The organism is Stenotrophomonas sp. 1L-E-5-B-C3 (genome assembly GCF_057292075.1).
On record NZ_JBXAWS010000010.1, the window covers coordinates 114,220 to 163,347 of the forward strand.

Annotated in this window: 38 protein-coding genes (1 of these 38 only partly in view); 10 read left to right on the plus strand and 28 right to left on the minus strand. The window is 67.4% G+C overall.

Annotated elements, in window-relative coordinates; translation table 11 throughout:
* On the minus strand, positions 1–1,077 hold the 5' portion of the coding sequence (locus AC0Z6F_RS14230) for an NTP/NDP exchange transporter (RefSeq protein ID WP_006384874.1). The gene continues 249 nt to the left of window position 1, outside the view; only the first 1,077 of its 1,326 coding nucleotides appear in the window; the start codon lies at positions 1,075–1,077; its stop codon lies beyond the left edge, outside the window.
* Between the two features lie 286 nt (positions 1,078–1,363).
* Here AC0Z6F_RS14230 and AC0Z6F_RS14235 point away from each other — a divergent pair, with 286 nt between their 5' ends.
* Complete coding sequence (locus tag AC0Z6F_RS14235) at positions 1,364–2,764, plus strand: serine hydrolase domain-containing protein (RefSeq protein WP_100435117.1); 1,401 nt, start codon at positions 1,364–1,366, stop codon at positions 2,762–2,764.
* Between the two features lie 114 nt (positions 2,765–2,878).
* On the opposite strand, the gene AC0Z6F_RS14240 is transcribed toward AC0Z6F_RS14235, so the two are convergent.
* Complete coding sequence (locus AC0Z6F_RS14240; RefSeq protein WP_065723908.1) at positions 2,879–3,637, minus strand: SDR family NAD(P)-dependent oxidoreductase; 759 nt, start codon at positions 3,635–3,637, stop codon at positions 2,879–2,881.
* Between the two features lie 114 nt (positions 3,638–3,751).
* On the opposite strand from AC0Z6F_RS14240, the gene AC0Z6F_RS14245 reads away from it, so the two are divergent.
* Positions 3,752–4,666, plus strand: coding sequence for a LysR family transcriptional regulator (locus AC0Z6F_RS14245; RefSeq protein ID WP_006384880.1), 915 nt, complete (start codon positions 3,752–3,754; stop codon positions 4,664–4,666).
* Between the two features lie 62 nt (positions 4,667–4,728).
* Here the strand turns inward: AC0Z6F_RS14245 and AC0Z6F_RS14250 are convergent, their stop codons facing one another.
* A complete protein-coding gene (locus AC0Z6F_RS14250; protein ID WP_046987800.1) occupies positions 4,729–5,268 on the minus strand; it encodes a hypothetical protein in 540 nt (179 codons plus the stop codon).
* A gap of 183 nt (positions 5,269–5,451) precedes the next feature.
* Between AC0Z6F_RS14250 and AC0Z6F_RS14255 the strand changes: the two genes are divergently transcribed.
* Complete coding sequence (locus tag AC0Z6F_RS14255) at positions 5,452–6,039, plus strand: hypothetical protein (protein WP_157804789.1); 588 nt, start codon at positions 5,452–5,454, stop codon at positions 6,037–6,039.
* A gap of 4 nt (positions 6,040–6,043) precedes the next feature.
* Here AC0Z6F_RS14255 and gcvH read toward each other — a convergent pair whose 3' ends face one another.
* The 9 genes from gcvH to nudE form a co-directional block, all read right to left on the minus strand.
* Positions 6,044–6,439 carry a glycine cleavage system protein GcvH gene (gene gcvH, locus AC0Z6F_RS14260; RefSeq protein WP_046987801.1) on the minus strand — a complete coding sequence of 132 codons (396 nt, stop codon included), beginning with the start codon at positions 6,437–6,439 and terminating at the stop codon, positions 6,044–6,046.
* A 93-nt stretch (positions 6,440–6,532) separates the two neighbouring features.
* The gene (gene gcvT / locus AC0Z6F_RS14265; RefSeq protein WP_012511868.1) at positions 6,533–7,645 is read right to left on the minus strand and encodes a glycine cleavage system aminomethyltransferase GcvT; all 1,113 of its coding nucleotides are present in this window, start codon (positions 7,643–7,645) and stop codon (positions 6,533–6,535) included.
* A 144-nt stretch (positions 7,646–7,789) separates the two neighbouring features.
* Entirely contained in the window at positions 7,790–8,233 is a 444-nt protein-coding gene (locus AC0Z6F_RS14270; protein WP_006385101.1) for an NfeD family protein, read from the minus strand.
* 1 nt (position 8,234) lies between these two features.
* The gene (locus AC0Z6F_RS14275) at positions 8,235–9,194 is read right to left on the minus strand and encodes an SPFH domain-containing protein (protein ID WP_012511869.1); all 960 of its coding nucleotides are present in this window, start codon (positions 9,192–9,194) and stop codon (positions 8,235–8,237) included.
* A 66-nt stretch (positions 9,195–9,260) separates the two neighbouring features.
* Positions 9,261–9,563 (minus strand): Mpo1-like protein, encoded by a 303-nt coding sequence (locus AC0Z6F_RS14280; protein WP_006385112.1) that lies wholly within the window; start codon positions 9,561–9,563, stop codon positions 9,261–9,263.
* 210 nt (positions 9,564–9,773) lie between these two features.
* Positions 9,774–10,103: a YnfA family protein gene (locus AC0Z6F_RS14285; RefSeq protein WP_006385121.1), complete on the minus strand. Its 330-nt coding sequence runs from the start codon at positions 10,101–10,103 to the stop codon at positions 9,774–9,776.
* Positions 10,100–10,939, minus strand: a complete 840-nt coding sequence (mazG, locus tag AC0Z6F_RS14290) for a nucleoside triphosphate pyrophosphohydrolase (RefSeq protein WP_065723906.1) — start codon at positions 10,937–10,939, stop codon at positions 10,100–10,102. The genes AC0Z6F_RS14285 and mazG overlap by 4 nt, the downstream gene beginning before the upstream one ends.
* A 13-nt stretch (positions 10,940–10,952) precedes the next feature.
* A complete protein-coding gene (gene cysQ / locus AC0Z6F_RS14295; protein ID WP_485617365.1) occupies positions 10,953–11,756 on the minus strand; it encodes a 3'(2'),5'-bisphosphate nucleotidase CysQ in 804 nt (267 codons plus the stop codon).
* Positions 11,753–12,316 (minus strand): ADP compounds hydrolase NudE, encoded by a 564-nt coding sequence (gene nudE, locus AC0Z6F_RS14300; RefSeq protein ID WP_485617367.1) that lies wholly within the window; start codon positions 12,314–12,316, stop codon positions 11,753–11,755. The genes cysQ and nudE overlap by 4 nt, the downstream gene beginning before the upstream one ends.
* Before the next feature lie 77 nt (positions 12,317–12,393).
* Here nudE and bioA point away from each other — a divergent pair, with 77 nt between their 5' ends.
* The gene (bioA, locus tag AC0Z6F_RS14305; RefSeq protein WP_485617369.1) at positions 12,394–13,785 is read left to right on the plus strand and encodes an adenosylmethionine--8-amino-7-oxononanoate transaminase; all 1,392 of its coding nucleotides are present in this window, start codon (positions 12,394–12,396) and stop codon (positions 13,783–13,785) included.
* Positions 13,776–14,513, plus strand: coding sequence for a 16S rRNA (uracil(1498)-N(3))-methyltransferase (locus AC0Z6F_RS14310; protein ID WP_485617371.1), 738 nt, complete (start codon positions 13,776–13,778; stop codon positions 14,511–14,513). The genes bioA and AC0Z6F_RS14310 overlap by 10 nt, the downstream gene beginning before the upstream one ends.
* A gap of 108 nt (positions 14,514–14,621) precedes the next feature.
* Here AC0Z6F_RS14310 and AC0Z6F_RS14315 read toward each other — a convergent pair whose 3' ends face one another.
* The 7 genes from AC0Z6F_RS14315 to pilG form a co-directional block, all read right to left on the minus strand.
* The gene (locus AC0Z6F_RS14315) at positions 14,622–15,086 is read right to left on the minus strand and encodes a chemotaxis protein CheW (protein WP_006385148.1); all 465 of its coding nucleotides are present in this window, start codon (positions 15,084–15,086) and stop codon (positions 14,622–14,624) included.
* Positions 15,083–16,417 (minus strand): chemotaxis protein CheB, encoded by a 1,335-nt coding sequence (locus tag AC0Z6F_RS14320; RefSeq protein WP_006385150.1) that lies wholly within the window; start codon positions 16,415–16,417, stop codon positions 15,083–15,085. The genes AC0Z6F_RS14315 and AC0Z6F_RS14320 overlap by 4 nt, the downstream gene beginning before the upstream one ends.
* Positions 16,404–23,054, minus strand: coding sequence for an Hpt domain-containing protein (locus AC0Z6F_RS14325; RefSeq protein ID WP_485617373.1), 6,651 nt, complete (start codon positions 23,052–23,054; stop codon positions 16,404–16,406). The genes AC0Z6F_RS14320 and AC0Z6F_RS14325 overlap by 14 nt, the downstream gene beginning before the upstream one ends.
* Positions 23,055–23,154: 100 nt before the next feature.
* On the minus strand, positions 23,155–25,191 hold the full coding sequence (locus AC0Z6F_RS14330) for a methyl-accepting chemotaxis protein (RefSeq protein WP_006385328.1): 2,037 nt from the start codon (positions 25,189–25,191) through the stop codon (positions 23,155–23,157).
* A gap of 41 nt (positions 25,192–25,232) precedes the next feature.
* The gene (locus AC0Z6F_RS14335; protein ID WP_006385330.1) at positions 25,233–25,763 is read right to left on the minus strand and encodes a chemotaxis protein CheW; all 531 of its coding nucleotides are present in this window, start codon (positions 25,761–25,763) and stop codon (positions 25,233–25,235) included.
* Positions 25,763–26,125, minus strand: coding sequence for a response regulator transcription factor (locus tag AC0Z6F_RS14340; protein ID WP_006385332.1), 363 nt, complete (start codon positions 26,123–26,125; stop codon positions 25,763–25,765). The genes AC0Z6F_RS14335 and AC0Z6F_RS14340 overlap by 1 nt, the downstream gene beginning before the upstream one ends.
* 18 nt (positions 26,126–26,143) lie before the next feature.
* A complete protein-coding gene (gene pilG / locus AC0Z6F_RS14345) occupies positions 26,144–26,545 on the minus strand; it encodes a twitching motility response regulator PilG (protein ID WP_005418455.1) in 402 nt (133 codons plus the stop codon).
* A gap of 240 nt (positions 26,546–26,785) precedes the next feature.
* Here pilG and gshB point away from each other — a divergent pair, with 240 nt between their 5' ends.
* The gene (gene gshB, locus AC0Z6F_RS14350) at positions 26,786–27,733 is read left to right on the plus strand and encodes a glutathione synthase (protein WP_153676035.1); all 948 of its coding nucleotides are present in this window, start codon (positions 26,786–26,788) and stop codon (positions 27,731–27,733) included.
* On the plus strand, positions 27,733–28,617 hold the full coding sequence (locus tag AC0Z6F_RS14355) for an energy transducer TonB family protein (protein WP_012511877.1): 885 nt from the start codon (positions 27,733–27,735) through the stop codon (positions 28,615–28,617). The genes gshB and AC0Z6F_RS14355 overlap by 1 nt, the downstream gene beginning before the upstream one ends.
* Positions 28,618–29,181: 564 nt before the next feature.
* Here the strand turns inward: AC0Z6F_RS14355 and tsaB are convergent.
* The 8 genes from tsaB to AC0Z6F_RS14395 all read right to left on the minus strand — a co-directional run bounded on the left by tsaB (position 29,182) and on the right by AC0Z6F_RS14395 (position 41,075).
* Positions 29,182–29,895 carry a tRNA (adenosine(37)-N6)-threonylcarbamoyltransferase complex dimerization subunit type 1 TsaB gene (tsaB, locus tag AC0Z6F_RS14360; RefSeq protein ID WP_065723897.1) on the minus strand — a complete coding sequence of 238 codons (714 nt, stop codon included), beginning with the start codon at positions 29,893–29,895 and terminating at the stop codon, positions 29,182–29,184.
* 9 nt (positions 29,896–29,904) lie between these two features.
* Positions 29,905–31,950: a DNA repair helicase YoaA gene (gene yoaA, locus AC0Z6F_RS14365; RefSeq protein WP_012511879.1), complete on the minus strand. Its 2,046-nt coding sequence runs from the start codon at positions 31,948–31,950 to the stop codon at positions 29,905–29,907.
* A 227-nt stretch (positions 31,951–32,177) separates the two neighbouring features.
* Positions 32,178–32,714, minus strand: coding sequence for a hypothetical protein (locus AC0Z6F_RS14370; RefSeq protein ID WP_050767040.1), 537 nt, complete (start codon positions 32,712–32,714; stop codon positions 32,178–32,180).
* Positions 32,711–35,152, minus strand: a complete 2,442-nt coding sequence (gene mrcB, locus AC0Z6F_RS14375; RefSeq protein WP_006385411.1) for a penicillin-binding protein 1B — start codon at positions 35,150–35,152, stop codon at positions 32,711–32,713. Before mrcB ends, AC0Z6F_RS14370 begins: the two co-directional genes overlap by 4 nt.
* 84 nt (positions 35,153–35,236) lie before the next feature.
* Entirely contained in the window at positions 35,237–36,289 is a 1,053-nt protein-coding gene (locus AC0Z6F_RS14380) for a glycosyltransferase family 2 protein (RefSeq protein WP_006385413.1), read from the minus strand.
* Positions 36,290–36,361: 72 nt separating this feature from the next.
* Positions 36,362–37,252 (minus strand): SDR family oxidoreductase, encoded by an 891-nt coding sequence (locus AC0Z6F_RS14385; protein ID WP_032972301.1) that lies wholly within the window; start codon positions 37,250–37,252, stop codon positions 36,362–36,364.
* A gap of 64 nt (positions 37,253–37,316) precedes the next feature.
* Positions 37,317–38,888 carry a hypothetical protein gene (locus AC0Z6F_RS14390; RefSeq protein WP_100469344.1) on the minus strand — a complete coding sequence of 524 codons (1,572 nt, stop codon included), beginning with the start codon at positions 38,886–38,888 and terminating at the stop codon, positions 37,317–37,319.
* Between the two features lie 30 nt (positions 38,889–38,918).
* A complete protein-coding gene (locus tag AC0Z6F_RS14395; protein ID WP_012511884.1) occupies positions 38,919–41,075 on the minus strand; it encodes a RelA/SpoT family protein in 2,157 nt (718 codons plus the stop codon).
* Positions 41,076–41,205: 130 nt separating this feature from the next.
* Between AC0Z6F_RS14395 and AC0Z6F_RS14400 the strand changes: the two genes are divergently transcribed.
* Positions 41,206–41,742, plus strand: a complete 537-nt coding sequence (locus AC0Z6F_RS14400) for a hypothetical protein (protein ID WP_012511885.1) — start codon at positions 41,206–41,208, stop codon at positions 41,740–41,742.
* Positions 41,743–41,784: 42 nt separating this feature from the next.
* Here the strand turns inward: AC0Z6F_RS14400 and hrpA are convergent, their stop codons facing one another.
* A complete protein-coding gene (gene hrpA / locus AC0Z6F_RS14405; protein ID WP_012511886.1) occupies positions 41,785–45,867 on the minus strand; it encodes an ATP-dependent RNA helicase HrpA in 4,083 nt (1,360 codons plus the stop codon).
* Between the two features lie 86 nt (positions 45,868–45,953).
* Between hrpA and AC0Z6F_RS14410 the strand changes: the two genes are divergently transcribed.
* On the plus strand, positions 45,954–46,502 hold the full coding sequence (locus AC0Z6F_RS14410; protein ID WP_006385608.1) for a Dps family protein: 549 nt from the start codon (positions 45,954–45,956) through the stop codon (positions 46,500–46,502).
* 562 nt (positions 46,503–47,064) lie between these two features.
* Positions 47,065–48,870: a DNA helicase RecQ gene (gene recQ, locus AC0Z6F_RS14415; protein ID WP_012511887.1), complete on the plus strand. Its 1,806-nt coding sequence runs from the start codon at positions 47,065–47,067 to the stop codon at positions 48,868–48,870.
* The last annotated feature ends 258 nt before the right edge of the window (positions 48,871–49,128 follow it).

Sequence of the window (49,128 nt, forward strand, 5' to 3'; positions counted from 1 at the left end):
GAATTCGCTGGCACGGGTCATCACCTGCACCACTGCCACCATCAGCGGCATCGGCGAGGCGGCCAGTACCGAGAAACCGATCAGGATCGCAAAGCCCGGGATCAGCAGCGCCGGGGCGATACCGTGACGTGACAGCAGCCAGCGGGTCAGGCCGAGCTGCATCAACAGGGCCAGTGCGTTCACCGCCAGGTCGATGCGCGAGAAAAACGCCGTGCTCGCTGCCGGGTCACTGAAGGCCGCGCGCACGATGCTGGCCTGCTGGTTGTACAACAACGTGCCCACGCCCACGCCGAACACCACCATCACCGCGAGCCAGCGCAGCAGCGGCTCGCGCACGATCAGCTTCAGGCCATCGAGCACGCTGCCGCCCATCGGCTTCTCGCCCGACACCAGCTGCTGTTCGCGTTCGCGCAGCACCGCCCAGTGCCGCAGCCGCCAGATGCAGAACAGGCACACAAGCAGGAACCCGGCCGAAACCAGCATCAGGTTGGCAATGCCCACACGCTGCACCAGCACGCTGGTGATGAGCGGGCCGAGGAAGGCGCCAACGGTACCGGCCGCACCGATGTAGCCGTAGTACGCACGCGCCTGCGCATTGGAGAACACATCGGCCATGAAGCTCCAGAACACCGCCACCGCAAACAGGTTGAACACCATCACCCAGAGGAAGAAGGCCATGCCGCGCCCTGGCACGCCGGTATCGAACAGTGCGTAGAAGCCCAGCAGGGTGACGATGAAGAAGCCATACACCGCCGGCAGGAACACCCGTCGCGGGAAGCGGCTGACCAGCCAGCCGTAAACCGGCTGCAGCACCAGCATGATCACGAACACGCAGGAGAACAGGAACTGCAGGACGAAGTCCTTCAGCGCAATGCCATGACCGGCGAACCAGGCGATCAGCATCGGCGGGAACACGGTTTCCAGATCGGCCGAGGCGGCCATCGCCTCGCGCACCGGGCGCAGCACGTAGTAGCCGCTGAGCAGGCAGAAAAAATACAGGAACGACCACCACAGGGCCGGCGACTCACGCAGCCCGGTGAACAGCCCTCGCAGCGGGCCGGAACCGGCCGCGCTCACGCGGCTCCCCTCGCCTGCGAAAGGCGGTTGGACAGCGGCATGGCAGGCTCCGGCGGCGGTGAAGCGCGTACGTTAGCCAATGCACTGCAACATCGCCAGCACGGGGCACGCCGAAGGCTGCAACGCAGTGTCACGGACCGGTCCGGGCGACACGTTCCGATACATGCTTTCGAGGCGTCAAAATTCCAACTTTTTCAACGAGATGCGCATTCATCTTCGCTTTGTTTGTGCACAAGGGAAAAGCGGCGCTAGAATCGCCATCAGCAGTCGCGCACGGGTCCAACCGATGAAAAAGAACAGCCTGCGTCGTCCGATCCGTTCGGCGGCCACCGGTTTGCTGGGCATGTTGATGCCCGTTGCCTTGTCCACCACCGCGCAGACCCCGCCGCCATTGCCGCCGATGCCGACCAACATCGAGTCCGCTGGCGGCGCTGCTGTCGCCCACACCCAGCCGGCGGCCTACCGTACCGGCCTGGTGCCGCAGGTGCAGCTGCCAGCGGCCGGCTTCAACGTCGCCAACATCGAATCGATGGCGCAACAGCTGACCTATGGCGAGCGCGTGCCGGGCATGGCCGTGGCGATCGTGCAGGGTGGCCGTGTGCTCAGCGCACGCGGCTATGGCGTCACCGACGTCAACAACCCGCTGCCGGTTGATGCCCACACCGTGTTCCGCCTGGCGTCGCTGTCCAAGGCCTTCGCCGGCACCATGGCCGGCCTGCTGGTCAACGACGGCACCCTGCGCTGGGACAGCAAGGTCACCGACTATGTGCCGGGCTTCCGCCTCAACTCGCCGGAAGCGACCGACCGCCTGACCGTGGCCGACGTGCTCAGCCACCGTGTCGGCCTGCCCTACAACGCCTACGACCGCGACATCGAAGGCAACGCTGAGTACTACTCGCTGACCCAGAAGCTGGCCAACACCGGCCTGAAGTGCCTGCCGGGCGACTGCTACGCCTACCAGAACGTGGCCTTCAGCCTGATCGGCGACGTGGTCTATGCCGCCTCGGGCAGCTTCTACGAGCAGTCGGTCGAGCGCCGCATCTTCAAGCCGCTGGGCATGAACGATGCCAGCCTCGGCCTGGCCGGCATCCAGGCCAGCTCGCGCTGGGCGCGCCCGCACGTGCGCAGCCGCAACGGCTGGGTGTCACTGACACCGAAGCCGACCTATTACCGCGTCGCCCCGGCTGCCGGCGTCAACGCCAGCGCCAGCGATATGGCGCAGTGGCTGCTGGCCCACACCGGCCACCGTCCGGACGTGCTACCGGCGCCGCTGCTGGCGACCCTGCATTCCAGCCTGATCAACACCCCGGGCGAGATGCGTTCGGGCTGGCGCCGCGAGCGCCTGCACTCGGCCGGTTACGCGCTGGGCTGGCGCACCTTCGACTACGCCGGCCACGACGTGGTGTTCCATGCCGGTGCCGTGCAGGGCTATCGCGGCCTGGTCGCGCTGGTGCCGGAACGCGATCTCGGCATCGCCATCATGTGGAACGGCGAAAGCGGCCTGCCCAGCGGCCTGTTGCCGACCGTGCTCGATTCCGCGCTCGGCCTGCCGACGCAGCGCTGGCTGGACGTGGACACCGACTTCGGCAGCGACAACCTGATGGCCGAAGGCGCGAGCCCTGCGCAGCAGGACAAGCGCAAGGGCAAGGGCGCTTCCAGCAACCGTGCCGTGGCCTCGCCGCGCTGATCTGGCGGACTCGACGGTGAGTACGAAGGGCGGCCTGCGGGTCGCCCTTTTTGTTGGCTCGACTCTACAGATGCGAAGGGCAGTCGAGCATGGCTCGACTCTACAAACGCCGGGCTAATGCGCGAAGTAGTGCATGCCGCCGTCCACCGGAATCACCGCGCCGGTGATGTACCCGGCCAGCGGCGAGGCCAGAAAGGCCACCAGCGGCGCCACCTCCTCCGGATCACCAAAACGCCCGATCGGAATGTTGCGTTCGATGAACTCACGCCGGCTTTCCTCGGTGGGATGCAGGCGGTCCCGGATCTGCGCGCTGTTGATCCGTCCCGGCGCGATTGCATTGACCGTGATGCCCTGTGTGGCCAGCGCCGACGACAGCCCTTTGCTCCACAGATGCAACGCGGCCTTCGCCGCCGTGGCAGCGTTCACCGCGCGCGGCTCCATCGAACCACTGAGGTTGATCACCCGCCCCCAGCCCTGCGCCTGCATCGCCGGCAGCAGTGCCTGGGTCAGGCGGCGTGCTGCAGAGAAGTTCAAGGCCATGGCTTCCTCCCAGACCTCGTCGCCCGCATCCACCGTGGTCGGCCGGCCTCCTCCAGCCGCGTTGACCAGGATGTCCACGCGCTGCAGCGCCGCCAGCGAGGCATCGGCGATGCGGCGCACATCATCGGCATCGGTGACATCACCGAGCACGATGACCGGCGCGGGCGCGCCACCGCTTTCGATTTCCGCCGCCAGCGCCTGCAGCGGCTCCGCGCGCCGTGCACTGATCACAACACGCACACCCTGCGCCGCCAGCAACCTGGCGACACCGGCACCGATGCCACTGCCTGCACCGGTGACCAGCGCGGTGCGTCCTTCGAGGTTCAAGTCCATGGTGTTCTCCTGTGAGCATGGCCGGCACATCCGGCCCGTGCAGCGCATGCTCTTTGATCACCACTGATTGATAAACTCCGCGCAGGTTTCAGCATTCAACACCCGGGGTGTCAGATGAACCTGCTGGAGAGCATGCAGGTCTACGTGCTGATCGTGGACAGGGGCAGCCTCAGTGCTGCAGCAACGGCGATGGATATCTCCGCGACGATGGCCGGCAAGCACCTGCGTGCGCTGGAAGCACGCCTGGGCATGCAGCTGCTCAGCCGCACCACCCGGCGCCAGCACATGACGCCGTTCGGCGAGGACTACTACGCGCGCTGCAAGGAGATCCTGCGCCTGGTGGACGAGACCGATGCGCAGGCCCAGCATCAGCAGCTGGCACCCGCAGGAACGCTGCGCATCAGCGCCCCGGTAATCTTCGGTACCCATGCACTGGTGCCGGCGCTGGCCGAGTACATGGCCCGCTACCCGGACGTCCGTGTCGAGGCGACGCTGACCGACCGCGTGGTCGACCTGACCGAGGAAGGCTTCGAAGCAGCGCTGCGCATCGGCACGCTGGCCGGCAGCAGCGAGCTGGTGGCACGCGCACTCACCCCGTATCGCCTGATGATGTGCGCCTCGCCGGCCTACCTCGCACGCCACGGCACCCCGGATACCTTGCCGGCGCTCGCCTCGCATCAATGCCTGTCCTTCGAACCCAGCGCGCTCGCGCAGTGGCTGCAGGCCGGCGCTGGCGAGCTCGACCGAACGCCCGATGGCCGGCTGCAGATCAACAACGGCGAAGCACTGCGTTCGGCCGCACTGCATGGGCTGGGCATCGTGCTGCAATCGACCCTGCTGCTGGCTGCGGATGTCGACGCCGGGCGCCTGGTGCAGCTGTTCCCCGAGCACGGTCAGGCCGGTCGGCCGATGCACGTGGTCTACGCCCACGACCGCTACCGCTCAACCCGCCTGCGCAGCTTCCTCGACTTCCTGGTGGAGCGTTTTCCGCCCTTGCCGACCGCGTTCGCAACCGACATCCGAGCATAAAAAAACCCCCTCCCTGCTGGGCAACAGGGAAGGGGTTTCAGGATGCGGCTATCGGGAAGTACTTAGATCAGCGGCGCCGGGGTTGCCGGCAGAGCGACCGGAGCAGCCTTCTTCTTGCGGGCGGCCGGCTTGCGCTTGGCAACCTTCTTCGCTGCCTTCTTCGGGGCAGCCTTCTTGGTGGCCTTCTTCGCGGTCTTCTTCACTGCCTTCTTGGCGGTCTTCTTTACCGCCTTCTTTGCAGTCTTCTTTACTGCCTTCTTGGCGACCTTCTTGGCCGGCTTGCGGGCAGTAGCCTTTTTGGCAGTCTTCTTGGCAGTCTTCTTGGTGGCCTTCTTGGCTACCTTCTTGACGGCCTTCTTCGCGGTCTTCTTGACGGCCTTCTTGGCAGTGGACTTCTTGGCTACCTTCTTTGCCGCCTTCTTCACTGCCTTCTTCGCAGTGGTCTTCTTGGCGACCTTCTTCGCAGCCTTCTTCACTGCCTTCTTGGCGGTCGCCTTCTTCGCGACCTTCTTCACTGCCTTCTTGGCAGCGGCCTTCTTAGCGACCTTCTTCACCGCTTTCTTGGCGGCGGGCTTTTTCTTCGCAGCTTTCTTGGTTGCCATGGGATGGCTCCTCGTCAGTGATAGGGAGTTGAAACGCCCAGGTGGATCAAACCCGCGGATGCTGCGTGCGGGGACCGCCGGCGCGTCAGGCGCGCCGTTACGGATGCGGCAATGCCCGCCTCGATCGGCGGAGCGGGCATCGGAACGGGAGGTACCTTGCATTTCTCCGGGGGAAGCGGGGCCATGTCCACCGTCATCAGGGTCGCGGTGGTCTTGAAGGGGCTGCTTCGCATCGGACGATTGATTCTGCGCACTCGGTTGGGCAGGCAAGGTCTGCTGAGGCGAAACCTAATCACGGTTTTTTTTACTGTCAACAACCCCCGCGAAAAATTTTCACATCCGCGCCGTCCGCGGTGGCGCCTGCACGGTCGCTGCGGCCCGCCTGCAGCGACCGCCGAAACGCCGCGCACGCACGTTGCCTGCAACAACGCAGACGCAATCGTTGAACAAAAAGCACTTGAAATAAGCACTCTGCGCAGAAGCATGCATGTTCGTCGCCACAGCATCCATGCATCGCAAACAAGCATCACCGCTGCCGCCAACGCCAGCACAACGGCGCCGCAACGGGGGATCAAAAGTTTTCACATCCGGACACGCCAACGCGGGGTGGAAACGCGGATTTGCGCAAAACTGCGCATGCCATTCCGTGCCGTTCGTCTGCCCGCTGATGCCATGCGGAGGGTCGGCAGCGAACCCGTCGTCATGAGTCAGGCACGGTCGCCAAAACAAAAACGGCCACCCGAAGGTGGCCGTGTCCGAACCCGGAAGTGACGACTCAGTGGTCTTCGTCTTCCAGTGCTTCGGCGTACGCGTCCGGATCCAGCAGCTCGTTGAGCTCATCGGCGTTGGACAGTTCGACCACGTACATCCAGCCGTCGCCGTAGGCATCTTCGTTGATGGTTTCCGGCTTGTCCGACAGCGCCGAGTTGACCTCGACGATGGTGCCGCTGACCGGGCTGTAGACGTCGGAGGCGGCCTTCACCGACTCGACGACCGCGATCTGCTCGTTGGCCTTGGCGGTCGCGCCGACTTCGGGCAGCTCGACGTAGACCAGGTCACCCAGCAGGCCCTGGGCGTGGTCGGAAATACCGACGGTCACGCGGCCATTGCCTTCGACACGGGCCCACTCATGGGACTTGAGGAACTTGAGGTCGCCGGGGATCTCGCTCATGGGACTGCTCCAGAGATATGCAGGGGTGGAAAAAACGGGGCTAGTGTAACCAACCGGCCGCCACTGCTGTCAGTGACGACCGGCATGTTTGGATCAGGCGTCGCCAAGCACGCCGGGCTGGGCCTGGCCTTCGCGCACGAACGGGAACTTGACCACGCGCACCGGCACCTGCCGGCCGCGGATGTCGACAGTGACCTGGCCCAGTTCGCCGGCCGGAACACGGGCGAAGGCGATGCCCTTGGCCAGAGTCGGAGAGAAGGTGCCGGACAGGATCTCGCCCTGGCCACCGGCGGTGGTCACCGCCTGGCCATGACGCAGCACACCCTTCTCGTCCATCACCAGGCCGATCATCTGGCGTGCGTTGCCAGCGGCCTTCTGTGCTTCCAGCACGTCGCGGCCAATGAAGTCGCGGCCCTCGTCCAGCGACACGGTCCAGGCCAGCGCCGCTTCGTACGGGCTGATTGCTTCGTCCATGTCCTGGCCATACAGGTTCATGCCGGCTTCCAGGCGCAGGGTGTCGCGTGCGCCGAGGCCGGCCGGCTTCACGCCCGCCGCCAGCAGGCGATTCCAGAACGCGACCACGGCGTCCTGCGGCAGCAGGATCTCGAAACCATCTTCACCGGTGTAGCCGGTGCGGGCGACGAACAGCTCGATGCCATCGTCGGACTGCGCCTGCAGCGCGGCGAAGCGGCCCAGCTTGGTCAGCGCTGCACGGTCGGCTTCGCGGGCCAGGCCGATGACGATGTCGCGCGCCTGCGGGCCCTGCACGGCGAGGATGGCCAGGTCCGGGCGCTGCTCGACGGTGACGCCGAACGGCGCAGCCTGCTCGCGCAGCCAGGCCAGGTCCTTCTCGCGGGTGGAGGCATTGACCACCATGCGGAAGAAATCGTCGCCCAGGTAGTAGACGATCAGGTCGTCGATGACGCCGCCGCGCGGATTCAGCATGCACGAGTACAGGGCCTTGCCGGTCACCTTCAGCTTGTCCACGGAGTTGGCCAGCAGGCGGCGCAGGAACGGCTTGACCTGGTCACCGCGCAGGTCGACCACGGTCATGTGGCTGACGTCGAACACACCGGACTCGCGACGCACCAGGTGGTGTTCGTCCAGCTGCGAGCCGTAGTGGATGGGCATGTCCCAACCCCCGAAATCGACCATCTTGGCGCCAAGGGCGCGGTGGGTATCGTTGAGCAGCGTCTTCTGGGTCATGACCGGGTCCGGCAGCAGAGGAAACAAGAATCCCCATTATCCCAGATCGGTCGCCCGCAGGTGTGCCGCAGCGCAGCGCCGGAGCTGTAGAGCCGAGCCCATGCTCGGCTGCTCTTCGTGTGGAAGCCGAGCGTGGGCTCGGCTCTACAGGGGGCGGCCTGCGGCCTCGACCACCAGCACCGTGCCCTGCACGCTGAGCACCTTCACCCACGCGCCTGCAGGCAGTTCCGGACCAGTCACCTGCCAGGACGCGTCGTCGATGCTGACCCGCCCATGGCCATCAACGATCCCCTGCTGCAGTGCCACCACCCGGCCGATCAGTTGTTCCGTGCGGCGGTTGAGCAGCGGCGCATCGCTGGGCCGGGCGCGGGGCCGCCCCCAGCGCCGGTAGCATTGGATCGAGACAACGCTCAACAGCACGAAGGCAACCACCTGCCACAGCAGCGGGATATCGCCGAACACCGCCACCAGCACGAACACCGCCGCCGCGCCGATGCCGATCCACAGCATGAACGCCCCCGGTGCCAGCGCCTCGGCCGCGAACAGCAGCAGTGCCAGGGCGCCCCAGCCTACGACTTCCCAGCGCATGTCAGCCTCCGATCGGTGGTGGCCGCTTGCTGGCGGCCTTGCTGTCCTGGTCGGCCAGCGCCTGCTTGGCCAGCTCAGCCACGCCGGCAATCGAACCGATCACCCCGCTGGCCTCCATCGGCATCAGCACCAGCTTCTGGTTCGGCGAACTGGCCAGTTCCTTGAAGGCTTCCACATACTTCTGGGCGACGAAGTAATTGATCGCCTGCACGTCACCCTCGGCAATCGCCACCGACACCACCCTGGTCGCCATGGCCTCGGCCTCGGCCAGGCGCTCGCGGGCCTCGGCATCGCGGAACGCCGCTTCACGGCGGCCTTCGGCCTCCAGCACCGTGGCCTGCTTCTCGCCTTCGGCGCGCAGGATCTCCGACTGCCGTGAACCCTCTGCCTCAAGGATCTGCGCGCGCTTCTCGCGCTCGGCCTTCATCTGCCGCGCCATCGCATCCAGCAGGTCGCGCGGCGGCTGGATGTCGCGGATCTCGATGCGGTTGACCTTCACGCCCCACGGGTTGGTGGCATGGTCGACCACGCTCAGCAGCTGCGCATTGATCACTTCGCGCTGGCTCAGTGATTCATCCAGGTCCATCGAACCGATCACGGTCCGGATGTTGGTCTGTACCAGGGCGATCATCGCCACTTCCAGATTGGCCACTTCATAGGCGGCCTTGGCCGCATCGAGTACCTGGAAGAACACCACGCCATCCACGCGCACGGCGGCGTTGTCCTTGGTGATCACTTCCTGGCTGGGCACATCCAGCACCTGCTCCATCATGTTCACCTTGCGGCCCACCCCATAGACGATCGGGATCAGGAAGTGCAGGCCGGGCGTCATGGTGTGCGTGTAGCGCCCGAAGCGCTCGACGGTCCATTCATACCCCTGCGGCACCATCCGCACCGCCTTGAACAGGATCACCACGGCCACGAAGGCCAGTACCACGGTGAAGAACATGGTCGGGAACATCGCGCTTTCCTTATCTATGACGTCCAGGCCCCAGCATAGCGCGTGGGGGCGGCGGGCACAGCGAAGCTACCAGGGCACCCGCCCGCGCAGGATGTCGACGAACATCACCCAGTCGCCCATGAATGAATACAGCGGATGCCGGAAAGTGGCCGGGCGGTTCTTCTCGAAGAAGAAATGACCGAACCAGGCGAACCCGTAACCGCAGAACAGAGCGCCGATCAGGAGCAGCGGCTGGCCGCGCAGGATCGCGGCAGCGACCAGCAGCAGCACCCCGCAACTGCCGATGAAATGCAGCCGGCGCGACACCGGGTGGCGGTGCTCGTCCAGATAGAACGGATAGAACTCACGGAAGCTGGCGAAACGGGACATGCGCATGCTCCGGGGGCCGTGGTCACCGTCATCATGCGCCTTTCTGGGAGGGAAAGCGGCTTGGACGGCGTGGCCGATTCTGACAAGGCAGTGCATGATCCGGTGGCGCTGCCTTTGTAGAGTCGAGCCATGCTCGACTGGCCCTCTCAGTTGCAGTCGAGCATGGCTCGACTCTACATAGGATCAGAAGCAGTCGAGCATGACTCGCCTCTACACCGAAGGCGCGCGCGGGCCGAACATGATCACCGCCATCCCGGCCAGGCAAAGTGCGGCACCGAGCAGGTCCCAGCGGCTGGGGCGGATGCCATCGACCAGCCACAGCCAGAACAGCGCGGTGCCGATATAGACGCCACCGTAAGCGGCATAGACGCGGCCACTGGCGGTTGGATGCAGGGTCAGCAGCCACGCGAACAGGGCCAGACTGGCTGCCGCCGGCAGCAGCAACCAGATGCTGCCACCCTTGCGCAGCCACAACCACGGCAGGTAGCAGCCAACGATTTCGGCCAGCGCGGTCAGCAGGAACAGCGCAAGCGTCTTCACGCCTTCTCCGCCGCCTTGGCGTGCTGCCACAGCGCTTCCTGCGCATCCAGGTCCAGCGCGGACAGCGCTACCCCCTGCACTTCGGCCTGTGCTTCCATCGCGCGGAAGCGGCGTTCGAACTTGTGGTTGGCGCCACGCAGCGCAGCACCCAGGTCGATGTCGGCGTGGCGGGCCAGGTTGGCGCAGACGAACAGCAGGTCGCCCAGTTCTTCCTGCAGGCGCGCCTTGTTGCCGGCAATGTCGCCGCGCTCGAACTCTTCGCGCAGTTCCTGCAGTTCCTCAGCTGCCTTGTCCAGCACCGGCAGCGGGCCCGGCCAGTCGAAACCGACCTTGGCCGCGCGCGACTGCAGCTTCACTGCCCGCTGCCATTCCGGCAGGCCGCGCGAGATGCCGGCCAGCGCGGAAGTGTCCTGCTCGCCTTTGGCCACACGCTCGGCGCGCTTGATCGCATCCCAGTTGCGCGTCACCCCGTCGGCGTCATCGACGCTGACATCGGCGAACACGTGCGGGTGGCGGCGCTGCATCTTGTCGCTGATCGCGCGCGCGACCTCGGCGAAGGCGAAGGCGCCCTGCTCCTCGGCCATGCGCGCATGGAACACCACCTGCAGCAGCAGGTCGCCCAGCTCATCGCAGAGATCATCGAGGTCGCCCCGATCGATGGCATCGGCCACCTCGTAGGCTTCCTCGATGGTGTACGGGGCGATGGTCGCGAAGTTCTGCTCCAGGTCCCAGGGGCAGCCACCCTGCGGATCGCGCAGGCGCGCCATGATCGACAGCAGGCGTTCCAGTTCGTTGCTGGCGGCACTGCCGGTGGTGGGGGTGTCGTGCGCGCTCATGCAGTCTCCAGGGTCAATCGGACAACCAGTCGCGCCAGGGCAGGCTGGTGTCACCAAGGGCAATGAAATCACCGTTCAACAGGGTCTCGCGGCGGTTGTAGCGGAACGGCTTGCCGGTCGCCGCCGACAGCACCGCGCCACCGGCGGCGTGCAGCACGCACTGGCCGGCGGCGGTGTCCCATTCGGAGGTCGGGCCCAGCCGGGGATAGACATCCAGCCCGCCTTCGGCGATCCGGCAGAACTTCAGCGATGAGCCCTGCGCGATGGTTTCGATGCGGCCCATCCGCGCCAGCAGCGCTTCGGTTTCCGGCGAGCAGTGCGAGCGGCTGGCGGCGACCCGCAGTGGTGCGGTGGCCGGCGTACGGGTACGCAGCACGGTGTCGTGCAGGCCCTGGCGACGGTATGCCAGCTCACCGCGCATGGCATGCCAGACGATGCCGGTGACCGGCGCCAGCACCACGCCGAAGGCCGGTGCGCCCTGGTAGATCAATGCAATGTTGACGCTGAACTCGCCGTTGCGCTTGATGAACTCGCGGGTGCCGTCCAGCGGGTCGACCAGCCAGTAGGCGCCCCAATGACGGCGTTGCTCCCACGTGACCTGGGCCGACTCCTCGGACAGGATCGGCAGATCCGGGGTCAGCTGCTGCAGGCCCTGCTCGATGACCTGGTTGGCGGCCAGGTCGGCGGCGGTGACCGGGCTGTTGTCGTCCTTGAGCTGCACGTCGAAGCCATCGGCATACACCTGCATGATGGCCTGTCCGGCTTCCTGGGCGATGGCGATGGCGGTCTCGCGCAGGTCCGTGGTCAATTTGATCATCGCGTTCCCTGCAGCCACTGCCGGGCGATGAACAGCGCCGCCAGCGAGCGTCCCTCGGAGAAGTCCTCGCGCAGCATCAGCTGGTCCAGCTCGGCCAGCTTCCACGGCACCACTTCCAGTTCTTCCGGCTCATCGCCGGCCAGCTTTTCCGGGTACAGGTCGCGCGCCACCACCAGCCACGACTGATGGCTCATGTAAGTTGGGGCCAGGGTCATTGCGCGCAGCACGTCGACCCGGCGTGCACCGTAGCCGGCCTCTTCCTTCAGCTCGCGGTCGGCCGCCTGTTCGGGGGTCTCGCCACCGTCGATCCGGCCCTTGACCAGGCCCAGCTCGTAGCGGTGCATGCCAGCAGCGTATTCACGTACCAGCAGCACGGTCTCGTCATCGAGCATCGGCACCACCACCACCGCGCCGTGGCCCCGGCTGACCAGGCGCTCGAAGCGGCGGCGTTCACCATTGGAGAACTCCAGGTCCAGGTGCTGGCGCTGGAAGGGACCGTTCTCTTCATCGGTGATCCGATGGATGATCGGCAAGCGACGGCCGCCACGGTCATCGTTCATGCGGAATCTCCGCGGCGGCCGGCGCCTGCGCCGGGGCCGATAGAATGTGCAGGCAGCAACATGTTCATGAGCCCGAAATGCTAGCAGACCCAACCCCCTCCCCGCTGGTCGAGCACTGGCGGCAACGCGACCTGAAGGTGCTGTGGCACCCGTGCACGCAGATGCGCGAGCATCCACATACCCTGCCACTGGTCCCGATCGCACGCGGCCAGGGTGCCTGGCTGTTCGACCACGACGGCAACCGCTACCTGGACGCGGTCAGCAGCTGGTGGACCAACCTGTTCGGCCATGCCGAGCCGCGCATCGGCGGCGCCATCGCCGCCCAGGCCGGGCAGCTGGAACAGGTGATGCTGGCCGGCTTCGGCCACGAGCCGGCGATCACCCTGGCTGAACGCCTGCTGGCGCTGGCACCACACCAGCCCGGCCGCGAACCGCTGGCCAAGGTGTTCTATGCCGACAACGGTTCAGCCGGCGTGGAAGTGGCGCTGAAGATGGCGTTCCAGTATTTCCAGAACCGCGGAGAGCCGCGCCGCACGCGCTTCATCGCTCTCGAGAACGGCTACCACGGCGAGACCCTGGGCGCGCTGGCACTGGGCGACATCCCGCTGTACCGCCGCGTCTATGCGCCACTGCTGGCCGAAGGCCTGTTCGCGCCCTCGCCCGATGCCTATCTGGCCGAACCAGGGCAGAGTGCGGCCGACCGCGCCCGGCAGGCCGCTGATGGCCTGGCCACGCTGTTCGACCAGCACCCGGGCGAGATCTGCGCGGTGATCCTGGAACCGCGCCTGCAGTGCGCCGGCGGCATGCGGATGCACGACCCGGTGTACCTGCAGCGCGTGCGCGAACTGTGCGATGCGCACGGTGCATTCATGATCGCCGACGAGATCGCCGCAGGCTTTGGCCGCACCGGCACCCTGTTCGCCTGCGAGCAGGCCGGGGTGATGCCGGACCTGATGTGCCTGTCCAAGGGCCTGACCGGCGGTTTCCTGCCACTGGCCGCCGTGCTCGCCACGCAGGCGCTGTACGACGCGTTCCTCGACGACTCGCGCGAGCGGGCGTTCCTGCATTCGCACAGTTACACCGGCAACCCGCTGGCCTGTGCGGCCGCGTTGGCGACGCTGGACATCTTCCGCGACGACGATGTGATTGCCCGCAACCGCGGCATCGCCTCGGTGATGGGCACGCTGGCGGCACCGTTCAGCGACCATCCGCACGTGGCCGACGTGCGCCAGGCCGGCATGGTGGTGGCCTTCGAGCTGTCGCGCGATGGCAACAAGCGCACACCGTTCGACCCGGCCATGCGGCTGGGCCTGCACGCCTACAAGGCCGCGCTCAAACGCGGCGTGGTACTGCGCCCGCTGGGCGATGTGCTGTATTGGATGCCACCGTACTGCGTGGACGATGAACAACTGGAGCTGCTGGCACACACCACGCTGGCGGCCATTGACGAGGCGATTGCATGCGCGTGACCCGCTGCCCCATCGACCTGGCGCTGCACAGCGGCCAGACCGTGACCCTGCCGGAAGAGACCGCCAACCACCTGGTACGGGTGATGCGCCTGCGCGAGGGCGATACCTGTGTGCTGTTCAATGGCGATGGCCACGACTACAGCGCGACGCTGACCGTGGCCGGCAAGCGCGAAGTGCAGGTGCGCATCGACGCCGTGCAGGCCATCGACACCGAATCGCCGCTGGCGATCACCCTGCTGCAGGGCATCGCCCGCGGCGAGAAGATGGACCTGATCCTGCAGAAGGCCACCGAGCTGGGCGTGGCGGCGATCGTTCCGGTCAACGCCGAGCGCACCGAGGTGAAGCTCGATGCAGCACGCGCGGAGAAGCGCGTGGCGCACTGGAACAACGTGGTGACCTCAGCCTGTGGCCAGTCCGGGCGCGCGCGCATTCCGCAGGTGGGCCCGCCGTTGTCGCTTGCGCAGGCGGCAGCGGCACTGCCGGTGGATACGCTCCGGTTGACCCTGGATCCGCAGGGTGCGCACCGGCTGTCGACGATGGACGCCACACCTGCCGGGGGCATCGTGATTGCAATCGGTCCGGAAGGGGGATGGTCGCCACGCGACCGTGATCAACTGGCGGACGCTGGCTTCCAGGGCCTGCAGCTGGGGCCGCGCATCCTGCGTACAGAGACCGCCGGGCTGGCCGCGATCGCGGCGCTGCAGGCGCGGTTGGGCGATCTGGGGTAAGGCCCGATTTCTGGTAGTGCCGGCCGCTGGCCGGCATCCACGGAATCATGCGGTTGCCGGCCAGCGGCCGGCACTACCAGGAATTCAAAATGCCCGGCGGATGTCCGATCAGGCCGCCAGCGAATCCAGGGCGGCTTCCAGCGCGTCCAGGTTCGGCAGCAGTGCGCTCTGCTCGCCCAGCAGCACGCGCATGTGCACGATGTCCGGCAGGGTTTCCTCCGAGGCATCGGCCAGCAGGCCGTCGCGCGGCACCGAGATCAGCTGCGGGAAGTTCTGCGTCAGCAGCGCGTAGTACGGACGCTGCGCGTTGCCGCTGAGCGCCTTCAGCACCACCACCTTGTTGTGGCCGCCCACGGCTTCTTCGCCCAGTCCCGAAAGACGTGCGAACGACACCAGCGGCACCTGCCAGCCGTGCCAACCGATCTCGCCCACCAGCCAGCGCGGCGCATCGGAGACCGGCTGCACCGGCACACGCGACATCATTTCAGCCACGGTGGCATTGGGCAGCAATACGCGCGCGTTGCCTGCCTGGATCAGGACGCCGCGGATCTCGTCATTGCTGGCGTAGCTCATGGTGCCTCTCCGTTGTCGTCATCCACGCCCCAGCGTGCGGCAATCGCCTGCGCCAGTTCCTGCGGTTCGCCCGCGACCATACCGGCGGCAACCACAGCGGTGGCTGCGGCGGGGTCATAGCAGCCCTCGCCCACCTGCCCGGCCACCCAGGCGCCGGCGGCAGCCAGGTCCAGCGCCGGGCCGACGTGGTCCAGGTCGGCGCCGCTGAGCAGCACCAGCGCCGTGTGTTCCGCCGGCAGCGCGGCAATCGAGATGCCCTGTGCGTCGCTGATGAAATGCAGGCCATCACCGGCCGCCTGCACGCCGATGTCATCGGCCAGCACGTGCACTTCACCGGGCGTGGCGCGCTGACCAGCTTCAGCCAGCTGCACCGGCAACGGCGACACCCGTGCCATCTGCTTGACCAGGTTGCCGTAACGACCACCATCCAGCCGCATGTGCACCAGCACCGGCACGGCCAGCGACGCCGGCAGTGCGCCGAGCAGGCGCCGCAGCGCATCCGGGCCACCGATGCCGGCCAGCACCAGCAGCGATCCGGCGCGCGCGCCGACCGGCGCGGCAGCGTCCAGATCGACCAGGCTCAGGTGATCGGTATCGAACGAGGGCGGTGCCGCTTCGACCGCAGCGATGTTGGCAGCAGCGGCCGGTGCATCCGCCACGTCATCGACCAGCGACCACGCCGTGTGGTCGAAGGAGACCAGCGGTGCGGCAGTGGCAGGCTCGGCCATCGCTGGCGGCAACGACGGCGCCTGCAGCGATTCGGGGACGATCGGCTGCAGCGCGGCCAGTGCCTGCTCCAGCGCGATCGGCTCGTGCAGGTGCGCGGGGGGCGAGTACAGGCTGTCGGCCGGGACGTCGTCGGCCCAGCTCAGCGCCTGTTCCAGGTGCGGCTGCAGTGCTTCTTCGCGTGGCGCGGGCGGCGGTGCCGGATGGCCCGGTTCCAGCTGCAGGCTGGGTTCTTCCTCGGCACCGGGCGGCAGCACCTGCTGGTGGCCGTGCAGCTTGGCGGCCAGATGGCGGCCCCAGCGCTGCACTTCCCAACCATCACGGCGCGCGGCCAGTTCGGCCTCGTCGAACACCAGGGTCAGGCCAGGTGCGGACAGCACAGTGTCCAGCCGTTCCAGCGCGTCCTCGATGGCCGCCTCCAGGGCGATCACCACGAACTGCGGTCGCGCCTGCTGCAGGACCTGCGGCTCCAGGCTGTTGGGGTCTTCTTCCAGCACCAGCTGCACATCGGCGTGCGACAACGCCTCACGCAGGCGCTCGCGCGCGGCGCCGGGGCGGGCCAACAGGGCAACGGCCGGGGCCGGATGGGCTTCACTCACGGACACGGGCGATCCCCAGCAGGTCGTACACGTTACGCATCAGGTCCAGTTCCTGGTACGGCTTGCCCAGGTAACGCTGGACACCGATCTCGAAGGCGCGCTGGCGGTGCTTGTCGCCGCTGCGCGAGGTGATCATCACGATCGGCACGTCCCTGTAGCGCGGGTCGGCACGCATCGCGGTGGCCAGCTCGTAGCCATCCATGCGCGGCATCTCGATATCCAGCAGCATCAGGTCGGGTACGCGCTCTTCCAGCCGCTCCAGCGCTTCCACGCCATCGCGGGCGACGCTGACCTCGAAGTTGTGGCGCTCGAGGATGCGGCCGGTGACCTTGCGCATGGTCAGCGAGTCGTCGACCACCATCACCAGCGGCACCTGGCGCTCCTGCCGTGGTGCATTGGCCAGTACCGGCAGCGTCGGATTGGCGAGGAAGCGGCGCACCAGCGGCGCCACGTCCAGGATCACCACCACGCGGCCATCGCCGGTGATGGTGGCACCGTAGATACCCGGCACCGAGGCGATCTGCAGGCCGACCGGCTTGACCACGATTTCGCGGTTGCCCAGTACCTGGTCGATCGCCACGGCGGCGCGCAGGTCGCCGGCGCGGACCAGCAGCAGCGGCACCTGGTCCTGGCCATCGGCACGCGCCGGGGCCTGTCCGACCAGGCTGCCGAGGTCGTACAGCGGGTAGTCTTCGCCGCTGTAGCGGTAGCTGCTGTCGGCGGCTTCAAAACGCTCGCGCGACAGGCGGCCGATACCACTGACCGAGGCGACCGGCACCGCGAAGGTGGTTTCGCCGATCTGCACGAACACCGCCTGGGTGACCGCCAGTGTCTGCGGCAGGCGCAGCGTGAAGCGCACGCCCTGGCCACGCACCGACTGGATGTCGACCGAGCCGCCCAGCTGGCGCACTTCGTTGCGCACCACGTCCATGCCCACGCCGCGGCCGGCCAACTGGCTGACCTGATCGGCAGTGGTGAAACCGGAGGCGAAGATCAGGTTGTCCAGCTCCTGCTCGCTCGGCTGCGCATCGGCAGCCAGCAGGCCACGGTCGAGAGCGCGGCGGCGGATCGCTTCGCGATCCAGGCCAGCGCCGTCGTCGGCCACATCCAGCACGATTTCCGAGCCTTCGCGGTGCAGGCGGATGGCAATCTCGCCCTCCTCCGGCTTGCCGGCGGCACGGCGCTGCTCCGGCGCTTCCAGGCCATGGGCCACGGAATTGCGCAGCATGTGTTCCAGCGGCGCGACCATGCGGTCGAGCACGTTGCGGTCGAGTTCGCCGTGGGTACCTTCCAGGGTCAGGTGGACCTGCTTGCCGGTGTCCATGCCGGCCTGGCGGACCACGCGGCGCAGGCGCGGCACCAGACCATCGAACGGCACCATGCGCGCGCGCATCAGGCCATCCTGCAGTTCCGAGCTGACGCGCGACTGCTGCTGCAGCAGCGAATCGTACTGGCGTGACAGATCATCGAGCACGCCCTGCAGGCCGCCAAGGTCAGCCGCCGATTCGTTCAGCGCACGGCTGAGCTGCTGCAGGGTGGAGAAGCGATCCAGCTCCAGCGGGTCGAACTTCTGATCGGCCTGGTCCTGCTCGCGCTGGTAGCGGGCGACGATCTGCGCCTCGGTTTCCAGATCGAGGCGGCGCAGCTGATCGCGCAGTCGCGCGTTGGTACGTTCCAGCTCACCCATGGCGCCACGGAAGGCACCCAGCTGCTGCTCCAGCCGCGAGCGGTAGATCGCCACTTCACCGGCATGGTTGACCAGGCGGTCGAGCAGATCCGCGCGCACGCGTACCTGTTCCTGTTGCGGGCGTGCCAACGCGTCTTCATCGACCACGCCTTCGGCCGGCAACGGCGCCGACAGCGGCGCATCGGCCAGTGCGGTGACCGGAGCTGCGATCGTTGCCGATGCGGCTTCGACCATGCTGGCGGCATTGGCCGCAGCGGCAGCCGCGGCGATATCGGTGGTGGTGCGGACCTCGAAGGCCTCGACCAGATCCTGTGCAGGTTCCACCACACGGTGGGCACCGGTGCGGGTCAGCAGCTGGTGCAGGCGGTCGAAACCACGCTCCAGCAGCTGCACGTCGCGGCGTTCGATCTCGGTGCGGCCGGCGGCGACAGCTTCCAGCAGCGATTCGATGCTGTGGCCAAGATCGCCGATGGCATTGATGCCGGCCATGCGTGCACCACCCTTGAGGGTATGCAGGTCGCGCTGCAGGCCGGACAGCGCCTCGCGATCCTGTGGCGCATCGCGCAGTTCGCTGATCAGGCCATCGCAGTGGTCGAGCAGGTCCTTGCCTTCCTCGACGAAGATGTCGACCAGCTCGCGGTCGTACACGCTGAAGTCGAGTGTGTCTGCACTGTCTTCGGTTTCTTCTTCGGCTGCTGCGGCCGGCATCGCGTCGATGGCCAGGGAGCTGGCTTCGGCTTCGGCGACTTCGGCATGCACCGTCCCTTGACCTGGTGCGTCTTCGAGTTCGAAGAAGCGCACCGGCTCATCAGTGGCCTGCGGTGCTTCCGCAGCGATCTCCTCATTCACCGTCGCCGGGGACGGCTGATCGGCGCTCTCTCCTTCACCGACCGCCGCCTCCCCGCCGACGTCCGCATCCTCGGCAAAGGCTTCCGCCTCGCCCGGCGCGAGTTCGCTGGCCTGCAGGCCGAGTACGGGCCAATGCCCGTCGTCGGCCAGGGTCTGCTCTTCGTCGATCACGTGCAGGCCGGCCTCGAGCGCGGCTGCCAGCGTGACCGGTTCTGCAAAACCCGGCGCAGCCATTTCATCCTGCAGGCTCGACAGCTCGCTGTCGAGTGGCAGTGCAGCAGGTGTGTCGAGGAAGCTGTCTTCAACGACATCGGCGTCATCGGACAACGTCGCATTCAGGTTGATTGCGTCAGCTTCGCCGAACGTCGCTGCCTCATCAGCATCACGGTCATCCACCGGCAATGCGCTGGCATCCAGGTACGGCGACAGATCATCGGCCACGGTGAGATCGGCGGCGTCGGCCAGCGACGATGCGGGCTCCGCGTCCGCGTCCTCCGTGGCAGGGATTGCCGCGATCGCGTCCACCTGGACCGATTCAAGTGCGTCCGGGGCGATCACGGCGGGCTCGCCTTCGCCCGGCACCGACGGCCATCCCGCATCGAAGTAGCGCGAAAGATCATCGCTGGCGGTCAGCTCGGCAACGTCCAGCCCACTGTCGGCGGTGGCGAGGGCCGCTGCCACGTCCACTTCGGCCGGAATCGGTTCCAGCACCGGCTCGGACGGGGCTTCGAGAGCTGCCGGCACTTCGGCATCGTCCTCTGCGTCCAGCGCCAGGTCTTCGTCTTCGTCTTCGTCTTCGTCTTCCAGCCCGACCATCGGCCAGCGCGCTTCCGGCAGTTCGCCGGCGAGCGCCTGCAAACGCTGCACCAGCGCGTCCTGCGGTGCGATGCGTGGCTGTTCGGCCTGCAGCGCGTCCATGGTCGCAGTGATCGCCTGCGCGGTCGCATCCAGTGCGGCCAGGCCTTCTTCACACGGCACCACGTCAGCGGCCAGTGCACGCTTGATGTAGGACTCGGCGCCCCCGGTGACGGCGGTGATCTCCGGCACTTCGGTCATCGCGAAGGCACCGTTCATGGTGTGCACCGCGCGCAGCAGTGCGTCGCTGACCGGCTGCGGTGCCTGCTGCGCCGAGCGCAGCCAGTCCTGCAGGGTCGCCTGGTGGACTTCCACCTCGGCCTCGAGGATCTCGCGCAGCACGCTGTCGATGTTGGCCGGCGTACCGATCGCTTCAACCACCGTACCAGCGTCGGCCTGCACCGATGCCACCGCTTCGGCCTCAAGGATGCGGCTGATCTCGTCTTCGCCTTCGGCCGCAGACGGCGGCACTGCCGGTGCGGCAGCGACCGGCAACGGTACGTAGAACGTTTCCTCGCCGGCGCCAACGCGGTCGGCGATGGCCTGCATCGCCTGCAGGTCGACGCTGATGCGCTGGCCATCGCGCAGCGCGGCGTTCAGCTGCGGCAACGCGGCGTGGGCGTTGTCGACCATCGCCAGCACCGCCGGCGAGGCCGCGCGGCTGCCATCCAGCACGCGGTTGAGCATGCCTTCGATCTTCCACGCGAACTCACCCAGGGTGCGCGCACCGACCAGGCGGCCACTGCCCTTGAGGGTGTGGAAGATGCGCCGGATCGGCCGCAGCCGGTCCATGTTGTCCAACTGCACGCGCCATGCCGGCAGCAGCGTGCCGAGGTTGGCCAGTTCGTCGTCGAACTCTTCCAGGAACACCTCGCGGATGTCCTCATCGATGTTCTCCGCGTCGTCATCGAAGCCGGCCTCGAAGCCGGCGTCGGCAGCGACCACGACCGGCGTTTCCGCAGCGGCGGGAGTGGCTGCCGCCTGCGGATTGAAATCGGCGGCCGCCGCGCTCAGTTCGGCGAAGAACTGCGCATCGGCTTCGCTGAAATCGATGGGTGCGATGGTGTCGATATCAATCACCGACACCGCCGGCGCCGGTGCATCGGAGGCCGGCGTCAGCACCTCGGCCATCGTCGCGGGCACGTCCTCCGGCACATCCGCCGGAACGGCGTCGACTTCGGCAACCACAAGGCTTTCGTCCACCAGCACGGGCGCGGCGGTATCGACGATCTCCAGCGACGGCGGCAGGCCGGCATCGTCGTCCAGCGACAAGGTCTCCATCGCGTGCAGCGACAGCACGTCGTCGGCGTTGTCCAGCGCATCGGCATCGAAGCGGAACACCACATCATCGTCCGGCAGTGCGCCAGCCTCATGCTCGGCTGCAACCGGATCGAACACCGGCGCGGCATCGAAGCCGGTGTCGATCGATACCGCAACATCGCCAGCGTCATCATCGGTCAGCGTGGTGGCATCCGCCAGGTCATGCGACGGCGCCCCGGACAGCGCCCACTGCGGCGCAGCGAACTGTCCGGCATCGGCCTGTTCGAAGCCGACCGGATCGAAGCTGGCGAAGGTCGGGCTGCGTTCGTCATCGGCGACCGCCAGCGGATCGGCGTCCGGATGGAACGGCGCCAGGTCCCACTGCGGAACCTCGGGTGCCGGTGCACTGGAGGCCGCGAACACCAGCGGCGCATCCTCCCCGTCATGAAGTGACAAGGGCGTCGCGCCGGCGCTGCCGGCATTGACCGCAGCAGTGACTGCCGCGGAGCCCAGCGCACCAAACATCAGGCTGTTGTCGGCAACCTCTGGCGGCGCCACCGGCGGTGGATCGAAGGTGAAGTCCGGCAGCGGCACCGGTACGGTGCCAGCGGCGGGTGCGGCGGGCTGCACCGCGATCTCGACAGGTTCCGGCTGCAGCGGCCCGGTCTCCACCGCGACCGGCTCGCGCTCGACCAGCAGCGATGCGAACACCACCGGCTCGGCGGCGGCAGGCATCGCCGCATTGCGGTCCGGCAGCGGCCAGTAGCGCAGCGCTTCCAGGCTGCTGCGGGTGATCTCGAGAATGTCCTCGCGGCCGGGGCGACGGTCGCGCAGCGCCTCCAGGTAATACTCGAGGCTGGCCATGGCATCGGCCAGGGTATCCAGCTGGCGGCCACTGGGCACGCGCTGGCGGCCGACCAGTTCGGCTTCGATGTACTGCTGCACACCGCGCAGATAGTCGGCAGCGGTGCCCAGGTCGAGCATGCGCAGCGCGCCGGAGACATCGCCCAGCAGGCGCGGCACATCCTGCAGCTCGGCATGGTTCCAGCTGGTTTCAATGAAAGCGACGAAATGCTCACGGGCCGCCGCGAAGTTGGCGATGGCTTCATGCGCCAGCACTTCCACGGTGCGCCGGTTCTCGACCGCGCTCGGATCGTCCTCGCCACTGCCACCGGCGCCCAGATGGGCCACCTGGTCGTCCAGCGAGGCATCCACGTACAGCAGTGCGCCGGCGATATCCAGCAGCAGGTTCTCATCGATCTGCTGGCGGCCTTCGACCACGCCACGCAGCGCATCGCGCTGCTGCACGACCACGCCGCGGGCCACGCCCAGGCCCATCATGCCCAGCGTATCTGCCACGGCGCCAAGTTCGTTGGCCTGGGTCTGCAGCTGCTCCGGTGCGCCGCCGGTGCGCAGGTGCAGGTCCAGCGCATCCTTGATGCGCAGCAGTTCTTCCTTCACCGCGCTGCCCACGGTATCCAGCAGCTCGCGGTTGCGCCCGCTCAGGCTGCCACGGGCATGGTCCAGCTCGGCCTCGGTGGCACTGACGCTGTCCGGCGCGAACGCCAGCAGCACGCTGTCATGCACGCCTTCTTCGCCTCGCGCGGCACGGATCTCGTTGAGCAGCGGCATCAGCACGATCGGAATATCGCGATGACCGTTCTGCAGGCGCTCCAGGTAATCGGGCAGCAGCACGCTGCCGCGCATCAGGGTTGCACAGGCCTCATCGCGATCGGCCACACGGCCGGCACCGATGGCGTTGGACAGCTGTTCCAGCTCCTCGGCCACCATCGCCGGGGCATACAGCTCGACCATGCGCAGGGTGCCCTGCACCTGGTGCAGGTAGCCGGCGCAGATGCGCATGCGGCTGGCATCGCTGGGATCTTCCGCGTAGTACTCGACCTCGTTGCGCACCTGGCGCAGGGTCTCGTCCAGCTCGGGCTTGATCCAGCCCAGCGCTGCGTGGCTCATCGCATCGCGCAGACTGCTCATGGACGCGCTCCGTTCGCCGCCGCGCGGTGGCCGCGCGAGTTCTGGCGTGGGAAATGGAAATGCTTCATCGACTGGTTCCTTGCTCGCCGCCCTGTCCGCGTCACGCCGGCAGCTTGAAGTCGGCGACCGAACGACGCAGGTCGGCCGCCAGCTGCGCGAGGTGGCCGATCGATTCGGCGGTCTGCCCGGCACCCTGCGAGGTCTGGCCGGTGATCTGCCGGATCACGCCCATGGTGCGGGTGATGTCCGAGGCCGCAGCGGACTGCTGCTGGGCGGCGATGGAGATGTTCTTGATGAGGTTGTTCAGGGCGTTGGACACGCGCTCGATTTCGGTCAGGGCGGTACCGGCGTCTTCGGCCAGGCGCGCACCGGACACCACTTCGGCAGTGGTCTGCTCCATCGAGGTGACCGCTTCGTTGGTATCGGCCTGGATCGCCTGCACCAGGTTTTCGATGCGTCGGGTCGCCCCCGAGGTGCGTTCTGCCAGGCGCTGCACTTCGTCGGCCACCACGGCAAAACCGCGGCCGGCCTCACCGGCCGAAGCTGCCTGCACCGCCGCGTTCAACGCCAGAATGTTGGTCTGTTCGGAAATGTCGTTGATCAGTTCCACGATCGAGCCGATTTCCTGCGACGATTCACCCAGGCGCTTGATGCGCTTGGAGGTTTCCTGGATCTGGTCGCGGATCTGGTCCATGCCCTGGATGGTCTCGCGGACCACGCCGGCACCCTCGGCGGCGATGACCACCGAACGCTGTGCCACGTCGGCCGATTCGGCCGAGTTGCGCGACACCTGCTCGATGCTCGCCGCGATTTCGCCGATGCGGTCCGAGGCCGAGGTGATCTGGTTGGCCTGGTGGCCTGCCGCCTCTGCCAGCTGCATGGCGGTAGCCTGGGTTTCCTGGGTGGACAGCGCGACCTTGGCCGAGGTGTCGTTGATGGTGGTTACCAGGTGGCGCAGCTCGTCAACCGCGTAATTGATTGCGTCGGCGATGGCGCCGGTCATGTCCTCGGTCACCGAGGCCTTCACGGTCAGGTCGCCCTCACCCAGCGAGGAAATTTCGTCCAGCAGCCGCATGATCGCCTGCTGGTTGCGGCTGTTGAACTCCACCTGGGTCTGGTAGCGCAGCTCCTGCTCGCGCGAGCGGCTGCGCACGTTGGTGGAGACGAAGCCGATGATCGCGATCAGCGACAGCGCACCGGACACCACACCAATCCAGAAATTCGGGAACAGGCGGGTATCGGACACCGAACCGAACGAGGAGAACGCTTCGAACAGCTTGCGGCTGTCGTCCAGCATGTGCGCCGAACCCTGGCCCAGCGCGGTGGCGGCGGACTGTGCGGCGAACAGCTGGCGCGAGCTGGCCAGGATCGCGTCGGCGTCCTGCTTCATCGCTTCCCACTTCTGCTGCGACTGCTCCAGCGCAGCGACGGCGGCGGCACCGCGCACGGCGGTGATGCCCAGTTCCTCGTTGCCATTGCGCAGGCCATCGAGCACCTGCGAGAACACGGTGATGTCACGTGCCAGCGCATCACCGGCAGTGGCCGCACCACTGCCACCGGCCCGCATTTCGGTCACGCGACGGGCCATCGAACCGGCCACCACGACCTGTTGCAGCGCGCTGTACACCTGCGCCGACGGTGCGCCGGAGGCGGACATCGCACGCACCAGTTCATTCAGCTGGGCCTGCAGGCCCGGTACCGCGCCGCTGAAGTTGTTGGCGTTGCCAGCCAGGGCCAGCACCGCCGGCTCACTGGCGACCAGCTGGCCGGCCTGCTTGCCCAGCGGCGCCCAGGTTTCACCCAGCGTGGAGATCGCGCCGGACACGCCCGGCTCCTTGCCGTAGCGCCCCTGCAGGGTCGACACGTTCTGTTCGATCGCGTTGCGGGTGGCCTTGAAGGCGGTGAACGCCTGCGCGTTGCCACCCACCGCGTCACGGCCCTGGTTGGCCAGCTGCTGCGACAGCACCTGCAGGTCGGCGGCCTTGGAGCCGGCATCGGCCAGGCGGCTGCCCTGCCAGGTGGCGACGCCGGTGTTGACGCCGAACAGGATCATCGATGCCAGCAGCAGGAACAGCCAGAGGTTGCTGCCGCCCAGCCGCAGCTTGCCGGTCTTGGTGGCGCCCGAAGCAGTACTCATCGTTCAACCTCGTTCTTCAATGCAGGGGGCAATGCCCGGCCTCAGGCCGCGGCTTGCCGGAATTCAGGGGTGCGCGACAGCAGCGAGAGCGAGAACACGCCCCAGTCCTGGCCGTCGGCATGAAAGGCGCGGTCGACAAAATGGCCATAACGCCCATCGGCCAGTGCACCGGCCTCGATCTGCTGGGCCAGTTCGAAGCTGCGCTGGCCGAACAGTTCATCGATGGTCAGCGCGACGTCGCCGCCGGCCTGGCGCATGATCAGCACACGCTGGCCTTCCTGCTGCACGGTGCGCGTGCCTTCCAGGAAGTACTTCAGGTCGACCACCGGGAACAGGTTGCCGCGCAGGTTGCCCACGCCCAGCAGCCACGGTTGTGCGCACGGCACCGGCGTTACCGGCGGCATCGGTACGATTTCCACCACTTCGCGGAAATCGGACACCAGCCGGCGCTGGCCGACGCGATAGCCGACGCCACGCCACAGGTCCTGGGCGAACTGCCGTTCGGGCAGCTGCACCGCATGGGCCAGGCTGCGCCGTTCGTAGGCTTCAAGAATGTCGAAGGGCGAGCGCATCAGGCCACCAGTTCGTTGATCCGCGCGATCAGTTCATCCTCGCGCGGCGGCTTGACGATGTAATCGGCCGCGCCCTGGCGCAGGCCCCAGGCCTTGTCGGTTTCCATCGCCTTGGTGCTGACGATGATCACCGGGATGTGCTTGATCGCCGCATCACGGGCCATCGCCCGGGTCGCCTGGAAACCGCTCATGCCGGGCAGCACCACGTCCATCAGCACCAGCTGCGGCGATTGGTCGCGGACCAGCTGCAGGCCATCCTCGGCGTTGTCCGCTTCCAGCACCTCGTGGCCGGCACGGCGCAGCCACTGGGTGAACACCGCGCGGTCGGTCGGTGAATCCTCGATCAGAACGATACGAGCCATTGTGCCTTTCCCCCCTGGTCAGGCGTTGACGTATGTGCGGATGGCACCCAGCAGTTCTTCACGCGTGAAAGGCTTCGTCAGGTACTGCTCCGAGCCGACGATGCGTCCCCGCGCCTTGTCGAACAGGCCATCCTTGGACGAGAGCATGATGACCGGGGTCGCCTTGAACAGCTGGTTGCCCTTGATCAGCGCACAGGTCTGGTACCCGTCCAGGCGCGGCATCATGATGTCGACGAAGATGATCTGCGGTTGCTGGTCTGCGATCTTCGCAAGCGCTTCGAAGCCGTCGGTGGCGGTGACCACCTCGCAGCCTTCGCGCTTGAGCAGCGTTTCCGCAGTCCTGCGGATGGTCTTCGAATCATCGATGACCATCACCCGGAGTCCTGCGAGTTCCCCGCCCGCAGTCGTGTTTTCAGTCATTGCCTATCCCCAAGCGCACGGCCCGATCTCTGGCGGGGGCCGCTACGAAAGCGTATCTATATCGCACTTTCCGCGCCCGCTTCAAGGCCGCCCCATGGCGCGGGGCATGGCGCCCTCCTGAACGTGACGGGTTTCGCAATGACTGCGCGGGCGCCGGGCGGACGCAGCGTTGCAGTACGGCGGGGAGGCGCGCGACCGGCGTTGCCGCTACCATCAACGCCTTGCCAGACAGGTGCGCCCATGCCGTTGAACGTCATCGTGGTGATGGATCCCATCGCCCACATCAAGATCGCCAAGGACACCACCTTCGCCATGCTGCTGGAAGCCCAGCGCCGCGGCCATGCCCTGCACTACGTGCGACCGGGCGGGCTGGCTCTGGAAGGCGGCGTGGCGGTGGCCCAGACCGCGCCGCTGCAGGTGCGCGACGACCCGGCTGGCTGGTATGAGCTGGGCGCGTTCAGCCGCGCCGAATTCGGTCCCGGCCAGATCGTACTGATGCGCAAGGACCCGCCGGTCGACGCCGAGTACATCTACGACACCCAGGTGCTGGACGTGGCTGCGGCGGCCGGTGCCTGCGTGGTCAACAACCCGCAGGGGCTGCGCGACTACAACGAGAAGCTGGCCGCCCTGCTGTTCCCGCAGTGCTGCCCGCCGACCCTGGTCAGCCGCGACGCCAAGGCGCTGAAGGCCTTCGCGCTGGAACACGGCCAGGCCGTGCTGAAGCCGCTGGACGGCATGGGCGGCCGCTCGATCTTCCGCAGCGGCCAGGGCGATCCGAACCTGAATGTGATCCTGGAAACGCTGACCGACGGCGGCCACAGGATGGCGCTGGCACAGAAATTCATCCCGGACATCACCGCCGGCGACAAGCGCATCCTGCTGGTCGATGGTGAGCCGGTCGATTACTGCCTGGCGCGCATCCCGCAGGGCGATGAATTCCGCGGCAACCTCGCCGCCGGCGGTCGCGGCGAAGGCCGCCCGCTGAGCGAGCGCGACCGCTGGATCGCCGCCCAAGTCGGGCCGGAGATGAAGCGTCGTGGCATGCGTTTCGTCGGCCTGGACGTGATCGGTGATTACCTGACCGAGGTCAACGTGACCAGCCCGACCTGCGTGCGCGAACTCGACGCACAGTACGGCCTGAACATCGCCGGCACCCTGTTCGACGCGCTCGAGGCCGGCCTGCGCTGATGCCCCCCGCACCTGCCGTCCTGCCCCCGCCGCCGCGCGAAGCGCAACGGCTGGGGGCGACCATCGCGCTGTCGGTCCTGGTCCACGCCCTGCTGATCCTTGGTGTGGGCTTTGCCGTGAAGGGCGATGCGCCGCTGGTGCCGACGCTGGAAGTGATCTTCAGCCAGACCCGCACCGCACTGACGCCCAAGCAGGCCGATTTCCTTGCCGCGGCCAGCCAGGAGGGCGGTGGCGAGCACGACCGCGCACAGCGCCCGCGCGACAACCAGGCCGGCATCGTGCCGCAGGCCCAGTCCGGGCTGAGCCCGGTGCCGCAACAGCAGCAATCGGCCGCGCCCGTGCCACCGCCGCAGGCGCGGGTGGTCAGCAGCCGCAATGGCGAGGACACAGTGGTGCAGGCGCAATCGCGCCCCACCCCGCTGGAGCCGACGCCGGATGCGCCGATGACCGCGCGCGAACAGCGTGATGCGGAAATGGCGCGCCTGGCAGCGGAAGTGCACCTGCGTTCTGCGCAGTACGCCAAGCGCCCGAACCGAAAATTCGTCTCCGCCAGTACGCACGAATATGCCTATGCCAATTACCTTCGCGCGTGGGTCGACCGCGCCGAGCAGGTGGGCAACCTGAACTATCCGGACGAGGCGCGGCAGCGCCGTCTCGGCGGCCAGGTGGTGATCAGCGTGGGCGTGCGCCGCGATGGCAGCGTGGAAAGCAGCCGCATCCTGCGTTCGAGCGGGACGCCGTTGCTGGACGAAGCTGCGCTGCGGGTGGTGCAGCTGGCACAGCCGTTCCCGCCGCTGCCGAAGACCGAAGACGAGATCGATATCCTGCAGGTCACGCGTACGTGGGTGTTCCTGCCGGGCGGCGCCCTGCGCGACGATCGGTAGGGGTTTGTTGCCCGGGCCTGCGGCCCGGGACCCGCAGAGGCAACGGCCACAGCCGAAGCAACAGCAGAAGCGGCGGCAGAGATGCCGGACCTGGCGGGGCGGTGTGGGCTTGCAGGACACGCCGTAAACCCCCAGACCGGCCCAGCCGCTGGCGGCTGTGCGTTCGGGCGCTTGCGAAGCAGTGCTTCGCAACCAAAGCGCCCTCACCCCTGGGGGCTCGATGGCGCCTTGCTCGTGCGCGCCGTCCTGCGCACACGGCAAGACCACCTCTGACAGATCGCGGCGCATTTTTGCTGTTGGTAGGTGTCGACCTTGGTCGACACACATCCACGCCACGCGTGGATGCGAGCGAAGCGACCCGCTTTTGATTTTGATTTTCTTTTTTGATTTTCCGTGGCGGACGCACACGGGAACTATCCGTGGCCGGGCGGCTGGGCTGCGCAGGGGCGTGAGCCGCATGGATGCGGCGACCGAGCTTACATGGACGTACTTGCAGCGCCCCCTGCGCAGCCCAGCCGCCCGGCCAAACCATGGCTTTTGATCTACGCCCCCGCCACGAGGGACTCAGCCGTTGGCCTTCACCTTCGCCTCGCGCGCGGCCTGCTGCTCGACCAGGGTCAATGCCACGTTGTCGCGCAGGTACGCCGGTTCCACCTTCTCCGGCGCAATGGCTTCGCCACGTGCGAAGGCTGGCACCGCCAGCGTCAGCAGATCCGACGCGCGCGGCAGTGCAGTGGCATCGAATCCGCGCAGGCCAGCACCGAGCTGCGCCACCAGTGCGCCCTCGGCCGCACCGAAACCGGTGCCGACGCCGTAGGCAGCCAGCCCTTCCGGCAACGCCACCACAGCAGGTGCGCACACGCGTTCGGCATCGCGTGCCACCGGCAGGCCGTCCACGCGCTCAAAGCGCGCGACGTACAACTCACCCATGCGCGCGTCGATTGCCGAAACTATCTGGTTTTCTTCGACCGGCGCGCGCAGCGCCAGTACCTGCAGCGTCGAGACCGGCAGCAGCGGGCGGTCCAGCGCCAGCGCGATACCCTGCGCAATGGCGATCGCCAGACGCACGCCGGTGAACGCACCGGGGCCACGGCTGAGCGCGATGCCGTCCAGTTGGCGGCGGCTGATGCCGGCTTCGGCCAGCAGCGCCTCGGCCCATGGCAGGCTCAGTTCGGCATGCCGGCGCGGGGCGATCTCGAAACGTTCCAGCACCTGCCCATCCACATGCAGGGCAACGGAACAGGCTTCGGTGGCGGTTTCAAAGGCGAGCAGTTTCATCGGATCAGGTCAGAACAGGGGGAACGTGGCGCCGGGTGCCGGTTGCGGGCCCGCCGCAACAGCGGACGGAGCAGCAGCATCGGCCACGGGTGCCCATTGTGGCGTAAAGAAGGCCTGCACATCGGCCAGGCTGCGGGTACGCCGGAACGGCGGCAGCGAATCGAGGAAGACCCGGCCATAGCCCCGATTGAGCAGGCGCGGGTCGCACAGCACCAGTACGCCACGATCGCTCTCACTGCGGATCAGGCGGCCGACGCCCTGCTTCAGCGCGATCACGGCCTGAGGCAACTGCTCGTCGCGGAACGGGTTGCCCCCCTGGCTGCGGATCGCCTCCAACCGCGCCTCGTACACCGGGTCATCCGGCGCCGCGAACGGCAGCTTGTCGATCATCACCACGCTCAGCGCTTCGCCGACCACGTCCACACCCTCGCGGAAGCTGGCCGAGCCGAGCAGCACGCCGTTGCCGGATTCGCGGAAGCGCTGCAGCAGCGTCGCGCGTGGCGCCTCGCCCTGCACGAACAACGGCCATGGCCCGTCGCGCAATGCCTCGGCCGCCTCACGCAGGGCGCGATGCGAAGCAAACAGCAGGAATGCCCTGCCCTGCGACGCCTGCAACACTGGCCGCAGGCTCTGGATCAGTGCGGTACCGAAACCGCGCGCGGCGGGATCGGGCAGGCCCTCGGGCATGTAGCACAGCGCCTGCTCAGGCCAGTTGAACGGACTCGGCTGCACCAGCGTGTGCGGATCGTCCAGGCCCAGGCGGGTGGCGATGTGATCGAAACCACCGCCCACGGTCAGCGTTGCCGAAGTGAAGATCCACGCGGCACGGCTGCGCTCGCGATGCTCACGCAACGGACCGGACACATCCATCGGCGTGCGCTGGCAACGGAAACCACGCGGCGTAAGCTCGTACCAGAGCACATCGGCCGCACTGTTCGCTTCCGACGGATCGGTGTCGAAATCGAGAGTGGGTTCGTCATCGCCCAGCCAGCGGCTGAGCCGCGAGACCGCCTCGCGCGCCCGCGCATGGCAGGCATCCAGGCCGGCCGCCGCTTCGCGCAGCGGCTGCAGTGCCTGCTCCAGCATCACCAGGCCCGCCATCACCGTATCGAAGCCGTCACGTACCTGCGGCATCGCCAACGCACGCCACTGCGTGCCACGCGACGGCAGCCCTTCCATCGCCGATCGCAACGCCAGCAGCGCCTGCTGCAGCTGATCGACCGGCTCCTGCAGGGCCGACTGTGCGCCACCCACGCCACGTGCTTCGGCCAGGCAGTCGCGTCCCAGCTCCTGCCACGGGCGCATGCCGAAGCCTTCGCCAAAAAACTGCGCGGCCAATTCGGGCAGCTGATGCGCCTCGTCGATGACGAAGGCCTGTGCACCGGGCAACAGCTCACCGAAGCCGTCCTGCTTCAGCGCCAGATCGGCCAGCAGCAGGTGATGGTTGACCACCACCACATCGGCGGCCTGCGCGCGTTGCCGCGCGCGCACCACGAAGCAGTCATCCCAGAACGGGCAATCGGTGCCCAGGCAGTTGTCGACAGTGGAAGTGACCATCGGCAGCAATGGGGAGTCGTCGGCCAACCCGTCGAGCTCGGCGATGTCACCGAACTCCGAGCGACCGGACCAGGCCAGGATCCGCTGGAACTGCGCTGCCTGTTCGGGGCTGGAAAAACGCGGCTCTCCACGCGCCTGCTGCAGGCGGTAGCGGCACAGGTAATTCGCACGCCCCTTCAGCAGCGCACTGCGCAGGCCGACCCCGAGCGCCTGGCGCACGCGCGGCAGATCGCGGTGGTAGAGCTGGTCCTGCAGCGCACGGGTGCCGGTGGAGATGATGGTACGCAGCCCGGACAGCAGCACCGGCACCAGATAGGCGAAGGTCTTGCCGGTGCCGGTACCGGCTTCGGCCAGCAACAGATCACGCTGCTGCAACGCGTCGGCGATCGCTTCGGTCAGGCGCAGCTGTGCGGGACGCGGGACGAAGGCATCCAGGTGCGAGGCGAGCGCGCCGCCGTCGCTGAGGGCTTCGCGGCTGGCATGGACAAGGTCGGACATCAGAGGGAAAGGATACCCGGCCGGGCGCTGCCCGGCACCCGTTTCAAGCCAGAGCACCAGCAACAGCAACAGCGGTGTTCATGGCTCTGGGTTGTACTGGGGACTGGCAGGGGACTGTGGGTTTGCGGGGACGCCGTAAACCCACCCCGCCCGGCCCAGCGCGGCTTTTGCTTCTGGCTTCAGCGATCAACCCACAGCCACGAGGGGCTGCGCCGTTGGCCGGAAACTCAGTACCGCTTGATCCCCGGCACAGTGCAGCCTTCAATCTGCGCATGCGCGGACACCGCGTTCTCCTTCTCGCCGCGCGCCAGACGCGACTGCTCGATCGTCGCCCAGTGCCGGCGGCACAGCGGCCCGGTCTTCGAGCCCAGATCAACGGCCTTGCGCGCGAACGTCTCCGCCTGTGCCCATTGGCCCTGCAACAGCGCCAGCTCGGCACGCTCCTGCAACACTGCCGGGTCACCGGCCACGATCTCCAGCGCATGGTCCAGGCTGCTGGATGCGCCAGCCAGGTCGTTGGCCTGGCGCTGGGCCTGCGCGGCCAGGCGCAGGTCTTCCACCTGCGAATCACGCAGCGGCTGCACCGACAGTTCCTTGTCGTCCGGGCCTGCTGCGGCGTCGACTGCGGCCAAGCGCTGCGCCGGCGTCGTGGTATCCACCGGCTTGACCACCGGCGGCGGGCTGCTCACGCAGGCGGCCAAGGCCAGGCTGAGGCCGGTCAGGGCCAGGGGCTGCAGCAGGGATCGGATGTTCATCGGCATCATCGGCTCGGAGGAGGTGTGGCCGCGGCGGGTGCCGCGGCAGGTTCAGCAGGCGGCTCGGGCTTTCGGTCCAGGCCGAACCAGCTGCGCCAGCCGCCGCCCTCACCTTCGGCCCCACCCTGCCCATCCGGCGACACCGCCGGCGCACACGGCGCATAGGCCGGTGCATAACCCACCACGAACGGGAAGCGACGCGCGCCCGGGCAACCATCGTCGGTAGTGTTCATGCCGGTGGCGGCCACCGACTGCCAGTCCAGGCCCTTGTTGCTGACCCGCAGCGGGGCACTCGGCAGGCGCTGGAAGATGCCCGACCACACCCGCATCGCACCGGTGGCACCGTACAGGCCGGCCTGCTCGTTCTGGTCGTTGCCCATCCAGATCACCGCCAGGTGGTCACCGGTGTACCCGGCGTACCAACTGTCGCGACCATCGTTGGTGGTACCGGTCTTGCCCGCCGGCTGCAGGCGGCCGAGGCCATCGGCGTTCAGGCGCTGCGCGGTGCCGCTGGCGACCACCTGCTGCAGGCCGACGCTGATCAGATTGGCGGCGATCGAGTCACCTTCCTGCGCCGGCGCCGGGGTCTTGTCGTAGCGCTTGAGCAGCTTGCCCTGCGGATCGAGCACGCCACGCACCGCGTGCAACGGTTGGATCTCGCCACCCGAAGCCAGGAACTGGTACAGCTGCGCCATCGCGTAGGGGCTCTGGTCGGTCGAACCGAGGATCACCGCCGGGTTCGCCTCGGCCTTGATCCCGGCCAGCACGTGGATCAGCTGGGTCACACGCTCGGGACCGACCTGCATGCCAACGCGCACCGTGGCCTGGTTGTACGAATGGGCCAGCGCATCGATCAGGCGCACCGTGCCATGGCTGCGGTTGTCCGCATTGCCGGGGTTCCAGTTGCGGCCACGGCCGAGCTGCACGGTCACCGGCGAATCATCGACCCAGCTGGCCAGCGAGTAGCGGTCCGGCTGTGCCAGCGCCAGCAGGTACACGAACGGCTTGAGCAGCGAGCCGACCGGGCGCTGTGCCTCGATGGCGCGGTTGAAGCCGACTTCGGAGACCTCGCGGCTGCCGATCACCGCCAGCACGTCGCCGTTGTGCACATCGGTCAGCACCATGCCGGCCTGCAGCTCGGGCCGGCGCTTGCTCTCCAGCGACTTGATGGTGCGGGTGACCGCACCTTCGGCATAGGCCTGGGCGGACGGCGACATGCCGCTCATCACGCTCAGGCCCGCGCCCTGCAGTGCCGATTCCGGATAGTCATGGCCAAGCTGGCGACGGACCAGATCGACGTAGGCCGGGAAGCGGTTGGCAGCGACCAGGCCCGGGGTCTTGGGCACGCCGAGCGGCGCCTTGAGGGCGCGCTGGTACTCGGCATCGTCGATCAGGGTTGCCTCGTGCAGCTTGCCCAGCACGAAGTTGCGGCGATCCAGCGCGCGTTCCGGGTTGCGACGCGGATCGTAGAAGGAGGGGCCCTTGACCAGGCCGATCAGCAACGCGATCTGCTCGGTTTCCAGCGACGACAGGTCGCGGCCGAACCAGAATTCGGCACCGGAGGACATGCCGTGGATGGCCTGGCTGCCGCGCTGGCCCAGGTACACCTGGTTGAGGTAGGCCTCGAAGATGGTGCGCTTGTCGTAGCGCGCTTCCATGATCAGCGCGTAGAGCACTTCATTGAACTTGCGGGTGACCGTCTGTTCCTTGCCAATACCGAGCAGGCCGCTGCGGGCCAGCTGCTGGGTCAGGGTGGAAGCACCCTGGCGGCTCTGGCCGCCGGAACGAATCGTCACCCACACCGCACGCGCGATGCCGGACAGATCGATGCCGTGATGGCGGTTGAAGTCCTTGTCCTCCACCGCCTGCAGGCCGGTCACCAGCAGGTCAGGTGCCTCATCCATGCGGATCAGGCGGCGCTCTTCCTGCTTCTGCCCGTACAGGGTGGCGATACGCGCCGGATCCAGCCGCGCGGCCTTCAGCGCCTTGCGACTGCCAGCGTCACGCAGCGAGGCGATGCCTCCATCGGCCAGCGACAGCTCGACACGACGCGCGGCGACCACGCCATCCACGTCGTTGTAGCCACGGCTGGAGATGACGAAACGGCCGCCGTTCACGGCGTAGGTCGCCGGCTCCTTGCCCTGCCCGTCATCGCGGTAGGCGGAGGCGGCCAGCTCGGTCTTCAGGGTGGACGCGTCCATCGCCTTGCCGGGCGTGAGCACCAGCGGGCGTGCATAGACCCGCGTCGGGATCTGCCAGCGCAGTTCGCCGAAGCGCTGGGTCACCTGCTGGTTCAGGTACAGCGTATAGGGAATCAGGAAACCCAATCCCAACGCGACCGCTGCCATGCTCCAGGTGATCAGGCGGCGCCGCCACAGGGGGCCGTTGTCCTGCTGGTCGTCGTCGTCGAAATCGTCGATGTCGTCGGAATCGTAGCGTCGGGGCACGGGAATGCTGGAAGGTAGGGTCTGGCGAGTCTAACGCAGGCACTGCGGTGGCTGGCAGGCGGTGGCCCGCGGTTTCACTGCAGTTCAAGCAGCACGAGGCTTCCGCCAACCGGTTCCGGCCCCCGCCAACGCCGCCCATACACCCTTCCAGCCGGCTCCGGCCAGGCAGACGTTGGCCAGCCTTGCGATCAAGCGCGGCGCGTCATGGCCGATCCAGCGCAGGCTGACATCTGCCCGCCGATACAACTGCAGCCGTGACCAGGCCATGCGCCAGGCCAGCGCGTGAAGGCCCTGGTAGTGTTCGGGTGCCACCACCACACCGCGCTGCCGCAGCAGGTCCGCCAGGGCGAGCAGGCGCCCGGCCGTACGCTGGCGGGCCTGCGCGTCGAATAGATCAAGATGACGCAGGCGCTGCAGGAAACCGCGCCGGCTTGCGCCGATCTGGTTGTTGCCGTGCTGCCGGTAATCGATGGTTGGCTCGGCCAGCATGTCCAGCCCTCCACGCAACGACGCATTGACTGCCAGCCACTCGTCATGGCTCCAACCGGGCGGCACCGGCAACGCGCTGGTCAGCAGGGTGCGACGCACTGCACAGGTGGCCCCGGTGATGAAATTGCGCAACAGGATCGCGTCAATGGCCTGGCCCGAGCGCTCCAGTTCCACTTCGGCCGGATGTACCACCAACACCTCCAGCAGTTGCTGGCCCAGCGGCGCTCCCTCTGCGTCCACCAGCCGCGCATCGCTGTGCAGCAGCAACAAGCCCGGATCGGCGCTGAAGCGCTGGGCATAGGTGCGGACCCGCCCCGCATGCCAGACATCATCCTGGTCGCACAGGAACAGGATGTCGGCCTGGCAGCGTTGCAGCGCATCGGAGAAATTGCGTACATAGCCAAGATTGCGCGTGTGCTGGACAATCTCGACCCGGACCCCCAGAGCCTGCGCACGCGGCACGAAAGCCTGAAGCAGCTCCAGTGTCTGGTCGCTGGAGCCGTCATCACCAATCACGACTTCGTGCACCCGCGGGTCCTGGCTGAGGATGCTGTCCAGCTGCGCCTGCAGGTAGCGAGCCCCGTTGTAGGTGCACAGCGCGACACCAATGCGCTCGGCAGGGGCCGATCGGGATGGCGCGTCAGGCATCGAACGTACTCGCGGAAAACCAAGGCCGGGGGATGGTAGCAGAGCCCTCCAGCAGATGGATTCAGGCCCCGGCTAACTGTTGCCGGGATGCGCCGCGATCCGCTGCAGGGCCTGGGTGGCACTCATCGGTTGCCACGTGCCTGCATCGGGCTGGAACGGCCGCGGATGTACGCCCAGCAGCGCCTGCAGTGGTCCGTTGTCCGCAATCAGGTCCTGCTGCAGACGCGACACCGGACCGCGCGCGCGCGGCAGCACCGCCGCCAGCCCGCGCAGTGCACCCGCCGGCAACGGCAGCGCCAACGTCGGCTGCACCAGACTGGCATGTACGCGGCGGAACATCGCATGGTATGGCAGGCGCTCACCGCCCCCGATCTCCAGCACCCGCGCCGACGCCGCGCCGGTGGTGATGGCGGCCAGTACGGCACGCGCAATATCGTCGGCGTGTACCGGCTGGCGCAGGCCATCCGCCAGCGGAATCGGGAACACGCGCAGGCGCAGGGCACGCTGCACGATCGGGGTGATGCTGCGATCGATGCCCGCGCCATAGATCAGCGTCGGTCGCAGGATCGTCCACTCCATGCCCAGCCGTTCAGCCTGCTCGATCAGGCCACGCTCGCCCCGCTGCAGCATCGCCACCACACCCTGTTCGTCGGCCTGGGCCGAGCCCTGCTTGCTCAGCACGCTCATCGAACTGGTCGCGATGACCCGTCGAGCCGGTGCCGAGGCCTGCCGCGACAGCCAGTGCGCCAATCCTTCCAACGGACCGAAGCTTGCGATGGCCTGCCAGGACGGAGATGGCACGCTGTCCAGCGCGGCAGCCAGATCACCGCACAGCCACTGCACGCCGTCCTGCGCAGGTTGTGGCTGCCGGCTCACCGCCTGGACCTGGCCATGCGCCTGCAGCAGGCGCGGCAACAGGAACCGGCCGATCTGGCTGGTCGCTCCGGAAACAAGGACGGTCATCGGACATCCGTGAGGCGTGGTTGACAGGGTCGCTACTATAACGGCCACGGCAGCAACACCGGGCTCAGGGTGAAGACGTTGCGATGTCGCGCAGGCGCTGCTGCAGTTGAAGATACTCTGCGCTGGAAGCACCGACACCGAGTTCTGCCGCGTGCTGCAATGCACGTTCGGCAAATGCGATATCACCATTGCCCAAGCGTTCGCTGCCGATCGCCAACCAACGTTGCGCCAGACGCTGACGCGCAGCAGGCAGCCCCGCTGCAGTCGGCGACAGCGTCTGCCAGGCCTGCAGGCAAGCCCCTGCAGCCTGTACCCGGTTCTGTCGCAGATTGTCGTCGAAGCAACGACGGCTGGCCGGCAGCAGGCGCGCGGCAGCCGCTTTCACCCGGGCATCGCGCGGTGCCAGTGATTGCGCCTCACGCAACGCATCAAACGCACTGTGGCCCGGCGGACTGATCCACTGACCGGCGCGCTCGGCGCGTTCGATCCTGCGCAGATGATCGCGCAGTTGCCGTTCACGCTGCGCATTGCTGACGCTTGGCAGCTGCAATGCCTGCTGTGCCTGTTGCGCACGCTGCAGGCGCTGCGCCAGTTGCTGCTGCGCAGCGGGCGACGCCCCCAGTTCCTGCGCCAACGCCGCGTCACGCTGTGCGGCCTCGAACTGGAAGTCGTCGGCCTGTTTCTGGCTGCGTGCCAGCACCGCCTGCAACGACTGCTCGCGGCCGCGCTGGGCGTTGGGATCGTCGGGGGCTACGGCCAGCACGGCCAGGAACCCGTTTCCTGCAACGTCCAACTGCTGCCGCTGCAAAGCGCGCTGTGCCTGCCGCAAGCGCTGGTCCACCGCCTGTGCCAACGCTTCCTGGCTCGCCGGCAGATCGGCATGACCTGCATCGAACTGGCGTGCGCGCTGCACAATGCCAGCGGCCGCGGCCAGCTCACCGCGCCCGGCCAGTGTGCGCGCATGCTGCAACAGGTCGCTCAGTGCATCCTCGCGCCCTTCCAGCGCCGGCAGATTGTCCGGCTGCAATGACAGGATGCGTTGGAACAGTGGCAGCGCACTGCTGTCGCCATCATCCAGGCGGCCGGCGGCAAAGGCATTGCGGGCCTGTGCCAGCAGCGCGCCGATACCGGCTCCGGCGCTGCGACGTGCCTGCAGCTGGCGCGCCACGGCATCGCCTTCAGCCTGTGGCACCTGCAGCTCACGGGCCAACGCCAGCGCCTGCGCGCTTCCGTTCAGGTCATTGACCTGCAGCTTGTCCCGGGCCTGCTGCAGCGCTGCGGCGCCTGTACGGGCCAAGCCCTGGCGCGCCTGCGGGCGGTCGCCATCCAGTGCCAGCACGGCCTGGTAGCGTTCGCGCGCACCACTGCCATCGTCCGCACTCAATCGACCCGCCGCCAATGCGCGATCACCTTCAGCCAGCAGCTGCTCGATCTGCGGCTCGTCCCAGAACCAGTCTGCCAGCGGCTTGCGCAGCAACACCAGCAGCACGAACACCGCAAGCGCGGCGACCAGCGACCAGCGCCAGACCCGGCGTGCATGGCGCGCCTGCAGCCACCACCAACGGCCTTCGCGGCGGACGCGGTCCAGCGCAGGATGATCAGCGCCATGCGGGCGATGCGGGGGCTCGCGTTCCATGCGTGCAGGGTAGCCGGGGCAGCGTGAAGCCTAGCCGAGGCGACGCGCCTCGCTCACGCCCGGCAGCGCGTCCAGCTTGCCCAGCAGGTTGGACAGCTGGCCGTAATCGCTGACCTTCAGCCGCAGCCGCAGATGGGCGCGGCCACTGTTGCGCACGTTGTCGCTGTGAATGTCGAGCACGTAGGCGTCTTCCTGGGCGATCAGATTGGTGATGTCCTTCAGCAACCAGCGGCGATCGACCGCATCGACCACCACGTCCACTTCGTAGCCGCCGCCGGCCTGCCCCCATTCCACCGGCAGGATGCGCTGCGGGCTGGTGGCGGCCAGCCGGGCCAGCGCGACACAGTCTGCACGATGCACGGTGACACCGCGGCTACGGGTCAGGTAGCCGACAATCGGTTCGCCGGCCACCGGCTGGCAGCAACGTGCCAGCTGCACCAGCAGGTTGCCCACGCCCTGCACGGTGAACTTGGATTTACCCAGGTTCTCGCGGCGCGCGGTCGGCCGCGGCAGCGTCGGCGCGGGTGCCGGCTGGTTGGCCGCACGCTCCGCTTCCAGCAGCGCACGGCTGACCTGGTTCGGGCCGGTGTCGCCCAGCGCCACCTGGATGTACAGGTCATCGACGCTGTCGGCATGGAATTTCTTCGCCGCCACCGCCAGGTCCGAATGCTGCAGGCCCAGCCGCTTCAATTCGCGCTCCAGCAGCTCGCGGCCGGCCTGCACGTTGCGCGCACGGTCCAGCTTGTGGAACCAGCTGCGCACCTTCTCGCGCGAACGGTTGCTGGCCAGGAAACCCAGGGCCGGCATCAGCCAGTCGCGACGCGGGTCGGCCTCCTTGCCGGTCAGGATCTCGACACGGTCGCCGCTGCGCAGGCGGTAGGTCAGCGGCACGATGCGGCCGTTGACCTTGGCGCCACGGCAACGGTGCCCCACCATCGTGTGCACCTGATAGGCGAAATCGAGCGGCGTGGCGCCCTGCGGCAGGTCCAGCACCTCGTCCTTCGGGCTCAGTGCATAGACACGGTCTTCGGTCAGCTCGGCATCAAGCGCGCCGGCCAGCTCGTTGCCCTGCCCCTCCTGCGCCTGCTCCAGCAGCTGGCGCATCCAGGTGATCTTGCGGTCGAAGGACTTTTCCGCGCCCTTGCCGCCTTCCTTGTACTTCCAGTGCGCGGCTACGCCCAATTCGGCCTGCGAGTGCATCTCGTGGGTACGGATCTGCACTTCGATGGTGCGGCCTTCCGGCCCGACCACGGCGGTATGCAGCGAACGGTAGTCGTTGGCCTTGGGCCGGGCGATGTAGTCATCGAATTCGCTGGGCACCGGCGCCCACAGTGCATGCACCACGCCCAGCGCGGCGTAGCAGGCGGCGACATCGTCGACCATGACGCGCACCGCACGGATGTCGTACAGCTGGTCGAACGCCAGCCGCTTCTTCTGCATCTTCCGCCAGATGCTGTAGATGTGCTTCGGGCGGCCACTGACCTCAGCCCTGATGCCCTGCGCGACCAGCTCGCGCGACAGCACCTTCTTGACGTTCTCGACGTAACGCTCGCGCGCGATGCGGGTTTCGTCCACCTCACGGGCGATGCGCCGGTAGGTCTCCGGCTCCAGGTGGCGGAACGCCAGATCTTCCAACTCCCATTTCAGCTGCCAGATGCCCAGGCGGTTGGCCAATGGCGCATGGATGTCGCGGGTCAGCTGCGCCAGCGCGCGGCGCTGTTCGTCGTCCAGCTTGTCGGCGGCACGCATCCGCGCCAGCTGCCGGGCCAGCAGGATCGGTACAACCCGCAGGTCGCGGATGATCGCCAGCAGCAGCCGACGCAGGCCTTCACTGTTGCGCCCTGCTTCACGGCCGGCATGCAGCGCCCACACCGGATCGGCGGCATCCTGGCCATCCAGCAGGCCGATCACGGCCGCCCTGTGGTTGCCCAGCGGCAGCTGCTCCAGGCTGGCGCGCAGACCCGGCAGGTCGAACAGCAGGGCTGCGGCCACCGCGCCTTCGTCGGCAGAGAGCATCGCCAGTGCGTCGAGGGTGTCACCCAGCACCGACCAGCTGGCGCGCATCTGGTGGTCGCACTCGGGCGCTTCCCAATGCTCGCGCAGGGCCTGGCGCAGCGGAGCGGGCAGCACCGCTGCCGAGGGACGGTTCAACAAGGCATCCAGGCCGGGGACGGAAGCGCGGTTCACAGCATCGAGCAGGCAAGACAGAGGCCTCTACACTAGCGCCGGCGCCGTTCAGGGACAATCACTGCGGCCACCATCACCCGGCATGAAGACATGCCGCTACACTCGCGGGCAAACCCAGGAGAGTCCCGACATGTCCTCGATCGTCCCGCGTTTCCGCCTACGGCTGCTGGCCGGTGCCGCGCTGTTGCTGTCCCTGTCGGCGCCCGCGCTGGCCCAGCGCGTGGTGGAAGGCGACCTGCAGCAGCAGATGTCACCGGCCGAATTCAAGTCGGCTGGCCTGGACAAGCTCAGTGCCCAGGAACTGGCCGCGCTCAACCGCTGGCTGCAGGGCAAAGTCGAAGCGGCCACCACCCAGGCGGTGGCCGCGGTACGCGAGGAAGCCCGTGAACAGGGCCGCCAGGAAGTGATCGTGAAGAACCGCGGTTTCTTTGATTTCGGCAGCAGCGAACCGATCACCGGTGCCCTGCAGGGTGAGTTCCGGGGCTTCGGCAAGGGGCGCGTCTACGTGCTGGACAATGGCCAGGAATGGGAACAGACCGACACCACCAGCGTGGTCGGCGTGCGCAAGCAGTCGCCCAAGGTCAGCATCAAACCCGGTGTGATGGGCGTGTGGTACATGAAGGTGGAAGGCGTGAACAGCCAGCCGAAGGTGCGCCGCTCCAAGTAACGGTGTGAGGGAAGCCGCCGGGCATGGCCCGGCGCTACCGCATCACAGCTGGCGCAGCGCGGTCACCCGCTGCGCCAGTTTCTTTGCAGAGATGCCGGTGCGTGCACCCAGCTCCTGCGCGAACAGCGACACCCGCAGCTCTTCCAGATCCCAGCGCAGTGCCTGCCATTGCGGCCGCTCGCGCAGGCCCTGCTGCTCACCCGCCTGCAGCGCCTCCAGGAACGGATGCAGTTCCAGCATGCGCGCCTGGTCACGCGGCGGGTCGCGCTTGGCGCGCTCGGTGCGCAGGATCATCGCCTTCAGGTAGCGCGGGTACTGCGCCAGCGCGTCGGCCGGCGTATCGCGCAGGAAGCCGGGGTGGATCAGCCCGACCAGCTGCGCCTCCATGTCATCCAGATTGCCGCGTGCCCAACCCATCAGCGGCGCTTCCAGCATCGGCTTCAGTTCCGCCACCAGGGCCAGGATCGCCTCGGCCAGCTTCAGCCGCTGCATGGCCTCGCCAAACAGCGCCTTGGCCGCTTGCTCGCGGCGTTGCTCGAACGCCTGCGCATCGCGGATCTCGCCCAGGCCATCGGCCAGCACCGCGTTCAATGCGGCGTCGACCAGGTCACCCCGCAGGCGCTCCTGGGTTTCGATCGAGGCGTACAGCAGGCCGGTCTTGGCCGCTACCGGCAACTGCTTGCGCGCCTGCTTGATCTTCTCGCCAAGGCCGATTTCCAACAGTCGGCGCACGCCAAGCGGATGTGCTTCTTCGGCCTGCTGGCGGTCCGCGAAGATGCGCAGGGCTACGCTGTCGCCCTCGTCCAGCAGCGCCGGGTAGGCAGGAACACCCGCCTCGCCAGGCACCTGCAGCGGAATCGGCGTGGCCGGGAACGTACGCAGGCCATCGGCGGCCATCTCGCGCCCCGCGCGCGCGGCGAAGGCATCGCCGGCTCGGCCACCGAACGTTGCACGCAGCGCGTCCAGATCGCGCGAGGTCGCAAGTACCTTGCCGTTCTCGTCGCGCAGGCGCAGGTTCATGTGCAGGTGGGCTTCGATCGAATCCGGCTCGAAGTCGGTGGCTGCCACCTTGGCGCCGGTCGCGCGCGACAGGAAGCGCGCCAGCTCGCCGGTGATGGCGTCGGCGCCGGGCTGCGGGAATGCCTCGAAGAATGCACGCGCGAAGTCCGGCGCAGGCACATAGTTGCGGCGCATCGCCTTGGGCAGGCTGCGGATCAACGCGGCCGCCTTGTCGGCAACGAAGCCCGGTGCCAGCCAGCCCAGCTGCACGGCGTCCAGCGCGTTGAGCAGGTGCAGCGGCACCTCCAGGGTTACCCCGTCATCGTCGGCGCCTGGCTCGAAGCGGTAGTGCAGCGGCAAGCGCGCCTGGCCCAGCGCCAGGTACTTCGGGTAGCGCTCCTGCTCGCTGCCTTCGCCCGGCAACAGATCAACCAGCGACCAGTGCAGGGGCTTGCGCTGTTCCGGTGCCAGCCCCTTCCACCAGGTATCCAGTCCCGCGGCAGAATGGATCTGCGGCGGCACCCGGTCCAGGTACCAGCGCGCCTGCCAGTCCTCGTCGGCGACGATACCGGCGCGGCGCAGCTTGGCTTCTTCCTCGCGGGCGATCTCCAGCACCTTCTGGTTGTCGGCCACGAAGCTGGCGCGTGTAGTGATCTCGCCGGTCACCAACGCCTGGCGCACGAAGATGTCATGCGCTTCGCCGGGGTTGATGCGGCCGTAGTGCACTGGTTTTTTCGGCGCCAGCACCAGCCCGAACAGACTGATCTGCTCGGAGGCCAGCACCTGGCCCTGCGCGCGTGACCAGTGTGGATCGAAATGTTTGCGCAGCAGCAGGTGCGGCAATTCGGCGATCACCCAGTCCGGTTCGATCGCAGCCAGGGTCATGCCCCAGACCTTCTGCGTATCCAGCAGGTTGGCCACCAGCAGCCACGGCGGCGGCCGCTTGGACAGCGTCGAGCCGGGGAATGGCAGGAAGCGGCGCTGGCGTGGCGCCTGGAAATCACCTTTCTCGGTGCGGTGGCCGATCTGCGTCGGCAGGCCCGCCACCAGCGCCCGATGCAGGGTCTGGTAGGCGGTAGCACGCACGCGCTCGCTGAAACCGCCGCCAACCGGCGCCTGTTCCTTCTGCGCGCGCACGGCCACCGGTGCCGGCGCCGCCTCGGCCTTGCCTTCGCGGGCCAGGCGCGCCGCACGGTGCAGCTGGCCACGGGTGGCCTTCACTGCCGCCGCATCGTCGCGCGCAGCGGCCGGCGCACTGCTGCCCGCCAGCAACGGCGCCATCGAGGCCTCGTTGGCTTCTTCCTTCCAGCCCAGTTCCTCGCACAGCAGACGCAGTTGCCGATGCAGCTCGCGCCACTCGCGCATGCGCAGGAAGCCGAGGAAATGACGGCCACACCAGTCGCGCAACTTGGATTGGGTCAGGTCTTCGTGGGCCTGCCGGTAGGCATCCCACAGGCGCAGCACACCTACAAACTCGGAGCGCCCATCGGCAAACTGCGCGTGCGCGCTGTCAGCCGCGCCGCGCGCTTCGGGCGGGCGTTCGCGCGGGTCCTGGATGCCCAGGAACGAGGCGATCACCAGCATCGGCCGCAGGCAGCCGGCGGCCTGCGCGGCCACCAGCATGCGTGCCAACTTCACGTCCACCGGCAGGCGCGACATCTGCTTGCCGATCGCGGTCAGGTGACGCTCGCTGTCAATCGCGCCCAGTTCGGTCAGATGCTGCCAGCCATCGGCCACGGCACGTTCGTCGGGGGCCTCCAGGAACGGGAAGTCCTCAATGCGGCCCAGGCCAAGCTGCAGCATGCGCAGGATCACCCCGGCCAGGCTGGAGCGCCGGATTTCCGGATCGGTGAATTCCGACCGTGCCTGGAAGTCGGCTTCGGCGTACAGGCGATAGCAGATACCCTCGGCCACACGGCCGCAGCGGCCCTTGCGCTGATTGGCGCTGGCCTGCGAGATCGGCTCGATGTGCAGACGGTCAAGCTTGTTGCGCGGACTGTAGCGCTTGACGCGGGCAAAGCCCGGATCGACCACGTAGCGGATGCGTGGCACCGTCAGCGAGGTTTCCGCCACATTCGTGGCCAGCACGATGCGGCGGTTCGGGCCGGGGTTGAACACCCGGTCCTGGTCCTGGTTGGACAGGCGCGCGTACAGCGGCAGCACCTCGGTATTGCGGTACTTGCGCCGTTCCAGCGACTGGTGCGCATCGCGGATCTCGCGCTCGCCCGGCAGGAAGATCAGCACGTCGCCGCGCGAATCCAGACGGGTGATCTCGTCGATGGCCGACACGATGGCGTCGTTGACGGTGCGCTCGCCCTCCTGCTCGCCCTCGCCTTCCAGCGCGCGGTAGCGCACCTCCACCGGATAGGTGCGGCCTTCGACGCTGATCACCGGCGCATTGTCGAAATGCTGGGCAAAGCGTTCGGTGTCGATGGTGGCCGAGGTCACGATCAGCTTCAGGTCCGGGCGCTTGCGCAGCAGCTGCTTCAGGTAGCCCAGCAGGAAGTCGATGTTGAGGCTGCGTTCGTGCGCCTCGTCGACAATGATCGTGTCGTAGTTCGACAACCAGCGGTCACTGGCGATCTCCGCCAGCAGGATGCCGTCGGTCATGAACTTGATGCGGCTGTCTTCGCTGACCTTGTCGTTGAAGCGCACCTGGTAGCCGACCAGCTGGCCCAGTTCGCTCTGCAGTTCCTGCGCCACGCGGCTGGCCACCGCACGTGCGGCAATCCGTCGCGGCTGGGTGCAGCCGATCATGCCGGCCTGGCCACGGCCTGCGGCCAGGCACAGTTTCGGCAGCTGGGTGGTCTTGCCCGAGCCGGTTTCACCGGCGATCACCACGACCTGGTGGTCGCGGATCAGCCCGATGATGGCGTCGGCTTCACGCGCAATCGGCAGCTGCGGGTCCAGAGTAATGGACGGCTGCTGTTGCGCCCGAGCCTGCCGGCGCTGCACCGATACCTGCAAGGCCTGCTCGAAGGTGGCGGCCAACGCCGCATCCTGTGGCTTGGCCTGGCAACGCGAGAGCATTCCCAGCAATCGTCCACGGTCGCGGCTCATGGCACCGTCAATGGCGGCACGCTGTTGGCGCTGGCGGGACTGCGGCATTTTGTCGATAGCGTTCATCAATCGGTTCGTTCAAAACTTTGAAAGCGACCAGTCATCACGACCGGTTTATTGTGAAGGCCAACGATTCCACAAGGAGGAACCCCATGGCGAAGACCAAGAGCACGACCAAGCCCAAAACCGGCAAGCAGAAGCTTGCAGCGGCGGCACCGTCGGCACCGAACATCGATATCGGGATCACCCAGGGCGACCGCAAGAAGATTGCCGACGGTCTGTCGCGCTTCCAGGCCGATGCGTTCACGCTCTACCTGAAGACGCACAACTTCCACTGGAATGTGACCGGGTCGATGTTCAACTCGCTGCACACCATGTTCGAGACGCAGTACACCGAGCAGTGGGCGGCACTGGACGATGTGGCCGAGCGCATCCGCGCACTGGGCTTCAATGCCCCGGGCTCCTACCGGGAATTCGCTGCGCTGACCTCGATCGCCGAGGAGCCGGGCCTGACCGACAGTGCGGACTGGCGTGAAATGGTACGCCAGTTGGTGGTCGCCAACGAAGCGGTCTGCCGTACGGCACGTGAAGTGCTGGAGGTGGCGGCCAAGGGTGACGACGCCCCGACCGAGGATCTGATGACCCAGCGCCTGCAGACCCACGAGAAGTACGCCTGGATGCTGCGCTCGCTGCTGCAGTAAGGGTTGGGGGTGTTCGGCAGGGCTTGCAGCCCTGCACCTGCCGAGGCAACGTCAAGTTCAACGTCAACGTCAAAAGCGGGTTTCCTGAGGGTTGGCGGGGTGGGTCCGGTTGAGGGGGACGCCGTAAACCCGTCCATGGGGGCTTGGTCGCGGAATCCATGCCGCTCACACCCCCTCAACCGGACCCACCCCGCCTTCGACAGTTTCCCGCGATCTGCCAGCAAAGCCTGGGGTCAGATCCGTTTTCCGCAGGAAAACGGATCTGACCCCATTTTGTTTGTCGATATCTGACAGATTCCATCCACGCAACGCGTGGATGGCCCCACCGTCACCGGGAAACTGTCGAAGGCGGGGCGGTGTCGGAGTGCGGGGTGTCCGCGGCATGGATGCCGCGGCCAAGCCCCCATGGACGGGTTTACGGCGTCCCCGCACTCCGACACCGCCCCGCCAAACTACGGATCACTTCAGAGCCGGCTGTCGCTTTTGACGTTGCTCTGGCTTGAAGGCTTCTGCAGGTGCAGGGCGCAGCCCTGCCGAACCCCCGCCGGGGTAAACTAGCCGGATGGCTTCCCGTCCCGCGCACGACCTGCTCCAACGCGTCTTTGGTTACGACGATTTCCGTGGTCCCCAGCAGGACATCGTGGAGCATGTGGCTGCCGGTCACGATGCCCTGGTGCTGATGCCCACCGGCGGCGGCAAGTCGCTGTGCTACCAGGTCCCGGCCCTGCTGCGTGACGGATGTGGCATCGTCATCTCGCCGTTGATCGCCTTGATGCAGGATCAGGTCGAAGCCCTGCGCCAGCTCGGCGTGCGTGCCGAGTACCTGAATTCCACCCTGGATGCCGAGACCGCCGGCCGCGTCGAGCGCGAACTGCTCGCCGGCGAGCTGGACATGCTCTATGTCGCTCCCGAGCGCCTACTGACCGGTCGCTTCCTGTCGCTGCTGTCGCGCAGCCGCATCGCCCTGTTCGCCATCGACGAAGCGCACTGCGTGTCGCAGTGGGGCCACGACTTCCGCCCGGAATACCGCCAGCTGACCGTGCTGCACGAGCGCTGGCCGGAGATTCCGCGGATCGCGCTGACCGCCACCGCAGACCCGCCAACCCAGCGTGAGATCGCCGAGCGGCTGGACCTGCAGGAAGCACGCCACTTCGTCAGCTCGTTCGACCGCCCCAACATCCGCTACACCGTGGTGCAGAAGGACAACGCCCGCAAGCAGCTGGGTGACTTCCTGCGCAGCCATCGCAGCGAAGCCGGCATCGTCTACTGCATGTCGCGTCGCAAAGTGGAAGAAACCGCCGAATTCCTCTGCACACAGGGCTTCAACGCCCTGCCCTACCATGCCGGCCTGCCGTCGGAGGTGCGCGCCAACAACCAGCGCCGCTTCCTGCGCGAGGACGGCATCGTGATGTGCGCCACCATCGCCTTCGGCATGGGCATCGACAAGCCGGACGTGCGCTTCGTGGCGCATACCGACCTGCCCAAGTCGATGGAAGGCTACTACCAGGAAACCGGCCGCGCCGGCCGTGATGGCGAAGCCGCCGAGGCCTGGCTGTGCTACGGGTTGGGCGATGTGGTCCTGCTCAAGCAGATGATCGAGCAGTCCGAGGCCGGCGAAGAACGCAAGCAGCTGGAACGGGGCAAGCTCGACCACCTGCTGGGCTACTGCGAATCCATGCAGTGCCGCCGCCAGGTGCTGCTGGCCGGATTCGGTGAAACCTACCCCAAGCCCTGCGGCAACTGCGACAACTGCCTGACGCCGCCAGCGTCGTGGGACGCGACCATTCCTGCCCAGAAGGCGCTCAGCTGCGTGTACCGCAGTGGCCAGCGTTTCGGCGTCGGCCACCTGATCGATGTCCTGCGCGGCAGCGAGAACGAGAAAGTGAGGCAGCAGGGCCACGACAAGCTCAGCACCTACGCGATCGGCCGCGACCTCGACGCGCGCACCTGGCGCAGCGTGTTCCGCCAGCTGGTGGCCGCCAGCCTGCTGGAAGTGGACAGCGAGGGCCACGGCGGACTGCGCCTGACCGATGCCAGCCGCGACGTGCTGACCGGCCGCCGGCAGATCAGCATGCGTCGCGACGCCGTCAGCACCAGCACCGGCCGTGAGCGCAGCGCGCAGCGCACCGGCCTGTCGGTGCTGCCGCAGGATCTGGCGCTGTTCAATGCCCTGCGCGGCCTGCGTGCCGAACTGGCACGCGAACAGAACGTGCCGGCGTTCGTGATCTTCCACGACAGCACCCTGCGCAACATCGCCGAACAGCGCCCGACCAGCCTGGATGAACTGGCCAGGGTCGGCGGCATCGGTGGCACCAAACTGAGCCGCTATGGCCCGCGCTTGGTGGAGATCGTGCGCGAGGAAGGTTGACCGCCACGCGTTGCTGCTCGGTAGCGCCGGGCCATGCGCGGCGAGCGCGAAGCGCGGCTGATCCACGGGCCGCCGGGCATGGCCCGGCGCTACCCCTGCGCTGGCGCCCTTGTAGAGCCGAGCCCACGCTCGGCTGCTTCTGCGGGGACGACAGCCGAGGATGGGCTCGGCTCTTGTGTCTTGGATCGTGCCCTGATCAGGCACAATCCCCCGGTGACCCGGGAGGCTCCGATGACGCTGCCTCGGCTCTTAAGCCTT

Excerpts from the sequence above, each read along its gene's own strand:
- AC0Z6F_RS14235 (WP_100435117.1), top strand. The coding sequence starts at position 1,364 with ATGAAAAAGAACAGCCTGCGTCGTCCGATCCGTTCGGCGGCCACCGGT.
- AC0Z6F_RS14240 (WP_065723908.1), bottom strand. The coding sequence starts at position 3,637 with ATGGACTTGAACCTCGAAGGACGCACCGCGCTGGTCACCGGTGCAGGC.
- AC0Z6F_RS14245 (WP_006384880.1), top strand. The coding sequence starts at position 3,752 with ATGAACCTGCTGGAGAGCATGCAGGTCTACGTGCTGATCGTGGACAGG.
- AC0Z6F_RS14250 (WP_046987800.1), bottom strand. The coding sequence starts at position 5,268 with ATGGCAACCAAGAAAGCTGCGAAGAAAAAGCCCGCCGCCAAGAAAGCG.
- AC0Z6F_RS14255 (WP_157804789.1), top strand. The coding sequence starts at position 5,452 with ATGTCCACCGTCATCAGGGTCGCGGTGGTCTTGAAGGGGCTGCTTCGC.
- gcvH (WP_046987801.1), bottom strand. The coding sequence starts at position 6,439 with ATGAGCGAGATCCCCGGCGACCTCAAGTTCCTCAAGTCCCATGAGTGG.
- gcvT (WP_012511868.1), bottom strand. The coding sequence starts at position 7,645 with ATGACCCAGAAGACGCTGCTCAACGATACCCACCGCGCCCTTGGCGCC.
- AC0Z6F_RS14270 (WP_006385101.1), bottom strand. The coding sequence starts at position 8,233 with ATGCGCTGGGAAGTCGTAGGCTGGGGCGCCCTGGCACTGCTGCTGTTC.
- AC0Z6F_RS14275 (WP_012511869.1), bottom strand. The coding sequence starts at position 9,194 with ATGTTCCCGACCATGTTCTTCACCGTGGTACTGGCCTTCGTGGCCGTG.
- AC0Z6F_RS14280 (WP_006385112.1), bottom strand. The coding sequence starts at position 9,563 with ATGTCCCGTTTCGCCAGCTTCCGTGAGTTCTATCCGTTCTATCTGGAC.
- mazG (WP_065723906.1), bottom strand. The coding sequence starts at position 10,939 with ATGAGCGCGCACGACACCCCCACCACCGGCAGTGCCGCCAGCAACGAA.
- cysQ (WP_485617365.1), bottom strand. The coding sequence starts at position 11,756 with ATGATCAAATTGACCACGGACCTGCGCGAGACCGCCATCGCCATCGCC.
- nudE (WP_485617367.1), bottom strand. The coding sequence starts at position 12,316 with ATGAACGATGACCGTGGCGGCCGTCGCTTGCCGATCATCCATCGGATC.
- bioA (WP_485617369.1), top strand. The coding sequence starts at position 12,394 with ATGCTAGCAGACCCAACCCCCTCCCCGCTGGTCGAGCACTGGCGGCAA.
- AC0Z6F_RS14310 (WP_485617371.1), top strand. The coding sequence starts at position 13,776 with ATGCGCGTGACCCGCTGCCCCATCGACCTGGCGCTGCACAGCGGCCAG.
- AC0Z6F_RS14315 (WP_006385148.1), bottom strand. The coding sequence starts at position 15,086 with ATGAGCTACGCCAGCAATGACGAGATCCGCGGCGTCCTGATCCAGGCA.
- AC0Z6F_RS14325 (WP_485617373.1), bottom strand. The coding sequence starts at position 23,054 with ATGAGCAGTCTGCGCGATGCGATGAGCCACGCAGCGCTGGGCTGGATC.
- AC0Z6F_RS14330 (WP_006385328.1), bottom strand. The coding sequence starts at position 25,191 with ATGAGTACTGCTTCGGGCGCCACCAAGACCGGCAAGCTGCGGCTGGGC.
- AC0Z6F_RS14335 (WP_006385330.1), bottom strand. The coding sequence starts at position 25,763 with ATGCGCTCGCCCTTCGACATTCTTGAAGCCTACGAACGGCGCAGCCTG.
- AC0Z6F_RS14340 (WP_006385332.1), bottom strand. The coding sequence starts at position 26,125 with ATGGCTCGTATCGTTCTGATCGAGGATTCACCGACCGACCGCGCGGTG.
- pilG (WP_005418455.1), bottom strand. The coding sequence starts at position 26,545 with ATGACTGAAAACACGACTGCGGGCGGGGAACTCGCAGGACTCCGGGTG.
- gshB (WP_153676035.1), top strand. The coding sequence starts at position 26,786 with ATGCCGTTGAACGTCATCGTGGTGATGGATCCCATCGCCCACATCAAG.
- AC0Z6F_RS14355 (WP_012511877.1), top strand. The coding sequence starts at position 27,733 with ATGCCCCCCGCACCTGCCGTCCTGCCCCCGCCGCCGCGCGAAGCGCAA.
- tsaB (WP_065723897.1), bottom strand. The coding sequence starts at position 29,895 with ATGAAACTGCTCGCCTTTGAAACCGCCACCGAAGCCTGTTCCGTTGCC.
- yoaA (WP_012511879.1), bottom strand. The coding sequence starts at position 31,950 with ATGTCCGACCTTGTCCATGCCAGCCGCGAAGCCCTCAGCGACGGCGGC.
- AC0Z6F_RS14370 (WP_050767040.1), bottom strand. The coding sequence starts at position 32,714 with ATGATGCCGATGAACATCCGATCCCTGCTGCAGCCCCTGGCCCTGACC.
- AC0Z6F_RS14380 (WP_006385413.1), bottom strand. The coding sequence starts at position 36,289 with ATGCCTGACGCGCCATCCCGATCGGCCCCTGCCGAGCGCATTGGTGTC.
- AC0Z6F_RS14385 (WP_032972301.1), bottom strand. The coding sequence starts at position 37,252 with ATGACCGTCCTTGTTTCCGGAGCGACCAGCCAGATCGGCCGGTTCCTG.
- AC0Z6F_RS14390 (WP_100469344.1), bottom strand. The coding sequence starts at position 38,888 with ATGGAACGCGAGCCCCCGCATCGCCCGCATGGCGCTGATCATCCTGCG.
- AC0Z6F_RS14400 (WP_012511885.1), top strand. The coding sequence starts at position 41,206 with ATGTCCTCGATCGTCCCGCGTTTCCGCCTACGGCTGCTGGCCGGTGCC.
- hrpA (WP_012511886.1), bottom strand. The coding sequence starts at position 45,867 with ATGAACGCTATCGACAAAATGCCGCAGTCCCGCCAGCGCCAACAGCGT.
- AC0Z6F_RS14410 (WP_006385608.1), top strand. The coding sequence starts at position 45,954 with ATGGCGAAGACCAAGAGCACGACCAAGCCCAAAACCGGCAAGCAGAAG.
- recQ (WP_012511887.1), top strand. The coding sequence starts at position 47,065 with ATGGCTTCCCGTCCCGCGCACGACCTGCTCCAACGCGTCTTTGGTTAC.